The following is a 56,934-nucleotide window of genomic DNA, read 5'->3' as shown; positions in this document are numbered from 1 at the left end:
CTCAACTGGTTAAGCGGATGCGTCAGCAGAGTCGCTGATTTCCCATCTAATGTGGCACTGCTGAGCGCAGCTTTTCCCAGGGGGAGCGGAATTGTGACAGGTTGAGAGCCCGTAGTATGAATGACCAGCCTGCCCGTGATATGCACGACTGCCTGCCCCGGTTCAGCGCCGGGTTTGACTTCGGCGGAATACAAAGCCTGACTGATCGCTCCCAGAGAGTCTGTCTCCTGGTTGAGTGGTTGGTCGGGATGGGCGGCATTCCAGAGCCGTTTGAATTCCTCGCGAGGTAGAAAAATCCGTTGCGAAGCGAGTGGATCTGTTCCCGTTTCGTAAGGAATGATCAGATTCTGAGGCAGCGTTGGCAGACTGTCGATCGTCTGATGTTGGGCTTCCACCGCGATCGGCTTTTTCTGGGCAAACACGGGAGTAGAATTAGTGCCAATAAATCCCAGCAACAGCAGAGATGCTATTGTTGCCTGTTTCGTGGAAGGAGTCTTCATGGCGCCTTTGAATTCCCGTTTGAGAGTTCGAATCAGCCATTCGATACCCCATAATACACCGGTAAGTAAAGTGCCGATGAACAGGCCGTCCAGCACGGGTTGAAAACGGACAGGAAACAGAGAACTACAAGCCACAGGTAACAGTACTCCGGCCAGGAGAAGCAGTAGTTTATGATAGCAGGCTAATCTTCGCAGTAACCAGCCTGCCCAGAGGACGCCGAACATCACCGCCAGAAAGAACTTTTGACTTGATCGTGCCTGCTGCAGGGAAACCTGCAGCGATAAGGGCTGTTCCTGAGGCTCGCCATAATATTGAAATGCCATTGATCGGAATTTCTCCGGTTGAGGCAGTGAAGCGATCACGGACAATCGTCCGCCCAAAGCCCGCTCGGGATTGGCAACGTCCAATTGATCTCCGTTTTCCTTTTTGTCAGCTTCTCCCGCAGTACGACCAGGCAGGTCAGTAGCTTTGCCCTGTATTGATGAGTCCGGCGAGATCCGTGTAACATTAATACGTGGTGACTGACCAGATTGCTGAAATACCTTGCCCCCTTCAATTCTGCGTTTGGATTTCATGAGTAACCGTTGATTAGCCACTTCTGCAGGCTGGGAACCATATGTCAAACCTTCTTCCGGGTGAGTCGTGGGTGCCGCTTCATGCTGGACGTTCAAATCGAAATCGCCACCGAGTGGTACAGTGGTATCCCGAAATCGAACATCGGTCCCTTCTTGAGGTTCGACACCATCGTTCAGGTAATAAGCTGATGGTAAAGGGGCTTCTCCTTGACTGATTGATACTTCACGAGAAGAAGCTCGCATCCCAGAATCCATTATCAATCCAATGACAGCCAGCAACAGGCATAAACCTGCGAGCAGTGTGATGACGGCACTGAATCCACCCTTACGAAAAGCGAAGATACTCACAAAAATTGTGATCACCAGAAAAAAGATAATCATAGACCGATAGAATACACTTCTAGCGGACACCAGGCTGATATGCTGGCGGAGATTTTCCAGGATACCCAGGCGAGGCAGAGGCTGATCCGGGACGAAATCACCCGAACTTGCTGAGACAAAATAATCGTAAGGATATAGAATTGACCAGGTCTGATTTAAAACCTGTAAGGGTTGAATCGCCCCCGTACCATCGACGACTGAGATCCGAGGTGGAGACTGTGACAGCTGATTGGATTCTTGAGTCATCAATCGATTAGCGTCGTATAATAACTGAAGTGTGTGAGCATTATGTTCCTGCACATCTGAAGTGATCGGGACAATAAACGCATTCTCCGTTTTGCGAACTTCAACGGGGGTTCCTTGAACGAGTGCTGAAAGTAATTCCGCTCCTTCTGGCAAGGAAATCTGCAATGCCTGAATCCCGACTGCGGAAAAATGAAGGAGCACTTCATTTTGTACTTCTCCGTTGGGGCCGATCACACTTTTAAGAGACATGAGGTGCGCAATGGCCGTGGGGACGGCAGTCTGATTAAAGCGTGTTTCCAGAACTTCAATCTGGTGTCCGATACCAACAAACCGATAAGCGGCCACAATCCTTTCCTGAGGCTGGTAAGCGACGGGAACTGGTAATTCGGCGGCATCGATGGTCGCCAGAGTCTGCCCGCGAATTCCCGTTGCCTTGATTTTGAGTCGCTGATCTCCCTCGGCTTCGAATGCCACTTCGCCGTACTGTCGATCTGCAGACATAATCTGCAGTTGGGGAACAATCACGGCTTCCCCTTTCTGGCGAGGCTGTTCCACAGTGACGCTCAGAATCTGTTTGCCACTCAGGCGACGATCCATTTTTAAAGTCCAGACACGCACACCATTTTGGGGTTCCTGTGCTACCTGCTCTAAGATTTTCCCCGCTGCATTGATCAATCGAAATTGAAGATCCTGGCTGACACTTTCCGGGAGCGCCACCATCAGGGAACGATAACTGCCTCGCTCGACATTCAGTGTCGTTTCGAAATGTGAAAACAGGGTTGTCGGGTCCAGCCTGACATATTGCAGATGGTGTGCGGCAAGCTGTAATGGCTTACGTGAAATGTTCAGGCTGCCTGAATATTGATTGTCCTGATATTGATACCCAAATCGCATCTGGGGAATCTGTTCCTGAAGTGGCTCCAGGTTCACAAGTTCACTGGGAACCAGATCCCAGTCAGAGTCCGCATTGATGATCAAAGATCCTTCCAGAATTTTTGCCTGGGGTAATTCCACCTGGGGAATATTCAGCAGTTGACTCTCTGATTCCGGGGGCCAGTTTTCCAGATCCCGATGCGCTGTCACAATCACTTTAGCTTCCTGATTTGCGGGCAACGGTTGAGGAAAAGACAGCCTGACCAGTTTGCTGCCGGCTTCCCGGGACGATTCCTTCCAGTCGATCTCCTTATCCTGCAGGGAGGCTCCCAGAATGGTCCACTCTGCCGGTATTTTCATTTGAAATTCGAACATGGGAGCAAACAGGCTTTCGACCGTTGTCACCAGCCGCAGATCCATGCCCTGCTCATTCAGGTCAACAACGGTGGAAGCCGCCATTTGCACTTCGGAACGTTTTTCCTGTGTTACCAGGGAGATCTCGAATTTCTGCTGCCAGAAGTCATAATCCAGCCCCGGATCTGTTTTGGAACGTTTGTCCCTGGAAGAATCCTGCATCGCCTTACGACGGACATCATTCGTTTTTTCCACCTGCAGGCGGACACCGGGGGGATAACGAATCAATACCGAGCCGACGTGGGAGTTGACCTTTTCGATAATCAGATTGGGAACCTGCCACGTTTCATCTGCCTGGGTTGTCATTACACCGCGACAGATGATCTGCCGTTCGCCTTCAACGGGTTGACGATAATTCAGAGTAATCTCGGTACGGCGGCGATCCTGCATACTGTCATTGAGCACCCATGACTCCAGTCCGGTCGATTCTACACTGATGATCTCCAGATTCTGCGGCACACTCAGTACCAGTTGATCGAGTGACTGGCCAAAAATGCTGAGCGTGGTCTGCGCCTGCCAGGCGACTTTACCGGGACTGACGGAGATACCGATTCCACTCCGGGCAAAGATCAGGGAATCGTTGGCTTGCTCGCGGCTCTGTTCTGTTATTTTCAAACCAACCTGGCCGGTCCCCCCGATTGGGAATTCGTATGCCACCACTTTTTCTGCTGAATCCGAAGGTTTGACCTTTAATTCATTCACGATCAGGTGCTGCTTTTCGGGCAGTTCGATTTTAAATTGACTGGCGACCCCCGGCAGGAGTTGGAATTGTGAGACCTGATCACTGCCTACTGTGTTTAAGGGTGCCGAGAGTTGCAGTACCAGTTGATGCTCGCCCGACTTTTGGCTGAAGAGTTGCAACATTTGTGACTTGGATGCCGTACGGGCAATCATCGCCGGTTGCCGATCAAGTTGTGCAGACTCGACTGCCAACCCGCTGAATGGCAGATTGATCACCGTCAACTGCTGACGAAACTGCCTGATCGAAATCGTCGCTTTGATCAGTAACTGTCGATCGACAATCGACGTTTGATAGTCGGCAGCATAAATCAGGGCATGGGACGAGGGTAAATCAACATCGCCTGCCCCCTGTTTGGCTTGTTTTTTTAAAGTCTCATATTCGCTCTTTGATAACAGCACACCACTTTTGTCTCGTGACATGATCGCATCGAGTTGATCCAGGGGAAGATAGACGGCCGTCTCAGGCCATTTTTTTGAAACAGCTTGAGACGCGCTTTGTTTCGCAGTCGGTTTCTCTGCTGCAAGTGCCTGTGGATTCAGGCCGAATTTCAAAATAGAAACGGATACCACAAACAGGAAAGCTCCTGTGGATACCTTCTGTAAAATTCTGATTCGCCTGTCAGAAATTGGTTTGGCAGCAGAACTTTTATTATTCAATCTCATGGCGAACCTCATGATGTGAGTCACTCATAGAAAAACTCTTATTACACTTGTATCGAAACGGTCAGAGTTTACAGCTCTTTGTCAGATCGATTCTGTTCGAATTCATCGAAGATCTCTGGAGGTGGGATCACCGCTGCAGTCTGTCCGCCTGAAGTTATTTGTGTGTTTGGGTAGGTCGCAGGTTGAACAGATCTCAGCCCTGCGAGGGAATACAAAATCCAGATTGCGAGTAATGCGAGTATTCCAAACCGGGCTACATACAGTCCATGCAGCACCATATCTGCATTCGTCAATCCGATCATGGCCAGTATGAATACCAGAAAAATCAGGACGGCGACCTTGTTTTCCCACGGTGTTTTTCTCATGACGAAGGCGATGACAATCAGGGCGCTACTTAAAACCCATGTATAAAATGAAAGCTTCCACCAGGACACACTGATTTCACTACTGTCGCCGAGACGTGTGTAGATAAAAGTGCGTCCTTCAGTCGGGAAGTCGATCAATGACCCGGCGGAAGCACCAATCCACGAATCAAAGAAATTACCTGATACATCAGTCCCCCCTCGTCGAGGAATGACTCCGTCCAGGTAAGGCTCGTATTCCGGCTGAAAATCATCCGAGACATTCACCAGTGCGTATTGATCTGGTACCCAGATCGCGGTTTTCAATTGCTGGACCACGACGTTTTCGCCTTTAACGCCACCAATCCGCGGCAGGGGTAAATTCAAATTACCGCCGAAGGAGTCTGTAATACGAGGCACTGCTTTGGTGAACAGCAGGCTGACGAGGAAAGACTGATCCGAAGCCTGATCTCGGGCGACATTCACAAAATAGTTAGACCAGCCTTCTTCATCCTGGGTTTGATCTGCCTTTTCCAGAGGGACGGGCTGCCCTGCTACTGTGATGCTCAATGGTTCCATACCCGCAGGTAATGCGACTTTCAACTGTTGTCGCTCACTGGATTTCATCAGATAGCGACAACGATACGTAGACCGGCCTTCTTTACTCACAACGACTTCAACTAGCGATTTGAGAATAATCGTCTCCACAACATCCTGGATTTTGTGCCGGGTCGATGCCAGTTCCAGGGTCACAGGCTGATTGAAATACCGAAACGCCAGGAAACCTTCCTGGGGCAGCAGTTTGAGCTCGCGTATATCAATCGGATCCAGTTGTTCGTCGAGTTCTGAAGTTGTGACGGAGAGCATCTTTGATTTTTGAACAGCAATTTCACCATAGACTCGCGACAGGGAAACCTCACGTGATCGTGAGTCCCCCTCACTCTTCACCAGTCCCAGAACTTTCAGGGGAGACAACACAATCTCTTTTAATGCGATATCTCCCTCTGCGGTTTCAACTGGCTTCTTTTTCTCAGGTTCAGTTTCTTTGTTTTTCTCTCCCTCAGTTTCTTCCGCCGCTTTTTCTCCAGCTTCCGGACTGGTGACTGTTGCCTGCAAGCCGGGAGTAATATCGTAACGTACCTCAAGAACATAGGGGCCCTGCACACTCCGTTGAGTCGTTACTGTCCAGATCACCCAGCCATCGACGGCCTGTTCTGACCGACTTTTCTGTTTAATAGAGGGTGCCGGTCCAGGAGAGAGGGAACGAATCTGAACCAGGTCAGCAATCGCTTCAGGTACGGCAAAACGGAACGTGTCAACCCCTGCATACTGGACCTGGTAATGGATTCTACTTGTCACTTCCGCAATCTGCTCTTTCACATCGACACTGGTGGCGACATCAGCAACCAGTCGCGTCGGCCTGATACGAATCTGAACCGGGATCTCTACCGGTCGACGGTTATAATCCCACATGGAGGCCAGCGAGAGATTGCCTGACTTGAGACGGCTTGAGGCAGTTGATGGTTGCGCGCCGATGACATCCGGATTGCTGATAATCAGTTCCATTGCCTCTGGGGCAAAGATGGCAACCTGTCCTGTTTCCCGTTCCACATTGACTGGCTCAAGTAAGGGAACGTTCACAGTTGATTCCTGATCGATTTTTTCCAGGTCTCGATGGGCGCGTATCTGTACTTTGAGCTGCCCCTGATATTTCTGCTGTAAGGCAATCGTCAACATCCGTGACTGTTTATCAAAGTTGTACTCTTTCAAACCCGCCACATTGACGGAATCAATCTCCAGTTGTTCCGGAACTTTCAGCTGAAACGAGAAAATCCCGGCACGCTGAATATCATAAGTCAGCTGAGAGCCCAAGCGGATTTCGTCTTCTCCAAAACTGCATTCACTCAATTGGCTTACAAAAATCCGGGCTTCCAGAGGCTGTACTTTAATCTGTAACCGGGCAGAGGGATTGAAAAAGCGATAGTAAACTGCATCCGGTCTTTGAATACTCTCCGGAACCCCTGCGCTTTCACTTCGTGTGACTCCCGATGTCTCAGTCACTGTAAAAGTCATACTTTCTCCCGGGATAATGGCAATCTGCCCGCTTTCCCGAATGACATCCAGAGCATGGATTCCATCCGTCCTGGAATCGGCCAGTCCCAGAATGGAAAACGGTTCCTCGGGGATTTCCTTTTCGGTATGAATCTGTAAGGAGGCCCCACTCTGTAACTTATTGAGAAATTCAATCAGCACGACCTGTCGGTCTGCATTTTTCTCGACCTTCCAGCTTTTGATTTTAGTGTTAGATGAAGTAAGATCCAGAATGCGGTCATTCAGGGGTACGGCGATTCGTGCCGACTGCATATCTCCCCGGAGCACGTCATACTTCAATGTTGCCTGGGTATAGACCAGGCCATCCCGAATGGATACCAGTGTTGAATTCTCGACGCTGGCCAGCAGATCCATTTCCGGTTTTGAACTTTCACGGGGATACCATAGTGCACTGATCTGTCCGGTGGCACCCAGTGTGGATTTCACGCGTGTGGCATCGGCGGGCGAACTGGTGGGCAGTCTTACCAGTTGAGGAGTAATTTTAACGCTCTGATCGGCTTCGGGAATCAACAGTTCCAGTGTCGTAATACCGACAGTAGGACAGACAAATTCAAAACTTCGCCCTTCAGGAGAATTCTTGACACGGGTCAGTAATTCAATCTGTATCTGGTGTTCCCCTTTTTCTGAGAGCAATAGTGTATAACTGCCTTTCCCGGTCCCTCGCAAAAATACTTTTGACTTGGGAGAACTGACTTTTCCAATAGCGGCCTCACCAAACTGTAATGGCACTTCCACCCAGGGGTCTCCGAGAACCTGTATTGTCAGATCGCATTGAATCCGAGCGACATTCTCCTGAATCTCTGCCTGATAACTGGAACTGGTGACTACAGCTTTCGCAGGAAAGTTCAATTCCTGGTCAGTGCCGGGCCCTGCTGATCTGGCCCAGAGTTCGAGGTACTCCAGGTAAGGCATGAAGATCGTGGCGTCAGATTTATTGAAAACGTCCTTGATGTTTTTGAACGGGATATAAATCAGACGATCCCAGTCAGCCTCCTTATTGTCCGGACTGGTGGCGGGCTTATCCGCTTCCACGGAGGATTGGGCGAAGGAGACAACAGATATGCCCAGACAGAAACAGGCGATGAAAGAAAACAGCAGAAAACGAGGTGCGCGTCTCAGATATCGCATATAACCCACCCTTAGCCTGTAACCAGGTTTATTGCAGTGTCTCCAAAGCCACTAAAATTGTGTTTTACAGTGTTGAAGACTCTAAAGTTTTAAATTGTCACAATCCCGTACATTATTTTGTACCCTGCGCGTTTTTGAGAATGAACGGAAGACAGGACATTCACGTAAAAAGCGTCGAACCCAGAGTTTATACAATTCAGTATAGTTTTTTTGGCTCATTGTCTGGAAGATAGGACGTAACTGAGAGACCGGAAATTGCGAAAATATTTAAAAATAACTCTAAAATAAGACTATGAAACAGGAGAACATCAAAAGGTGATTCACCCGCCTGACATAGTACTCGCACGAGCCTCTCGTCAGAAATTCGGACCAGGTATCTCCTGAGAAATCTCGATCTCAAAATGGGAACTCGTCGCGCAACACCCGCTCGAACTTGCCTGAGTCTCGAGAGCCATTTAAGTTAGGAGTTCAGCTTCAAACTGATAGAGCTTATTTTTCACCCCTCTGTCCCCTGCCAGGAATCAATTTTATGCTTTCCTTACTGACTCGTCGCTCACTCATTCTGCCTCTTTCATTTCTCCTGATTCTGGTCTATGGTCCGGCACCCATTGTAGAGGCTGGGAATTTGAAAATTGTAACGTTCAATGTAGATGTCACTCCTGATCTTGGGGTACCGGTTGCTTATGCCCCCGCCCGGAAAATCATAACCCCTCTTTTTGCACGGGGTGTGGTTCTGATTTCTGAGGAACAACCGGTCGTTTTATGTGCCGTCGATGCCATCGGAATTGGAAATCAGGGTTATGACACATGGCGTGAAATGCTTGCCGAAGCCGCTGGAACTACGCCGGAGCGTGTTGCCGTGCATTCTTTGCATCAGCACGACGCACCCCGAATCGATTTTGCTACAGGGAAAATCATGGAAGACCAGGGACTCGGTGGAAAGAATTATGACAACAAATATGGCAGACAGTGTATTGAACAGGTGGCCAACGCGATTCGATCCGGATTGAAGAACCCTCAGACCGTCACGCATTTCGGAATTGGCAAAGCGAAAGTAGAACGGGTTGCCTCGAATCGTCGTTTACTGGGGACAGACGGTAAAGTCCGCCTCATGCGTTGGAGTAAATCAAAATCTCCGGAAGCCATCAATGCTCCCGAAGGGCTGATCGACCCCTGGCTCCGATGTCTCTGTTTCTGGGACGCGGATCGTCCGATCGCGGTTCTGAATTATTATGCCACTCACCCTCAAAGCTATTATGGACAGGGTGATGTGAACTATGAATTCGTGGGAATCGCGCGGGAAGCCCGAAACAAAGCATTACCGGGAACCCTGAATGTTTACTTCAACGGCGCCGCAGGAAATATTGCTGCTGGAAAATACAATGATGGCTCTACCAGAATGAGACCCATTCTGGCACAGCGCGTCGAGCGCGCCATGGAGTCGGCGTTTAAAACACAGAATAAAACGCCTGTTTCTGCTGCAGATTTACATTGGAAGACCGAAATGACCGCATTGCCGGTTTCTCAGCATCTGGATCCGGAACAGTTACAGGCAATCGTAAATGATCAGGATCAAACAGCCAAAGAACGCGCTTACGCGGCATTTCGGCTTGTCTGGTATCAACGTGCCTCACAAGGTCACCAGATTCCCATCACCTGTCTGCATCTGAAATCGGCATCCATCCTCCATTTGCCAGGCGAACTGTTTATTGAATATCAGTTACTGGCTCAAAAATTCGCCCCACAACAAACCGTCTGTATGGCTGCCTATGGCGATTATGGTCCCGGTTACATCTGCACTGAAATCGCTTACAGCCAGGGAGGATATGAATCGAGTCCCAGTGCCAGCCTCGTGTCACCGGAAGTTGAATCCGTTCTCACGGAAGTCATTCGCAGACTGGTGACATCTCCACAAGACAAAAAACAGGAGAAATCGAACGCGGAAAAGTAACTTCGCCGCTTCCTTTTAATTTGCAACTGGTGCCAGATTGGGAAGTAATGTGATCGAACGCCTCAACACTTCCTTGCCCTTTGATCTGATCGAAACATAGTAATTACCGGGCTCCAGAATTTCGGGAGGATAAATCTGAAATGTGGCCCGCATATTTTCACGCGCCGCGATCTGCCCGGTTCGCTGTACGATGCGACCGGTTTCTTCACAAAAATGGCAATCAATCCAGATATCTTCATGAGGGGGATTGAGCGCACACTGGACGAGAATCATTTCACCTGCTTTGAATTCCTGTTTGCGGTTAATGATCCAGCCGCCTGCCATCTGTGTACCGACATCAACAGCAAGAAACTTGTCTTTCACCCGCATGACCTGTTCCGGCCCCATCATTTCTGCGACCAGTTCTGGATCCACTTCGTGCAAGGCCAGCTTACCTTCTGCCCGTCTCAGTCCATACAGGTCCTGTTGATGTTCAACATAGATGCTGAGAACTAACACAGCTGCGATACTGGTCATCCAGGCTGCTGGAGATTGCCAGACTGACAGCGATTGTGGCCGCAGGCGTTCTCTGAATTTACCGAGTTCTGTGGCAAACTGATAAAACCAGCCTCCCTTGCGAGACAGCCGACGAACGCGGGCAGAGATCCACTGGACATCCTCGGAATTGAGGAAACAGAAATAAATGGATATGGAGACCATGGGAAAAATATAAAGTCCCAGCGAAAATGTGGTGCCAATATGAAATGCGGTTCCCATTGCTATTCCAATTATTCGGCCCCATTTACGCCAGACGACGAATACGAAGGCAATTTCCCAGATCATGGCAATATATGACATCACCGATAATAAAATCGGATACAGTGTCATAAATTCTCCTATCGGGTGAGGATTATTATACCGCGACATTGCCCAGTAGCTGATCTGATCGCCTTCCAGGTATCCGGGCGTATGCATTTTTGTGATCGCGGCTCCGAAGTAAACGAGACAGATCAGTATCTGCATCAATCTTTGTGGCCAGATCTCGTACCGAGGTAATTCGTATCTCGTGTACTGAGGCCACGACTGTCTCTGTTTTCTGCCTTTTAACCAGCTGTCGACAGACCAGATAGCGCCACAGTGAGAAAGAGACAGCAGAAACATAGCATGCGTTGCAATGACGGAGTACTTCGTCGCCATGCTGATGCAGTCCATGAAACAGAAATAAGTATAAAGGATCGTCGAAGCAATCAGCGAAAACCGCGTCATCCAGCCAATACTGCTGCAGAACAGGAAAAAACCGAGTGCAGCAAACAGACCAACGACAACCGTCCCTGGTAATATTGGCAGAAAGTCATAGTACTGAAAAATGTCGGCCAGAGGCGCTGGGGCTCCATCGGCCGAGAATAACTCTCGCGAATAGGGCCAGCGGGTACAGACTGTTCCCAGCAGGATCATGGGGAGCAGCATTCGCACAATCGCCAGTCCGTAGGGAACTTCTTTGGCAAAAAAGAAATTCTGGAAGCGATCACGAAGAGAATTATTTGAGTTTGAAATCACTTCTGGGGCATCCATGCTTGAAATCCTGTTTGATGTAGCGACTCGATACGGAAGGGACTCTCGAAAATTCGACCTAATTACCTACTGGCGAGGCGAGGTGAACGGGAAGATTCGGGTCATGTTGTGAGGGAGCAGTGGCCTCTACCTGACTGCCAATCGTTGCTGCGAAAAATGGACGACCACGATTCATTTCTGCTATCAGGCGTGGGTTATCATTGAGTTGCAGACTCGCCTGGCGTGTCAACCAGGGAACATACGACTGTGCCACGATTCCTTCGGGGGTAATCACCCTGCGCAGACGATAATAGTTCTGGAAATCTTTGGGTTCCTCATATCGCTGATCCCAGACCATGTCCGGCAGATTATATTTTTTACACCATGTTTCCTCGATACAGAGAATTCTCAGCATAGGTTCATGCTCTGTTTTATCGAGCGTATTCATCGCCATGCGAACCCAGGCATCTCCCGTGGTATCGTAGTGGCGTCTACCCAGCTTTCCGTAGGGATAAAAATCACCCCAGGGGCCGGGAGATAATTCATAATACTTACCACTGATACCTTCACCGATGATATGCGTACGGACAGAATAGGCAGACCAGCCACAGAACATATCCCAGACAATATAATACATGCCGGGATGACTGCCGGTTCGATAAGTAAAGGTATGACAAAGGATACCAAATAACAATATGCCAACATAACTGGCGATGGTCAGATAGCTGAGTCCACGTTTAATAAATCGCATCAGTTTAGCCTTCCCTGGCCTGACAATGTGATCAATGTTTCAGATTTTTACATGCTGAAAAGGAGGATTAGATGATTCCAGAGTTCAGATTGCGCTTCTGAAAACTACATCCTCATTTCATGGGTGAGCAATATCGTAAATATTTCAATTCACGTCAATAGCAACCTCTTTGTCCGATTTAGGCTGAAGGCCTGGTTCGAATTTTCAGGGACCTGATGCCGCATATTGCTGAATTGCAGTGAAAATTCCATCCCAATGGTAGTCTTTGGCTTCTACGTCAATCTGCAACCCTGCTTCCTGAGCGGCTTGACTTGTTACGGGACTGATACTGGCCAGTCTGATCGATTTTCCCAGTTGCGCACGCGCCGCATCTGTTAAGAGCCGCTCGAAATTTCGCGCAATCGAAGGACTGCTCAATCCCACCCAGTCAACTTCACCTGACTCCAGCAGTTTCAGGCTCTCTTCATTCCAGGCTGAGACATCATGATTTTCATAAACCACTATTTTATCGACAGTCGCGGAGACTTCTGCCAGTTCAGTGATCAATACTTCTCTTCCCCGGTTAGCTCCTGCCCAGAGCAGTTTTTGTCCTGTGGCCAGTGGTTTAAGCGATTCAGCAAGAGCTTCTGCCCGATATTGAGGAGGCACCAGATCCGCCCGTATTCGATATGCCAGAAGTGCTTCCGCCGTAGAGGGGCCAATTGTCGCTATTTTTAAATGAGAAAGCTGTCGGGAATCCAATCCCAGCTCCCAGAGACGATCCATGAAATACCGCACACCATTGGCACTGGTGAAGACCAGCCAATCATAGTCCTTCAGGCGCGAGATTGCCTGATCAACGGGGGCCCAGTCTGCAGGCTGGCTGATTTCAATTGTGGGTAACAACACCGGCTGTGCGCCCAGTCGGATTGCCTGCTGAATTTCGGATTCGGACTGATCTTCGGACCGGGTAATTCCAATTCGCAGCCCGAACAGAGGTTTCTGTTCGAACCAGGCAATCTGATCCCGTAATGTCACACACTCACCTATCACAATCAGCGACGGCGCTACCAGTCCGGCGTTCTGGACAGACTCGGGCAAACCTTTCAGTGTAGATTGAACCGTTTTTTGAAAAGGAGTTGTGCCGCGGCTAATAGCGGCGGCGGGAGTATCACCTGATTTGCCTGCCTCAATTAAGGAACTCACGATATGTTTGAGGTTATGCAGCCCCATATAAAATACCAAAGTACCGGGGAAGCGGCTTAGTGCTTCGTAATCCAGCGAAGAATCGGGTTTCGTGGGATCTTCATGTCCGGTGATCAAGGCAACCGCTGATGCGTGGGCACGATGCGTGACTGAGATGCCCGCATAGCCGGCGGCGGCTGTCGCAGCGGTGATGCCGGGCACAATTTCGAAGTCGATTCCAGCCTCACGCAGTGCCGCCGCTTCCTCACTGCCTCGACCAAAGATAAAAGGGTCTCCCCCTTTGAGTCGTACTACCGTTTTACCTTCTCGGGCAGCAGCAATTAAACGCTCATTAATTTCATCCTGTTTAAGCACACGACGGTTTTGGCAACCCTCGGCGACCCGACAGGTACGCTCCACTTCAGAAGAAACATGTTCCAAAAGAAGTGGATTGACAAGCCCGTCATACAGTATCAGATCTGCCTGCTTAAGACATTCGATGCCTTTAATGGTTATCAGACCGGGATCCCCGGGACCTGCACCAACTAAATAGACTTTCCCCCCCGCCATCAGATTTATATCACTCCACAACAATTAATCGCTTTAAGATAGATGTAAAGCGACATTATAGCAGAGTTTTCAAGGATGGCGAGCAGCAGTGCCAGGTTCAGGCTCTGGAAGATGCCACATTCAAACAGAGCATCGCTTAATCTGCTATACCCGGTTCAAATGGCCTGGGAGATGTTCAAGTAATACTGGCCACAGCCTAGAAATCGTACCAGGTACCAAAACCGACAAACTGCTCCGAGTTGTTAAAGAACGCATATTGCATGGTTTTTCCATCGAGGTATTGCAGGCCGATTCGGAACAGATGGTTGTTTCGATCACCACGCCACTGCCAGCCAACCATGATATTCACATTGCCGCCCCAGTTAACTTCTTCGCGTAAATAACCGTTTATGGCCCAGAAGGGAGCCCCAAAAATCCCGGAATGTTCTACTGGACTGAACTCAGCACCGAACTGGAGTTCCCAAGGTTGCGCACCGCCGTCTGTATTAAATGCATAGCCAATTTCAGCGTAGAGTCGTAAATCCGGATCAGGAAAGTAACCACCGCCTAAGACAAACGCATCACGTACATAATTGATTCGCTGAAACCCGGGATTCCGTTCGACGTATTCATCCCCGGCGTGGGCACTGGTATGATAATACGCAAACTTCGCCTGGTAAGCGCCTCGTCTCCAGGTTAAAGGAACGCCTACGCGGAAATCGGTGGCATCGAGGTCCATTTCTTCTTCCATATTCAAGCGAGGCGGGCCAGCTCCTTCGACATCTAACTGCCAGCCTTCCAGGACATTATCATTCAGCGAGCCGTATCTTAAAATACCAACACGGGCACCTGCTTCCAGTTCCATCTGCCAGCCAATATCTTTTTCATGCAGGATGGCCAATGCCATTCGAGACTCTTTAGGCCCTGCCAGATAAGACTTGTAGAGCAAATCAGTAGGCAAGACCGTCCACCCCCAACAGCTTTCGGCGCATAACTGTTCGATGGAGTCCGAATACATATCCTCTGGCTCAGTCATGGCATCGAACTCTGGGTACGAGTCAAATGCAGGTTGACCAGAATTAACACGCTGAATCTGGTCTGGCAGCAGATCAGATTCCAGCCTGGCCTGGGAATACAGGGGAGGCAGGTTGCGACTGATCTCCTGCTGGCCGCTGACCGTTCTTATGGATTCGGTCTGATGTAAAGGAAGTCCCAGTTGAATCGGATTCTGTTGTCGATTTTCATATTGATTCTCCAGGTATCGTTGCGCCTGGCTTGGTCCCTGAGTTGCATTTGCATGGGGAGACGGAGCCATAAATGGCTGTGAACTGGCAAACTGTTGTGCTTCCAGATTGGCACAGACAGCGCTCACCAGCACTCCCCACAGGAAATGTTGAACGGATAATGGAAGATATAACCTCACCTGCGAGGCTCCTTATTGCGAACCGCAGCAGTAAGTTGCTGTGACTGGAATGGTAATTGAGAGAGAGGAGTAGAAAAGTTGAACGTTGAGAGAGGTGCTTTACCAAATGGTAAATGAGAAATGCGGGGGAAGTATAGCGACATTCCCATCAGGCGAAAAGGGGAATTCTCAATGAAGTGAGTGTTCTGAAACGACCTCAAACAAATCGCACAATACGACCCAAGACCAGGTTCTCAAATCACTTATAAACGGTGGCTGTTAATATTATGTGCTAAGGTATGCAAAGAACTCAGGAAGAAATCTCACAATTTATCAGGAAAGACACCGATTATTATTTGATATGTAGAGTATTGTTTCCATTGAGCTGAAGAGTCTGTCCCTGTGCCAGATGCTTGACGACAACCCCCTGATCGGAAAAGAAACGAATCTGTACCGGATAATTAAAATCATGTGACTCATTGGGGCGTAACCGGTACGGACCATTCCAGGGCATGGAAGGGCCTTTCATTTCATACAATACTGGTGTCTTAGCCTGATTGATGATCAGAGCCGGGCTTAACTGGGTTCCTTCCAGCAACGTAAAGTAACTGGTATTATGTACTGGATTTCGCTCTACAAACCAGTAGTTGCGCACTTCGTTCTTCCAGGCTGCTTCTGCAGCTTCATCTGCTTCTTTCAGTTGATCAAAGCGCTTGTACTCTTCCAGAATCAACTCGGCGATTTTAGCAGATTCCGATTTGGGGTACTTGCGAATGACTTCTTTGGCAACCCGCTTCTGTTGAGACAAAACCAGTTTCTCAACTCCCTTAAGCAACTCTTGTGCATCTGCTTCCTGTTGTTGAGGTGTCAGTTCCTGCTGATCGTCGCCCGTACGAAAAGGATCATTCTGTGCTGACGCCGTGAGTGTCATGGCACTAAAATAGATTACTAACCCCAGTACGAAAGTTCTGGAAGCAATACGATTAGCAGAGAAAAAACTGGTTATTTTGTTCATTGTTTATACTTTCAGATTCAGCAAAAATGACCACAGAGTCCTTACCCAAAGTTTACACGCCAAATGAGTCCGGCGCTGTTTTCTCTCTGAAATCATATTTATTTTTCCATTAGATTTTTGCAGGAATCGGGATTTTTTCTTTAAACAACCGCTTGAGAAGGTTCTCTACAAGCTCTTTATTCCAGACAGTTTACCATTCAAATTCAGTTTACTTGATCAGAATGACCGGCTGGAGAAGACTTCTCAACGGAAATCAAATAAAATACAGTTCGACAGCAGGAATGATATTAACCACAGTGATTTACCATCGATTGATTCGCGTAGAAAGTATTTCAACTAATGGCAAGTAATCCCCGTCCCCATTACGGGCGAGTCTGGATCACCTTCCTCCGTAATTCATTGATTCGTGAAATGACGTTCCGCGGCAATCTCATTATTACCGTTGTCACGCGCGGGTTTTGGTTCGCGGCTCAGTTAATTTTATTTGACATCATCTATCGGAATGTCAATTCAATAAATGACTGGACTCGTGAAGAGTACTTTGCCTTTATGGCGACAGGCATGTTGATCAATGCTTTCGTGGAAACGTTCTTTATGCCGAACTGTGCCAATTTCAGCGAATTGATTCGAAATGGAAATCTGGACTTTGTCCTGTTAAAACCCATCGATACTCAGTTCCTGGTTTCCTTCGAGAAAGTGAATCTGGCGATGTTGAACCAGGTGCTGCTTGCGGGAGCGCTTCTGTTTTACTCCCTGTCGAAAACCGTTCATCTGGAATCTGGCTTCCAGCTCATGCAGGATCTAGCGTACTCAGGACGGTGGCTGCTGATTCTCAGTTCCTGCTGCCAGGGGGCCGGGCAGATCTTAATGTACTGCCTGTTGCTGATGGTGGGAGTCGCTTTTTTTTACAGCCTGATGATTGCCCTTGCCAGCAGCAGTATCTGGTTCGGCCGCAATCAGGGTCTTTATGATTTCTGGTTTTATATTACGGTTTTTGCACGTTATCCACGGAGTATCTACAGCGGCTCCCCTACTGGTGAAATTTTGCGGTTTGCATTCTCTTATATCATTCCGATTCTACTCGTGGTAACAGTACCTGCGCGCCAACTGCTATCCAAAACACTGGAACCATCCTGGATCACGCTGGTCTCAGTTTCTATCACGCTACTGATGTTATTTCTTTCACGTTATATATTCAAACGGTCATTAAACAGCTATCGCAGCGCAAGCAGCTGATGTCCTTCCAGCCTGGGAGTCCTGTCCTGAGAACAGAGGTCTGTTGAGTTAAATATGAACATCGTCATTATGGGTGCAGGAACAGTGGGCACATTTGTTGCCGACACTCTCTGTGCCGCACAACACAACGTCACAATTATTGATAAATCCAGAGCTGCACTGGAACTGATTGAAGAACGGGTCGACGTGCAGACCATCTGTGGCTCCGCCTGTGATTCTGCCATTCTATTTCAGGCAGGAGTACTGGGAGCTGACATCTGTCTGGCGGTTACCAGCCAGGATGAAGTCAACATGGTGGGAGCCAGTCTGGCCAAAGCGATGGGGGCACGACGCTGTGTGGCCCGTGTATTCAACCATGCCTATCTGAATCTGAGCACGTTCGATTACCAGCGTCATTTCAATATCGACCGACTGCTGAGCCTTGAATATTTAACAGCCTTGGAACTGGCTAAAGCAATCGGGGAGCCCGGCATGTTCGCCGTCGAAAACTTTGCCCGGGGAGAAGTAGTGATTCAGGTTCTGGATGTGCAACCCGGTGTGAAAGCCGATGGCATTGAGCTGAAGAATCTCAAACTGCCCAGCGGAGTTCGCGTCGGACTGATTTCCGATGGTAAAAACACATCCATTGCAGGTGCTGATAATATTATCCAGGCAGGCCAGATCGTCACACTGATTGGAACACAGGAAAATATCGATCAGGTTCACCGCATGTTCCAGCATAAACGTGCCTTGAAATTTCGGGTTATTATAGCCGGCGGTGGAAATATCGGCTTCAATCTCGCACGCATTCTGCAGAAGAAAGAATATTCCGTAACCATTCTCGAAGCAGACCCACAACGCTGCGACTTTCTCTCTCGCCATCTCGCCTCGACCACGGTACTTCACGCCGATGCGACCCGTCGTACGGAAATGGAAGAAGCGCGTGTGGGGAAAGCAGACGTATTTATCGCCGCAACAGGTCGGGATGAAGACAATATCGTGTGTGGCGTCGAAGCCAAAGAACTCGGTGCAGACCGCATTATGAGTATCGTCAGGCGTCCGGACTATGCCAACGTGCTGGAAAAACTGGGGATCGACGTCGCCGTCAGTCCCCGGGAAGTGATTACGCGTCAGATCATGGGTATGGTTCAGTCAGGTCCCATCATCAGTCACTCTGAAATCGGGGGAGGTAATTCTGCGATTCTGGAATTGGAAGTCAGAAAAAACTCGCCTATCACACAGGCCCGACTCAAAGATCTCAAACTGAAACAGGCACTGATCGCAGCAGTGGTCAAAGAAGATTGTGTTAAGGTCCCCGGCGCTGATGATCAGATCCAGGCGGGTGACACTGTTATATTGCTGTGTGAACAGGATAATCTGAATGAAATCATGCCTCTGTTCAAACCGGTCAAGCCGCAAAGCTGATACAACCAGACCTGCGGTGGAAATCCACAATTGTTTTTCTCAGTCCTTCGCGCGCTGTTCCCTCACAGGATCTATACTTGACCTGCAGGGTATACATTGATTCCGATCACATTCCGCCTGATTTAAAAACAGGTATGGGGTCACCAGACAGCAGGAATAATTTATGACTGACCGGAGAAAATCCACTAATAGACGTTCAGGGGAAGAGAGACGACTGCATGAGAGACTGCAGGCAGGCCCTGAGATCCGTCTGCTGCGATCGGGAGAAAACGGCCACGAAAGAGAACCCCTCAACGCAGTTTTATATGATGTCTCACTTGACGGAATTCGCATTCTGCTGGACTTACCGCTTTCGATCGGTGAAGCACTGTTGATCCAGGTTCATCACTCAGCCGAACATCTTTTTAATTCAACCGTTAAAGTCATGTGGCAGGAACTGACAGTACTCGGTCAGTATACCACGGGCTGTGAAATGTGTGTCTGCCTGACACCGAAACAGTTGAGAACTTTGAAGTCCTATCTGGATCGGAATCCCGGTCCCGTGGCAAGGGCTCACCATCAACTACCATAAGGCAGAGCTGTCGTTTCAGCCGACTGTGTAACCACCGTCAACGACAATTTCCTGGCCGAAAATATTTCCAGCGGCATCCGAAGCGAGAAAGACAGCGACCTCGGCTATCTCTTCAGGTTGACTGAATTTTCCTGGAATTAATCGTGAAGTCACACTCTCAGCCACTGCGTTGAGTTGTATCGGATCGAGTCCGACCTGGTCCCACAAGGGAGTTGCCACTGGCCCCGGGGCAATCGAATTGACTCGGATTCCACGAGTTCCCAGTTCAACTGATAGCGTCTGTGCTAATGACTTTACAGCCGCTTTTGACGCGGAATAAGCAGCCAGGCCTGGAAACCCGACCTGTGTCAAAAAGCTGGTAATAAAGATTATTGCAGCCTTATCGTTGAGAACCGGCAGAAACGTACGAACGGTCTGCAGGGCACCATGAAAATTGACATCAAATGTTTCGTTAATCGCCTCCCGCGATGAATTCTCAATGGAGATCACGCGAGCCAGTCCCGCATTGGGAACCAGAATATCAACCCGCCCAAATCGTCGTTCGGTTGCAGAAGACAGCCGGTTCAGATCCGAAGCGCTGGTCACATCACCATCCACAACCAGCGTGCGCGCGGGGTAGCGTGATTCCAGTTCTTCCAGTAGTTCCACTCGTCGGGCAAAGGCTACGACCTTAGCCCCTTCGTTCAGATAGTATTCAGCGATGGAATAACCGATTCCGCTGCTCGCCCCTGTGACGACAGCAACTTTGTTAAACAAACGGTCCGACATGGAAATCCCCTGCACTGTAGCTGTAGTTTCCAGATTGATATAAAAGGTCAGCGGTCAGCTATATCAGTTCCGAAACAACGCTGCAAGTGTTGGTAAACCTGGGTCAGCACCCGGTCGTTTCCAATAGTTCAATCGAAAATAGAGAAAGAACGAAGAGATGCAATCGAGAGCGTACGACATGATACTCTCGCGTCTCTCGATGTATTACACTCGGTCCAAACAGGCCTGAAGACGCTACAGTAAAACGGGAGACCGTTTAGTGAATCAGAATGAACTCATTTGAATTCAGATAAGCCCAGTAGATATCCTGATAACTTTGCTGAATGGCAGTTTGGGGAGGGACATTTTGACTCGTTAAATATCTGGTTCGTTCTTTCACCAGACGTTTTAACTCCGTCAGTTCTTTCGATGAGGGATAACGGGTCAATGCGGCCAGACTCAATTTTTTAATCCTGTTATCCGGGTTGCGTTCTTTCAGCACCGATGCGAGTATGCTTCCTTCCTGCTTCACATCCAGGCTGTTCTGCACCAGCGAACCATTCATCATGGTTAAAGCCTGGGTGATTGTCCCGTCGAAGGTGGTTGTCTCATCATTCTCTTCATTTTCGTGTGTGTAAACAAACTGCTGCAACCACTGATCCCGCTTTTGCATCTTATTCCAGGCATTAGAATAGTCCGTCACGACCAGCGCAGGATTAGCCGTCACCTGCAGCGAGTCATAGAGCTGCTCTGCCGTCATTTGCTTGACATACATGCGACTGAAATTGGGCGTGCTGCCATCTTCGGGGTTATCAGATTCATTATCGGCGATGAACTGACTGCTCAGGCGATAAGCGTCCGACAGGCAAATCCACTCAATCAGCTGTTTGATATCATAGCCACTGTCTACAAACTGCCGCGCCAGTTCATTTAACAGCTCAGGATGAGTTGGTGAATTATGATAGCCCATATCATCAACGGGACGGGTAAAACCATAACCAAAGAAGTGTGCCCACATGCGGTTCACCATCGCACGAGCCAACTGCTGATCATCCCCCGAGGTCATCAGTTTTGCCAGCTCCTGCCTGCGGTTGACATCGGGAGCGTCAGAAACTTTTACACCGGCATATTTGGGGTAAGCAGGCTGCATCAGCCCCTGGCGTGTCTCATAAAAAGTGGTCCCCCCATTAGGAAGCGAAACCAGGGTCAGTTGAGATTCCTGTTTTCCCCCAGCTTTGGCCGGCATTTTTTTACGAACCACTTTTGTCTGCTTGAAGAAACTGTTGATTTCCCAGAACTGGCTCTGAGTGGCATCGTTAAAGGGGTGGTTATGACATTGCGTACATTGAATCTGTGTTCCCAGAAACAGACGTGTGGTGATCGCGGTTGCCGGGACTGCTTCGTTATTTAAATGAGCCAGCAGAAAATTGGTCGCCCCATTGGTGTCAGCGTCCCCTTCTGCGGAAACCAGATCAAAAACGATATCACTCCAGGGACGATTGTCGGCAAAACTCTGAACCAGGAAATCCTGCAGGGCGCGTCGATTGATATCGCGTGTTGTCGTGCGGCCGATTAACAGGCGTGTCCAGATGGTCGACCAGTTCGTTACGTAACTCGGATTAGCTGTCAATTTCTGGACCAGCTTCTGATGCTTATCGGCTTGAGTCGATTTCAAAAACTGTTCTGCTTCCGCAGTCGTGGGAATGCGACCGATGACATCCAGATAGACGCGTCTGATCCATTCTTCGTCCGTCGCAAAAGGAGAAGGCTCGATATTCGCTGCCTTCCACCCATCCTGAATGCGATGATTGATATACATCACAATGGCGTCATCCGAGGCCGATGCAGGCAGTACCGGCGCGGGGGGCAGCTGTTCCGGCTTTACGGCAACCAGTGGCTGATTCCCTGCCGATTTCAGACGATCGCTTTGCTGAGCCTGCAACATGGGATGCTGCGAGGCTTCGATCTTAAGGGAGCGGGTGGAATTTTTCTGTGTAGCCTGTCGCGCATCCACTACATTACCAGAAGTTACTGATTCCCTCTGATCAGCCGGATCCGCTACCTCGACCGATTGATGTGGCTGTCGAAACCAGGCAGCCCCAAAGAGCACAATTAATCCCAGTGCACACGCGGTTGTCAGTCCGGGTACCAGATACTTTCTGCGCCCAGGGGATACAGAGGGGGAAGTTACTGTCAACTCAGTTTCCGAAACGGGACTCGCTTCGGGAATCGCTTCTTCTGCCCCTTGCGCCTGATCCCAGTGGAGTGTGCCATGCAGGTGAGAATAGTTCAAATAGAACTGCATTGCCTCGGGGTCAGACAATACAATTTCTTCGAGGCGCGTCTGCTCCGCAGGCGTAAGACTTTCTTCGCACAATGCTTCCATCAGCAGGGACAGCTCAGCTAATTGGACTTCTCTCTTACTCATGACTATAAGACTCGGAAGCGATATAACGGTTAATACATTCAAATAAAGTACGTCTGACACGTCCCAGTGACTGATACACGGAATTGGCCGGACGCCCCAGATCGTCGGCCAGGTCTTTCCCCTGGTTGTCTCCCTGGTAACGCCTTTGAATCAACTCACGATCTTTCTTTCGCAATTTACCGAGGCAGTGGGTTAATGCTGTCCGTCGTAATTCAAAGACATCCTGATTTTCACGGACTGCTTCGGCGACCTGGGAGACGAATTCATCACTAAACTGATGCTTATCTCTCCCCTTTTTTTTCCGGAATTTCAGGATCTCATAATGTGCAATCTGACACGCCCAGGCAAAAAAATTGGTTCCCACTTCAAACTGCTGCGCTTTTTTCCAGATAATCAGATTCGTATTCTGCAAGATCTCTTCGGCCTCTGATGGATAGGGGACCATCGAGAGAACATACAGATAAATCCGTCGCTGGTACTTCGTAAACAAGGCAATAAATTCACGGCCCTGTTCCGAAGCCGTTTCCGGAAACACAGGTTGATCAGTCGAACTTGTCAATGTTGTTCCAATTCATTACTTCAATGCAGATTGAGTTAACCTGTCTGCAGCCGAGAGTAAAACAGCGGAAGCCCCGGTTTGAGCATCCGCTGTTTTCTGGCTCCAAAAATTGTCTTTCGTTTACGGTCGAATCAATTAACCAATCAGTTCTTTAATGGGAGTTCCACCGTTGGCCAGCTTCATGGGACGACCGCGTTTTGAAGTATGCACGATGTCCAGAGGAATCCCCAGGGAGTGAGCAACGGTTGCCCAGAGGTCACCCGGCAGGTAGCTCTTCCCTTCGATTCCAATTCCATCGGCATCGGTTTTACCAACAGCCTGACCGTTCTTCAGTCCGCCACCACCCACCATGGCAGTCCAGCTGGCAGCCCAGTGGTCACGGCCCACGTTCTGGTTGATTCGTGGTGTGCGGCCGAATTCACCCATACAGACAATCGTGACATCGTCGAGCATCGCACGCTGTTTCAAGTCTTGAACCAGAGCAGCAATACCCATGTCCAACTGGGGCAGGTTCTGATCTTTCAGGGAATTGAATACGCCCTGATGCAAATCCCAGCTTCCGACAGAAGCAGAGACTTCCACAAAGGGGACTCCCACTTCTACCAGACGACGTGCCAGCAGCAACCCTTGTCCGAAGTTACCGGTTCCATAGGCATCTTTTAAAGCAGCAGGCTCCTGATCGACCTTGAATGCTTCCATCTGCTTGGATGTCATCAGATTGACAGCCTTCTTGTAGATGTCTTTATGGGAGTTGGCAGATTCACCTCGTTTGGAATTGATGAAACCAGATTCCAGCACCTGCAGCATATCGAGACGTTGTCCCAGTCGCTGCTGTTCTGCCATATTGATTTCAGCATTCTGAATCGTTCCATCACTGGAAACGACAAACGGGGAATGGGACATACCCAGAAATCCCGCACTTCCGCGGCTGCCGCCGATCGAAATGAAAGAGGGGATATCCAGTTCTTTGCGGCGAGCGCCCAGTTCATAACTGACAACCGAACCAAATGTGGGATGCACAACGGTGGGGTTAGGCACGTATGCCGAGTGCATATAATAAGTACCACGGGCGTGGTCCGCTTCACGAGTACTCATGGAGCGAATCAGCGAGAGGTTGTCCATCACCTGTGCCGTCTTAGGCATATGTTCTGAAATCTGCATGTCACCCTTGGTGCTGATGGGCTTGAACTCACCACCATTTTTTGAACCGGGCTTCAGGTCCCAGATATCAATCGTAGGAGGTCCACCGGCCATCCAGATCAGGATGCAGGCTTTCTGCTGCTTTTTCACCTGGCTGGCATTCGCTTCCAGATGAGACAGAAAGTGCATCGTTGGGATCGCAGTCGCAGCTCCGGCGACATGCTGCATAAAGTGACGACGCGTCATTCCGTAAGGGTTCAGGATAGTCATGGTTAAGGCCTCTTTTGGTTGATTTTGTGATAAAGGTTGTGTTTAAGCTTAATCTATGTCAACGACAGATTTAATGATTGAATACAAACTCGTTGGAGTTCAACAGAGCCCAGTACAGGTCCTGATAAGCAGCCAGTTTATTGGGTGTCCCGGAAATCAGACGCTGTGCGCTGTTGATTTCCCGACGATCAGGATAACGGCTGAGTGTGGAAAGGAACATTTTACGGATCTTGACCTGGTCGTTTCCTTTCTCAGTTAACAGTTGATTTAAATAACTCCCACGATCTGCACTGATCGCGTTTTTGGTCAAATCACCATTCATCATCATCAGTGCCTGGGGAATCGTTCCATTGAACGTCGTTGAGTCATCACCGGAATCATTATCAAAGGCCACCATAAACTGGCCCATCCACTGACGCCGCTGTTCTTCAGCCCGCTCCCAGTTTGACTGCCCGGATTTATGAGCACCCGTCGCCACGATCAGCGAATCATAAAGCTGCTCAGCTGTCATATTCTTGATATACATATGCGAGAAGAGAGGGGTTTCTCCTCGCTCAGGACTGTCAATTTCGTTATTGCGACTGAACTGACTGGTCAGATTGTAAGCTTCCGAGTTACAGATCCAGCGTGCCAGCTGTTTAAGGTCATAGTCTTTCTTAACGAACTCTTCAGCCATCTTATTTAACAGTTCAGGATGTGAGGCGGGATTGTGGGGCCCCATATCATCCACGGGTCGGGTGAAGCCATATCCCATAAAATAGCCCCACATCCGGTTGACAATCGCTGTCGCAATCAGAGGTTTCTCCCCCTGCACGATCAGCCTGGAAAATTCTTTTCGACGTTCGACGCCACTTTGAGGATCGACTTTTTGATCTTCAAAGATCGGGTAGGCAACCTGCATCAGACCAGAACGTTTTTCGTAGTAGACAGGTCCGTTAAATCCCGTCGCTACGATTTCGGAATAATCATCAATCTGTCGACCGGTTTTAGGATCCGTCTTGCGATGGTTTACAGGACGCATCTGACGGAAGAAACTGTTGTATTCCCAGAACTGATTCTGCTTCCAGTCATTGAACGGGTGGTTATGGCACTGGGTACATTGCACCTGAATCCCGAGAAACAGGCGTGTCGTGGCAGCTGTCACCTGCACGGCTTCATCATTATTCTGCATCTGTGCCAGCAGATAGTTCACAGCACCGTTTTCTTCAAAGTGCCCTTCTGCAGTCACCAGATCCTGAACGATTTCATCCCAGGGTCGGTTCTTTGCAAAAGCCTCCCGCAGAAACTTTTGCATTCCATTGCGACTCACCCGTCGAGGAGTACGGCGACCAATGAGCAGGTTTGTCCACACATTCGTAAAGTTCTGTACGTATGCGGGATCTTCCAGCAGTTTATCGATCATCTTGGATCGCTTGGCAGGATCACGATCTTTACTGAATTGCTCTACCATTTCTGCGGAAGGAATTTGACCGATCAAATCAAGATGAACTCGACGCAACCATTCTTCATCAGAGGCAACCGCAGAGGGTTCTACTTCGTTATCTTCCCATCCCTGACGAATGCGTCCATTGATATAGTCAATAAAGGGATCGAATGCGCCTGTAGAAAATGCCTTGGTTCTGCTTTCCGGAGGAGCGGCATCCGCCATGGATACCCCGCTGCCGGCACAGATCAACATGGTAAAAACAACACTGAGTTGTTTAGAAAAACGACGCATTATCTTGTTCTCCACTATATTAAAAATGATAGAACGAACAGTCTGTCAGGCCTCATAATACAATTCAGACCATCAGGACAAATTGCGAAATAAAGACTGCTTCGCTACTGTATTAACCGACTCTAGAGCGAAAACATTCGCAAGTCTCTGAGCAATATCTCTATTTTATTGGAATCAGCTGACTATAGGATACCCGATTTCAAAGATTTTCCAATGATAATATCAACGATTCCGTATGTATCCGCCCGAATTCCTGTAATCGTTCAATCGGTGTAACCACCTGAATTTGTTCAACTTATAGATAAACCTGTATTGTATATTCGGAATATCCGTTAAATCACTCCTCGCAGATTTGATCCGCTCACAAAAAATATACAGAATTACACACTTTTCTCTCTACCCAACCCCTGAAAATAGAAAAGAAGTTGATGCAGAATCAATATCAGTTTGAGAATCAGATTGTGGTTATCACCGGGGCCGGCAATGGCATCGGCCGTGCCACGGCAATTATGATGGCTGAAGCAGGCGCCCATGTCTTCGCGGGCGACTTGAACCACCTGCCTGAGAATCAGGAAACATTCTCACGGCTGGGTATCACGGCAGTGAAATGTGATGTGCGTCAGGAATCAGACGTTCAGAAATTAATCGAACAGGCCGTCCAGCAACATGGCCGAATCGATATCCTGGTTAATAACGCAGGCATTGGAATGGTTAAACCGATTCATCAGGTCACGGAAGCAGAGTGGGACGCCTGTATAGACACAAATCTGAAAGGGACTTTTCTCGGGTGCAAACATGCGATCCGCAACATGCTTGCTACCGGAGGAGGCACCATCGTCAACACTGCCAGTAACGCCGGTCTCCTGCCCCGCGCCCATGACCCGGTTTATTCGATCAGCAAACATGCGGTAGTCGCTTTAACGGAAAGCCTGGGACTCTGCCACGGTAAAGACAACATTCGCATCAACTGTGTCTGCCCGGGACCAGTGGGAGAAACCGGGATGATGAATGCGGATATCGCCAGCGCCACAGATCCGGAGGGATTGACTCAATCCATGATTCGTGCCAGTCCCATCGCTGCTGCCAATAAGCGCATGATCAGTCCCCGGGAAGTGGCTTCCGCGATCTGCTATCTCGCCAGCAAAGATGCTGTAATGGTAACGGGAACCGCCATCCGCATTGATGGCGGAAAGTCGCTGGGCGTCCCCCCGCAGGGAAACTGATTGACGACTCGTCCATCAATCCTGAATATCCTGTTATCAATGTCAGACGCACGCCAACGAACATACAGCCCAATTCAGGAAATGATACAGGCCAGATCTGAGCCTGATAAGACATTACCCTACATAACAGGAAGGGGCGTACTCTTTTAAATGGGCCACCTGCTCGTTTGAAAGTGGACTCTGCAATTTGCAGTCGATGCGCCAGAACTCCTGATCCAGAGCCGTCGAACGCACCACGGCAGCGGCAACATTCAGTGTAAAGTTGAGACTTGTATCTTCGATCGTCAACTGCAACTCATCTCGCAGCTGAAAGGCGGAACGGGAAGCAAAGGAGATCCCATTCTGGCTGACGTTTATGGCATAACCCTTTTGAGCAGGATGAGAACCTGTGGCGAGAGGTCGATGATCATCTTTACTGAGAGCCAGAACAATGGCATCACTGGTGTGTCGGGGGTAGGCACGTCGATCAAATGCTCCGGCCTGCACACCAGATTGATCGATCGACTCAGTTTCATTTGTTGAGTTCTGACCTGAGTTTGTGGCTGATCGAACCTTATTCAGCACGGAATTCCAGGTACACCCCGATACTGATCTACGAACCCTCAAGGAGTGCCCAGATCGTTGTCGGCACTTTTTAAAGGAAATGGAATGAGTTTCAGTAGAAATGCCAGGCGCCTTCCGGGTTTGTTGAGAAATCTCTTCTGCTGCCCGTGTATCAAGTACCATATTCATATAATCAAGCCTGTCGTCAGGAAATCGATGTATTCATAAACACAGTCTCCCGAGTCAGGAAACTGCAAAAACCACTGTTCAAAGCTATGTCAGAAATGAATGGCTGTCAAAAAGATACTTCAAAATCAGGCTTTCACGACGACGATTGGCTTAAGATCGTTTCTGCAACTCTGTCTGTCTTGGATAACTTAACCACCCTCAGAAGCCATAAACTGCTGTAATATATAAGCTTACTTCATTTTCACTGAAATCGTGGAAAATTCGCGTGATTTCAGGATGGACAGCCGCGCCACTAGCTTGAGAAACGGGTATCGGGCAATTATACTGCCACGTTTCCAATGACTCTTAAGAATCGAATGAAGTTTAGTCGATTCGATCATCGATAGAGGTTTCTGTATTAAACCGGTTTGACCTCCGCCAGAAAATTTGAGAACCTGATCTGCCAGCAAAAGTTCTTGATCACCGGTTAACCTGATTACAGCCTCTTCCAGACAGGTAGCGAGATTATACAGGCATGCGTTTTTCGCTCGTCGATCAAATATTAGAAATGGAGAAAGGGAAGTCGATTACGGCTGTCAAAAACCTTTCTCTCTCAGAAGAATATCTTCAGGACCATTTTCCGGGCTTCGCCGTGATGCCGGGAGTATTAATGGTGGAATCGATCGTACAGGCCGGCGCCTGGCTGATGCGGTATACTAACGACTTTCAATACAGCACCATTCTGCTGAAGCAGACCAAAGCCATTCGGTTTAACAGTTTCGTCACACCTGGTAAACAGCTGCGTGTCTCCCTGAGTATTCAGAAATGGGAAGACAATCTGTGCACGCTGAAAGCATCCAGCCAGGTGGAAGGTGAAGCAGCCGTCAGTGGTCGGATCGTCCTGGAACAGTTTAACCTGGGTGAAAAGAACGCATCGATGGCTGAAACTGATGCGGCACGCATTCAGGATCTGCAGACACAGTTTCGACAGCTCTGGAATCCCGACAGGCAAACCGATTCCTGAACAAGGCCGGTCTGCATGAGTAAAAAGACTTACACAGTAATTACGAACTTAAAATAGAAATCTAGATTGGATACAGGAATGAAACTGGAAGGAAGAGTAGCGTTGGTAACCGGTGGCAGCCGCGGTATTGGAAAAGCCGTTGTGCAAGCACTGGCCCGTGAAGGGGCGAAGGTTGCCTTTGTGTATCGTTCCAGTGCGGAAGCTGCAGAACAGATTGTGAAAGAACTCGCAGAGGAAAACTGCGAAGCATTTGCCATTCAGGCAGATGTCGCCAGTAAAGCGGAAGCAGATGCCGTCGTCGAGCAGGTCATGGAAAAGTGGGAAAAAATTGACATTCTGGTCAACAACGCCGGTATTATCCGGGATGGTCTGCTGGCAACCATGTCCGCCGAAGACTGGCAGGCCGTCATCGACACCAACCTGACCAGTGTTTTCAACTTCTGCCAGGCAGTCACGCGTCCGATGATGTCAAAACGCTATGGCCGGATTATTAACATGTCGAGTGTCGCAGCTCACTTCGGGAACTCAGGCCAGACCAATTATGCAGCCAGTAAAGGGGGAATCATTGGCTTCACGCGTTGCCTGGCAACCGAACTGGCCAAACGCGGCGTGACCGTGAATGCCGTTGCCCCCGGATTTATTGAAACGGACATGACCGTCGATGTGCGGAATGCTGCCGGCGATCAGATCAAAAAACATATCCCTTCGCGTCGTCTGGGGCTTCCTGAAGATATTTCGAATGCAGTATTATTCTTTGCCACGGAAGAATCTTCCTATGTCACAGGCCAGACACTGGCTGTGGACGGCGGCTTAACATTAGGTGGAATTTAAGTATGTTAAATTCGAAGCGACTTGTCGTCGTTTTGAAAAATACATTTTATGTAAAGTGTGATCGGTAGACTTTGAATTGGGTCAATTCTACTTACCGTATCACGAGAACTGTCAGAACTATTCTTCTCGCCGAATAGTTTTAAATCAGGCTGGGTCGGCGGGACTTATCGGCCATCAGGTCGAAACCAAGGAGTAATGAAATGCCTACTAGAGATGAAATCTTCGATTCCGTTCGTGAGACACTGGTTGATGCGCTCGGACTGGATGATGATGAAGTAGTGCCAGAAGCCACCCTCATGGGTGACCTGGGTGCTGAATCGATCGACTTCCTTGATATCGCGTTCCGTCTGGAAAAAGCGTTCGATATCAAAATTCCCCGTGGTGAACTGTTTCCGGAAAATATCGCTTCCTCCGATTCAGGTTTTGTCAAAGACGGTGTATTCACAGAAGCTGGTATCGCAGAACTTCGCACCAAGATGCCACATGCCGACATCGATTCCTTCGCAGACGACCCTAAAGTCGAAAACATGCAGGATCTGTTTACGGTTGACATGCTGGTTAACTTCCTCGAAGCACGACTGGCTTAATCGACAGATTCGCTGAACCAGACAGAGAGAAACAACAGCTGACACAGCTCATCAACGTGAGCTGTGCAGCTTTGTTCCTGCCTGGCTTCTGATCTGCGCCGCCAGTTTACTCGCTTGAGTTCACTGGGGATTCAAATTACGAACGAAAAGGTGTTTCAAAATGCGATGGTTCTGGATTGATCGCTTTATTGAATTTGAAAGCGGTTCTTACGCCAAAAGTGTGAAAAACGTGACACTGGCAGAAGAGCATCTGCACGACCACTTCCCCGGTTTTCCTGTCATGCCTGGTTCCCTGATGATAGAGGGACTGGCACAGACCGGCGGCATACTGCTGGGAGAGATCAACGATTTTGAACACATCGTCATTCTGGCCAAAGTCCCCCAGATGACTTTTCACAGCTGGGCCTGCCCGGGTGACCAGCTGATTTACACGGCGAAAATCACCAATTCCGGCGAAGAAGGAGGCGCTGTCGATGTGACAGCGATGGTCGGGGACCGCCTGGTCGCAGAGGGAAGTATCATATTTGTCCACCTCGATCAGAGTGATTCGGAATTTGGAGCCATCGACCAGAAAAACTTCGTCTTTTCGATGAATCTGCTGGGAATTCTGGATGTTGGTAAAGCCGGAACCGGCGAAGATCAGGGATGAGACAGCGATTTTTGAAAGCTTGCTATAGATGCCTTGATTCAAATTGAACTACAATAATAATTCAGGTATTCAAAAAACGCAGACTTAAACTGGCGGCAAATCACATTTGAACAGTTCTTCTGGCTCTGAGATTTGTCTGCTGTTACAAAATCAATTTTATAACAAGAGTTCGAAGCTATGAACCGCCGCGTTGTGATCACTGGAATTGGCGCTATTACTCCCCTGGGAAAAACCGTGGAAGATACCTGGAAAGCACTTCAGGAATCCAAATGTGGTATTTCCAATATCACGCATTTCGATGCTTCGAATTTTCCGACTCGTTTTGCTGCCGAAGTCCACGACTTCCATCTGGAAGACTATGTCGACAATCTGGATCGCTTTGAGCATTCAGGCCGCAATATCCGTTATGCCATCGGTGCCGCTACCCAGGCAGTCAAAGACTCGGGGATTCTGGATGATGACTTTGATCCCGCCACCTTTGGTGTTTACCTGGGAGCCGGCGAAGGACAACAGGACTTCTATACATTCATGAAGATCATTGCCCAGGCTCAGAACGATGGGCAAGTAGATCTGGAAAAATTCACCAAGGTCGGGCTGGAGCAGCTCAACCCGCGCTTCGAACTGGAACAGGAACCCAACATGGCTGCCGGCCACCTGGCCAGCCTGTTCAATGCACAAGGCCCAAACCTGAACTGTCTGACTGCCTGTGCCGCTTCCAGTCAGGCAATTGGCGAAGCATCAGAACTGATTCGTCGTGGTGATGTCGATATCATGCTCTCAGGTGGAGCACACAGCATGATTCATCCTTTCGGCGTTACAGGTTTCAGCCTGCTGACAGCCCTTTCAACCCACAACGAAAATCCGGCGAAATCATCGCGTCCCTTTGATCGTAATCGGGATGGATTTGTGCTCGGCGAAGGGGCAGGCATGATGATTCTGGAAGACCTGGAACGGGCGCAGAAACGTGGTGCGAAAATTTATGGCGAACTGGTTGGTTACGGATCCACTGCCGACGCTTACCGTGTGACCGACATTCACCCCGAGGGACGCGGCGCCATCAAGTGCATTAAGATGGCGATGAATCACGCGCAGATCAATCAGGATGAGATCCATTATATCAATGCCCACGGAACCAGTACCGCGGTTAACGATCGCGTGGAAACGAAAGCCATCAAAGGGGCACTGGGAGAAGCCGCCTATAAGACTCCTGTCTCCAGCATCAAAAGCATGATGGGACACCTGATTGCCGCAGCGGGTAGTGTCGAAGCCATCACCTGCCTGATGGCGATCCGTGATAATGTCATCCCGCCAACCATTAATTACGAAACGCCCGATCCTGATTGTGACCTGGATTATATTCCCAATGAAGCACGTCAGAAAAAAGTGACGACAACCCTGTCGAACAGCTTTGGATTTGGCGGACAGAACATTGCCTTGATTTTCTCGGAATTCAAAGACTGATGGTCTATCAATCCTGAAATGACGGGTGAACCATCTCAAGCGGGTACGCCAGAGAGTATGCCGAGCATACCGGACAATGTGTCATACCGGGCCTGAGAGTTATAAAGCTGCGCTCAGCTAAGTTGTTAAAGAGTCAATCCAGCAGGAAATGCACTGATATACTTCGTATCCAATGCGGATGATGGTACCACCGTTTCTTTAACTGACTTTGAGGACACTCAATCGATTTGAGTTTCCTCATCTCGTTTAAATTGGGGTTCCGGCAAATTCTGATTTTTTTGCCAAGATCAGCCCGGACCCGCGAAATTGATCAAGGCGCTCACAGCTGAACCGGGTAAACTACGCATGTGTAACCTCAAAGGAGATTTACGCAAGACGTCAGTATCGTCGATGATCCCGGATTCAAGAGTCTACAACCTTATCTGAATACAGAGCCTGCTTGTGAAGCAGTCAGGTTCTGTTACCACCAGGGAGACAGCAGTGAGTTGGTTGCTTTGGTGCGTTTTGATCGCAATCTCAGTTGAAATCATAGTCCAGTACTGCATCATGCGCGCCGCTTATCCAGTGTTGTTTGCGCCGATGCCTGATCGATTCAATCTGATTGGTACACTCGCACAACTTCCGGAAAACGACGCGCGTATTCAGATCAGAGATATCACGTTTCCCACAAAGGACGGTCTGACACTTCATGGTTTCATTGCAGCGCCGGCAGGAACTCCACCCAGGGGCGTGATACTCTTCTGCCATCCCTTTAAATCCACAGGACGAATCGCGCTCTTTCAATGTCGCGGACTGCTCGAAGCAGGTTTTGCGGTCTTTTCATTTGACTTCCGTAACCATGGCGAAAGCGATTCTGACCCCCGCTACCAGTCCATACACTGGCTCTCACAACATGAGCTCACTGATGCCCGAGCGGCCATCGACTTCCTGCGTACCCAACCCGAACTTTCTCCGTTGCCACTGGGGCTTCTGGGCATGAGCCGCGGAGCAGGAACGGTACTCGGTGTTGCTGCACAATCGCCTGAAATCCAGTTCGTAGCCTGTGAAGGCGCCTTCCTGAATGAAGAACTCTTTCTGGATCATGCGATTCGCTGGGGAGAACGTTTCCTGCCGCGATTGTTTATTCAAATCGTACCCACTTCAGAAGTAATCCGTGCCTTTCGAATCATGATCTGGTATTCACAACGCAGGCAGGGTTGTCGATACATCAATCTGAAATCGCGACTCAAAGCACTGAAGCAGCGAAACCTGCTGTTTTTCACTGGGGAAAAAGATCAGAGTGTTGTTCCCCGAATGACCGATTTGATCGTGAAACGGATCCGCAATGCTCACATTACCGTCTGCTCTTTACCAGGGGCGATTCACAATGCGGGGCGTTTTGCTCAACTGGAAAGATTTGACTCGGCAGCCCTCGACTTTTTTTCACAAATGGTAGAAACCAGTTCCCAGGTAGAAGAACATACATTTCCAGAGACTTTGAATGCTCCTGCCGACTTTCTCCCCAGTAAGCGGTCCGCCTGAGCCGATTCATCCCGGACTACAATTCGGCTGTAGAAAAAGTCTTTAGACTGTGCCCGTTTAAAAGTAGCGTCTCGAAGAGCATCTGGACCAAGCCTCTTAATTTAAGGGATGCAATGCTTTACTGTGATGCGTTCCAGACTGTGTTGCTCTGCCCCCCCTGCCCCCCACTGGGATTGAGTTTTCTGCCTATTTGACAGCGATTTCAGGAAGAATCTACCGAATCATTACGGTTACTTACTGCTCTCCGATAATTTCCAACAGCCCTATCTAATAAATATAATTAGACTTATAGCCAGAATCATTTTTCTTCATGACAATGGTATCTGATTTGCTTAACCTGAAGTACATAAAACGCTATTTGCAGGATTCCCTTTTCGAACTAAGGTTATCATAAATGTCCGCTGTGGCGGCGACCTTCCGGATTATTTGGTGAGATGTCATATGGTTATTGCCAGATCACAGGCTCCTTATCAGCTCTTGATTGCCGATGATGATTCCGGGTTTCGCGCCGTGCTCAAGGAAGTGCTGGCCCCCTATTTCAGACTGTTTGAGGCTGAATCAGGAGAGGAAGCCGTTGAACTGGTCGAACAGATTTCCGTCGACATTGTGCTGCTCGACATGCATATGGACATTCTTACCGGCCTGGAAGCCATGCGTCTGATGAAACAGATCAACGCGATGCTTCCCTGTATTTTAATCACCGCCGATGCGACTGATGAATTGCGACAGGATGCGTCCGAAGCGAAGGCCTATGAAGTCCTGTCTAAGCCAGTCAAACGTCAGGAGTTAGTCACCACAGTCTCACACGCACTGGTTGACACCTACCATGACCCGGATGTGAAGTTCTGGCTGGGAAATTAGGACCCGTTCTGCTGTACGGGATGTCCCTGTCATCTGAAATATCAACCTTGTTACAGGGACTTTTTCCGCAGACTCCACTTTTCTTAAAGTGCGGAGTGAAGTACACTTCCAGACAAAATTGAAATTCTTAAAAAGCATCACTGCCACCTGCATCACTGGCCACATTGTGGAACAATAGACGTCAGCAGGTTGAGCGGCGGAAAGGAGTCTGCCATGCCATTTGTACCAACCCGGTTTATCCATGCCAGTAATCTGCGACTGGACCATCAGGCGCAAGGGGTAGGCGCAGTTTCTCACGAGTCTCAAACAATCCTCGAAGATTGTACGCTCGAAACGTTTTCCCATCTGATTGAAGCCTGCCGGGAATATGAAATTGATTTTCTGCTTCTGAGCGGTAACTCCTTTATTGCCGATGATTTCAGCATTCGTGCCCGCATCGCATTAATCGAAGGCTTTCAAAAACTGGCTGCGGATCAGATTCAGGTTTTTATCGTTCCCGGACAACACGATCCTTTGAGTGCCTGGGATCTGCAATACAACTGGCCTGCCAACATCACATTCCTTTCCCCGCAGGACCGTGATGTGATCGATATCCTCCGTGAAAACGAAACGATTGCCACCCTGCAGATCCTGGGGTCGGCGCACCGCAAATATTCACAGCCACTTAAACTGAATCAACGCAATCAACTGTTTAACAAACAGGAGGAACGCGCCCTCTCGATCGGATTGATCGCAGCAAATCTGCCTACAGATCACTCTGATACCGCCGGCGAATTAACACAGGCTATTCCACTTTCTCTGTCCGATGAGTATCTGCCTGCGGAATGGCAGTCGGAAGAATCCAACGATGTTTCTGTGGACTACCTGGCGCTCTGCAAAGGCACACAAAGACATACATTCGAAATGCATCCGGGGGTCGCACACCACCCGGGTACAGCACAGGGACTCAACTTCGGCGAGCATGAACAAAACGGAGTCACCCTGGTAACAGTGGGCACAGAACCACAACTCGAACAGCGAACACTGCGACTGGCGTCCGTCCGCTGGCTCGTTCTGAAACTGCAACTTCAGCCGGAAACATCTCGTTCTCATCTGATTCATCTCATGCAGGAATCGCTCCTGTCCCATCAAAAGGGGAGCCATGAGAAATTATGGATGGTGCGCTGGCAGTTACAGGGATCGGGTGAACTGTTTGATTCGCTCAGAAACTTCAAACATCAGGGCAGCCTGAGCAATGAACTGGCACTGGTCGTCAAAGAGAGACTTCCGGTTGGCATAGAACAATCGTTTTATCTGCAGGCGAAAAACAGTGAATTGCCAGGAACAGGTTCTACTTTATCGCAACTGTTTCAGACTCAACTCAATACGTTCCAGTCAGAGTCAGAACACCCGCTCCAACAGTTACTCACACAAGCCACTCACCTGGATCAAAGCTGGTTGCAGCGTCTGAATTCGGTCACCGCACAGCTTGACGATCGGCAGATCATCAATGCAGCCATCCACAATGGACAAACATGGCTTGATGTTTCATCGGACGAGGAAGTACACGTATGAAAATTACCAGAATCCATGTAAGCCAGTTTGGGAACTGGCAGGACCTGAATCTTGCTTCACTCGATCCAGGAATCAATGTGTTCTACGGCCCGAACGAAACGGGTAAATCGACTCTGATGCGCATGATTCGCGGTATCCTCTACGGTTTTCAATCCGACGAATTGCGCGAACATTCACGCGTTCCCGATGCGGTCCCCTGGTCTGCGTTGTTGGACATTCGTCATCAGGGACAGTTTTACGAAATCCAGAGACAAACCACTGCGAAAGGTCGAGGCCATTTTTCTTTTCAGAGCCAGACCAGGGGAATCTCTGGAGCAGACCTGCTGACCTCACTTCAATCAGGGGTAAACGAAAGCGTTTATGAAAATGTGTTTGCCATCGGGTTGAACGAACTGCAGGAACTGGGAACCCTGCACGGTGATCAGGTTGCTCAACATATTTATGGTTTGACACTCGGACCGGAAGGGCAGGCGATTCTGGATGCTGCAAAACAGGTCAGCCAGTCCCGACAGTCACTGTTAAGCCGCGATAACAAATCAGGAAAACTCCCGGAACTGTATCAGCAACTGGAAGAAACCAATGCAAAACTGTCGGATCTGAAACAGCAGTCGCAACGTTTTTTCAATCTCTCGAATGAGCTGCAGAAAGTCCGATCTGAATCGGACAGTCTGAAAAAGCGAAAATCAGGTCTCCAGTACCAGATCCGGGGGCATCGTTTCCTGGATCGTGTCTGGAAACCATGGCAGGAAGTGCAAGACCTGCAACAGCAGTTGAAGCGATTGCCTGTTGTCGCCGAGTTCCCGAAAGATGGCGTGAGTCTGCTCAATGAATATGACCAGGAAATCAAGCAGGTGGAAGCCAAACGGATCGAGCTCAAAGCAGAACTCAGTGGTCTCCGCAAACAGATCGAACAGGCAGAACTTGACAATGAATTGTTAAATTTTGCGCCCAGTATCCAGAGTCTGGTTGAACAGCAACCCTGGATGACCGATCTCGAGCATCAGCACAAATCCGGAATTGCCAGCGCACAGGAACTGGAATCGATACTGCAGAACTACCTGAGTCAGAATCAGAACATCAGGCATTTAACACATATTAAAACCACGCCCGATCACAACCAACGACTGATCGAAGCCGCACGCGAATATCGCGTGGCCGGGACGAAGCGAAAAAATGCACACCGTCGCTACAAAAAAGTCTCACGAAAATATCAGCAGACCCTGGCCAGCCTGCAGGAACAGTCTTCACGGCTTCTTAACGGCCACTCGATCGAAGCCGAACTCAAGCGTGCCCGGGAACGCATGAAGCATCTCGAACGGCTCAGCCAGTTACGGGTAAGAGAATCGGAATTTGTCATTCGCCAGGAAGCAGTCAAGGAACAACTGGAACGCCTGCAGACCAACTCACGACTGCCCGGCTGGGCAAAGAAAACGCTGTTCGGCTTCGCTCTGGCCGGGGCGTTCCTGGTTCTCGCCGGTTTCTGGCGGGGTGTTTCCGATGCGAAACTGGTGGGGCTGATTTTCTGCCTGAGTGGTCTCTTTCTGGGAGGAATCACCTGGGCCATCAAAAAACATTTTGAAATCGATGTGCAGGATCAGGCAGAAGAACTGCAGGATGAAAGCTGGGCGCTCGACGTCCACCTGCGCGAGACACGCCAGGAAATCGACCGCATCCTCGAAGATGAATACTTCGCACTGAAATCGCTCTCGGAAGGACACTCCCTCAGCAGTCATCGTCAGCGAGAGACAATCCCCGCGTTGAACTTCAATGATGAAAATATTCTTCGTACCGATCTGTTGCATGAACTCGCGTTCAAAATTGCGGAACTGGAACAGTTGAAAATTGCCCAGGAGCGCGCCCAGAAAACACGTCAGTTACTGGTCAAACTGCGAAACCGGTCCCAGGAAATCCAGCGTAACTTCAGCAGCAAACGGCATGAGTGGTGTGAATGTCTGAAGCACCTGGGACTGACGGAAACCCTCAAAGTGGATGACGCTTTCCGGATGTGGCAGCAGGTTTCACAGGCCAATCTCTTCCGAAATCAGCTGGAACAGGCACAACAGAAAATCAAACCCACGGGTGATCTCGTTGACATGTATTTCAATCGCATCCACGAGCTGGGATTGCGGATGAATCGCCGTCAGCAGAATTCGGTCACCCCCTTCGAACAGGTGACCGCGTGGGAGCGGGAACTCGAAACCCTTTCCAGTCAGCGTGAAGCACGTGCCAGGCTGATGAAAGAAGAACAGCGACTGCGTCAGGATGCCGACTCTCTGAATTTAAAACTGGAGGAAACCAAACATCAGCGTTCAACATTACTCATTCAGGGTGGCGCTGCCAGCCGTGAAGAGTTTCTGAAACGAGCCGCCTCGCTGACGGAGCGGATTCAGCTTGAAAAGACCCTCGCAACGGCCCAGCGGGAACTGGAACGTGCCAGCCAGTCGGAACAGGAAATGGCCATTGTGGAAGAAGACCTGTTGAATTTTGATGCCGAAGCAAATGCCGAGCAGCTGGAAATGCTCAATCTGGAACTGGAAGACATCGAGCAGGACCTGGTCACGACAGCGGAAAACATGGGTCGACTGAAACAGGATTATCAAAACGCCAAAACCGATCGCACTGCAGTGCAACTCCGGTTTCAGCGCGAGCAGATCCTGGAACAGATCAGGCAGGCCAGCGCAGACTGGTTTACAACTGAGCTTTCTGCCGTCGGTCTGCAAAAACTGCAGTCAGAATTTGAACGGACCAGTCAGCCGGAAACCCTGGCGATTGCATCTGACTACCTGAGACAGTTAACTAATGGGAAATACTGTAATATCTGGACTCCTCTGGGAGAACAATATCCTAAAATCGACGACAACGAAGGGCACACGCTCACGGTCAGCGAACTGAGCAGCGGCACCCGGGAACAGCTCTTCCTGGCGATCCGACTGGCAATGGTCGAACGTTTCCGCAATAACGGTGTGGAACTTCCCATGGTCCTGGATGATGTTCTCGTCAACTTCGATCAGAGCCGAACCCAGGCAGCCATTGAAACCCTGATTTCGGTCGCAAAGAAAGGACAGCAGATTCTGTTCTTCACCTGCCATCTGCATTTAACCCGTCTATTTGCAGAACAGGGAACACCACCGGTCTGGCTCACAACAGAAGAGAATTCCTCCCCCGAAAGGCACTCTCCGGTCATCTCAGAGTCGCCTGTGGGATCTGAGCTCCAGCTTCACCACGCTTCCTCATCCCAGTCTTCAACCGCCGTTCTGGAAGCACCGCCGTCCATAGAATCTGTTTATCAGTTGGAGTGGTCTTCTCCCGTTCACAAACTATACTCTCTCACTCCGGTCCAGATTCAGCAACTGAACCAGGCTGGGATTCATTCGATTGCACAACTCCTGTCTCAACCTGCAGAACAACTGGCTGCACGGTTACCGGAAGAAATTTCCGCGGGATTGATTTTTGAATGGCAGAGCCAGGCCAGACTGGCTGCCTGCATTCGGGGAATCAAACCGCAGCAGGCAGCGTTTCTGGTTCAGTGTGGCATCACAGAACCAGGTGACGTTATCAGCATGTCGTTCCCGGAACTCTGGTCGCTGATTGAAACCAGTCTCCTCGCTGAGCCAGCCAGTGAGATGCTCATCACCGAGCCGCTCGTGCAACAATGGATTCAATCCGCCCATCAGGCGCGGAAGTTTCACCCGCAGAAAGCTGCTGCCACCGAACAGAAACCTCAACCCCCGGTACCACAGGAACGACGTGATTATCGAAGAGATGGTTCGCATACCGAGTCTGGGGACGCAAAGCCCAACACACCCCCTTTTTTTCTGAATCGTTCCATGCCCGTGGAGCAGGCTCCCTCTATCGGCCCCAAAACGGCAGTCCGCCTGGAAAAAGTGGGGATCTTCACGGTCAATGATTTTCTGGAGTGTAACCCGGAACATATCGCGAATCAGTTGAATGTTTCTCACATTAAAGAGCGTACGATTCGCGTCTGGAAAAAGCAGACCAGGCTCGTCTGCTGTGTTCCCGGACTGCGCGGTCACGATGCACAGATTCTGGTCGCCTGTGGCTTTTATGAGCCAGATCAGATCGCCAGGACTTCACCGCAGGAATTGTTTGGCAAAGTAAAATCGTTCGTCAAAACCAGCGAAGGACAGCAGATTATTCGTGGCGGAAAGAAGCCTGACTTCAATGAAATTACAGACTGGATTCGATGGTCGCAGAAAGCCAGAAAACTGCATGCTGCCTGAGAATGGCTGCAATGCGAAACTGCGATCTACTTTAGAATCAGATTCCGTCTCAGCAGATTGAGCGCTGCTTTCGTGACACGGCTTTTCGCAATCGCCCGATTGACCGTCAGTCCGATTTCATCCACCCACTCGGATTCTCGATTCGCTAAGGCAACGTAAGCCTGGGGAACCTGACTCGCATCCTGCCATGACTGGTGGGGATCAAGCAGAATTGCTAATGCAAAATCCGTTTGATATTTTTTCTGCGTCACCTGCGCAATCAGGACTGCTCCTGCTGCATTGAATTCCACTGCCGCATGTTCGGTTCCAGGGTCTAAATATTCGCAGACTGACTCCAGTCGAGAAATAATTCCTCCCGTATACCAGTCCGCAGAACCATTGACTTCGGTCAGACGATAGGAGAGCAAGCCCCCCGTGCCACACTCACAGGTTGACAGTGTCTGCTGTTTCTGACTGAGCAGCATCATCACCACATGCTCCAGCTCTTCGTCTTCATAGCCAAAGATATATTCCCCGAGTCGTTCCTGAATCAGAATATTCGTCTCAGCAATCTTCTGCTCACACTCCTCAACAGAACTCCCCATGGCTTTAATCCGCAGGGTAATGGTGGCTTCATGTGCCGTGATTCCCACTTCCGGATCACGACCTCGACTGGTGATATCACCCAGCAATTCTTCTGTCTGCGACTCCCCCACTCCAAAACAGTTGATCCGTGCAAAGCGGATCATATTCGTGCCACGCGTGACGCGAGGTAATACGGACTGATAAAACATAGGCTTCATTTCTGAAGGAACGCCGGGCATCGCGGCAATCAGACAGATTGATTTACCATCGAGTCGCGGAACTTCCATCCAGATTCCCGGAGCAGTGCCATGTTCATTCTTGATCGGTTCTGCGCCACGGGGAAACATGGCCTGAATGCGATTCCGCTCGGGCATCTCGCGCGATCGCTTCTGAAACATGGCCTCAATGATCTCCATTGATTTCTTATCCAGAACGAGATCAGTGCCCGTTAACTCCGCCAGCGTCTGCCGGGTCAGGTCATCCAGTGTTGGCCCCAGCCCTCCTGTAATGAGAATCAGATCAGAACGCTGCACGGAAAGGCGAAACTGCGTTACGATTTCATCCAGATTGTCGGCAATTGTTGTATGAAAATGAGTGGAGATGCCGACCGCTGCCAGTTCTGTACTCAGCCACTGACTGTTCGTATCCAGTTTTTCCCCATTCGTCAGTTCACTGCCAATCGCGATTATTTCTGCTTGCATTCCTGTATCCAGTAACGAGAGGGGAGAATCACTGTTCCGGCAGTGACAGACCGTTTCCTGTTTCAGCTGCCCACCGGAGTCTGCAAAGCCAGTTTATACTGTTCCACGGTTTTCTCAACCATGGTCTCCACCCGGAATTCCTGTCGAACCAGTTCCCGCGCCGATTCTCCCATCGCCCGGGCTTTCAAAGGATCGTCCAGTAACTTCAGGATACTGTTCGCCAGGATTTCACTGTTGGAAGGAGGAATCACCAGCCCTGTTTCCCCATCCCGGATGACAGAATAGATGCCGCCCACCCCTGTCGCGATCACGGGTCTGCCCAATGCCATCGCTTCCAGCATGATCGTTCCCAGCCCCTGCCTGAGTGAAGCCAGACAGAAAATATCCATGGCCTCCAGAGAAATCGAAAAGTCATACAGATTAGGCACAAAGGTAACGTTTTCTGTAATTTCCAGATCACGAACCAGGTGACGCAAATTGCTTTCTTCCGGGCCTGCCCCCGATACCAGAAACTGGACGTCGGGATTTACTTCCAGCACACGACTGGCGGCTCCCAGAAAATAAGGCAGGCCTTTTATGGCTTCCAGCGGCCCCGCTGTACCGACAACAGGCTGGTGATCCCGAGACAGTACCGGAACGTGCAGAGACTGCTCAGGCACATCCACGCCACTGGAAATCACCAGTACAAAATCTTCGGGCAGGCCGGTGCGGGCGATCAGATCTTTTTTGACCGATTCGCTGACAGTAATCACTCCCCTGCACCATCGCATGTCAATCCGCAGACGCTCATCACTCTGCAGATAGTCATTCACAGTGAGTAGAAAGGGGCGTTTCAGTTTGCGGGCCACCCATTGTCCCTGGGGTAAAACATGGCGAGACTGGATATGGATCAGATCGGGTGGTTTCTTTTCCAGCTCCTGTTTTACCAGATGTAAAATCATATTACCCAGTATGGGAACATTCAGATTCCGAAACTCTTTTATATCCAGTCTGGTCCGCATACCCGGATCGACTTTGGTCGCATTGGGACAAACAACCTGCGTCTCGATTCCATAAGCAGCCGTGTATTGCGCCAGCCGCAGGGTATAAGCCGAAGTACCCCTGACTTCAAACGGCCCTGCGAAGAGTAACACCTTCAGAGGAGAATCTGCTTTACTCATTTGCATATTTCCAGCGCTGCCGCAGTAGCAGAAAAGATCAAAGTGATATGCGGTGTCAGATTCATCATCAGGAACGGCGACGGGACAGAGGTGGGGAAAGTATTTCGTTCAGGATGATCGCCTGCTTGAATGCCTGACGATCACGCAGCAACTCACGAAGTTGCCTGCTTCCGCCTCGTTTACCATCGGATGAACTTCGCGTTTCACTTTCACGCGAACCAAAAAGTTCCGACGGGGGACGACCAGTGATATCATCGAGCTTGCTGTGAATAGTGCTTTGAAGATGTTTCTTCTGCCGCTTCTCGATTCGTTCACGCATTGAGCCACCCAGTCGCTTCTGACGGGCTGCTTCCTGCAACTCTGCGCGTTCCCGGGCCGAAATGTGAGCCCTGGGTTCCTCTACAACTTGTTTGACCTGCTGGGTCCGCCGCCCCTGGGGTTGCAGATTCTCTTTTTTTCGGCGACGCCTGACCGGAGGTTGCTGCACGGCGACGGGAGGTTGCTGCTGCACGGTGGTTGTTGCCTGGACATCGTCTTCGAAGAAATCAACTTCGGCCGGTTTCTCCTTTTTCTCCGCCTGGGGATTCATCGCCTCCTGGAGAAATTTTTCCAGTTCTTTCTGCAAGGCAGCTTTTTCTTTGACCTTGCCTGGTTGCGGCTTATTTTTTTCCTTGGCAATATTACCGATGGCACTGGCGGCACTGATCAACAGAAAAATCACCCCGACAATCACTCCGACGATATCATCACCAGCGGCCAGTATGGGAAATTCCATCATTTGAGTCCTGTCTTAAAATCCGGTCTGAAAAGCCATTTCATTCCACAAACATCCGGTGAGTGTCTTAATTCGCAGGAGACATTTCCCGCTCGGGCGTGGCAATTGCATCCCGCATTTTCGTATCGGCCTGAACGTTTTTCAGTTCATAATAGTCCATCAGACCCATCTTCTTACTGCGAAATGCGCTGGCAATGGCCTCGGGAACTTTGGCTTCTGCCAGCACCACCTTGGCCCGGTTCTCCTGTGTGAGCGCCACCATTTCCTGCTCACGCGCTTTCTGTTCCGCACGACGCTGTTCTGCCTTGGCCTGCGCAACCCGCATTTCTGCTTCCGCGTGATCGGCCTGCAGTCGCGCACCAATATTTTCGCCGACATCGATGTCAGCAATGTCAATCGAAACAATCGTGTAAGCCGTCTGTTTCTCTAAGCCTTCATTCAATACGATCTGCGTTATTTTATCCGGGTTTTCCAGAACCTTTTTGTAGGAATCAGTGGAACCGATGGCCTGCACAATCCCCTGGCCGACACGTGCGATCACTGTCTCTTCGGTTGCTCCACCAACCAGCTGTTTCAGATTGGTCCGCACGGTAACCCGGGCTCGTACATTCAACTGAATTCCATCGCCGGCTACGGCATCCAGCGTACTGTTCGTCTTCCGCGAATCGGGACAGTCAATGACCTTGGGATAAACGCTTGTCCGAACGGCGTCCAAAATATCCCTTCCGGCCAGGTCAATCGCCTGCGCTGACTGCCAGTCCAGATCAATCTTGGCCCGCTGGGCGGCAATCAAAGCCCGGATCACATTCGGCACATTCCCCCCGGCAAGATAATGGGCTTCCAGATCCCGGGTTGAGATATCATACGTCCGGGTGACCCCTGCCTGGATTGCCATGATTTTACTGCGCACGATGATCGTGGGGTTCACTTTTCGAATCGTCATCATCACCAGGTTCGGAAACGAAATCTTGGCATTCGTCATTTTGCACTGAATCCACAGTCCGGCAAAACGGGCGAAAACCGCGAAAAAGACCAACACCCCGAGAAAAACGACAACTCCGATAATCCAGGTAATTGTGGAAATATCTTCAGCAGCGAAAAGATTCAAGGTGCTCATTCCTGTTTTCCAATCCTAAGAAAATTTAGATCCAGATGATGTTCAGCAACAACTGAAACCAACTATTATAACCTGGAACTCCATTTTGACTTGCATATTGTAAAGTAAATTACGTTCAGCATCCAGAGACGCCCTGCAGATTCAATTTTCGGGTACATCAAAATCAAGTGAATCATCTGTCATTCTCTGATCGGAGTCGGCTGATTCCTCTACCGGTTTCGACTCGTCAGCAGCCGGCTGTTTGACAACTTTGACGACCAGCCGGGAGCCTTCCACGGCAATAATTTCGACATCCACCTGCGAGTCTACGATCATCCCCTGGCTTTCGCAGTGATGTCTCTCATGATTAACGAGTACAAACCCGCTGGGGTTCAAAAGAGTTTGTGTTTTTCCCCTCTTTCCGATCAAGGAACGTAAATGATCGGTTTCTTCGCGGAACCCTGTAACCTCATCCAGAGTGGGGACTTCGTGAATCACCTTTTTCCCCCAAGCCGTATTGGGAAAGAAGCGGACAGCGAATCCCAGTGTCGTCGGGATCAGCACAATTACACTGGCAATATAAGTCCACCACAGTCCGGGACTCGAACCCCACCAGGCCATCCAGGCCCCCCAGACAGAGACTGCAATACTGGATAAAGCCAGCACGGCAATGATTCCGCCGGAGGGAAGAAAGATCTCGGCGACCATCATCATCAACGCGACAGCTAAAGCAAGAACTGCTATGAGTGAATAATCCATCAGGCCTACAGACTTTCCGTGCGCTGTCCTTTCCCACCTTGGTTTCAAACCGGAAAAGTACAATAGTTCGAGTGAATTCAAACAGTCAATTCTATTCGTATACTCGTACAGGACTGCAGCTTATGACGCCGCAATCTTATTGTACCGGTTCCCATCAGCAAGGCAAGTTGCGAACGGAAAATCTGGTTCTGAATCGGTTCGTCCGAATAATCTTCCCCAGATCGCTTTGCTTTCTGACTTACGGATCGCAGGCCAGCGTCTGGCAGGGCGAACAATAAACCGGATCCGGCTGGTTACTTAAATCCACGATCCAGATATTCCGGAAGCGTACCGGGTTGGAATGGTCCTGCAGTTTGATGGGAAACAGTTCGGGACCTTCCTGCTTACCCCCGCCGGTTTTTGCGATGATCGAGTAATCCTGATGGACGGGCACACCATTCAGCAGAACCGTGATGAAAGCATTTTTGATCTTTTCACCTGCCGCATTGAATTTGGGAGCCACGAAAGCGATATCATAGGTCTGCCAGCTGAGGGGCGGAAAACACATATTCACATCACCCCGCTTCTGCTTGTAAAGACCACCACATTCATTCTCGACGCCTTCCAGTCCGAACGAATCCAGAATCTGGACTTCATAGCGGCTCTGCAGATAAACACCACTGTTACTGCGAGCCTGCCCGGTAGCATAAGGCATATAAGGCAGGCGAAATTCCAGGTGCAGACGGAAACTGCGGTAGGTATGCTTGAATTCGGTCCCCTCCTTCAACAGGCCTTCCTCTGTGATTTCGGCGTCTTTCAGCATAGCGGTGGAAGTACCATCAAACAGTACAGTTGCCCCGGGAGGCGGAGTCGCCCCCAGTGTTATGCTGTGACGCTGTGTTTTCAGCAACTGTCCCAGCAGATGCCCTGCATTGTCCCGCACATCGACAACGCCCCCGTGCAAAACCTGTAACTGAAAATCACCGCCGGTCAGAAATAACACATCTCCTTGTCGTGTTCCTGCCAGTTCGACTCGTGCCGAGCGGTCCCAGCCATTCCCGGGCAGTCCACCATGATAGAGGGAGGCAATAAATTGACCATCACCTCGAGCAACGACCTGCAGGCCCAGCGCCGCTTCACCACACCAGGAACAGTCATTGCCAATCAGGCCGAAGTATTCCCCCTGGTAGAGAAAGTCTTCATCAACGTTATTGATATCGAGGATTGCGAATTTTTTATCCCCTTTGGGAGCCTGGGCAAATGCTGTCGATGTCAGCAGAAATTGAAATGCAAATAAACCGACCAGTAAAAGACGAAACATCTATCCCCCAGATTCTCTAATAATCTTAATCGAAAATGATCAACATTCCTGTGTAAACCACCATTCTGGGGAGACTTTCCCTCATTTGCAAGCCTGAATGACCGCTTTGAATTTTAAGATTCTTCCCCACCGGCGAAACACAGGTTTTTGTAAATTATCGTTAACACTCAACATCAGTTCTCATTGTGATCAGCAGGTTTATTGACACAATTATAATCGGTATGTTGTGACTCTTTGGAGAATTTGTCACAATAGGAATCCAGTGCGATTCAGCGGGATCCGAAACATCCTGCTTCCCGCCTATAGCCGTACTACCTTCTGGCACGTGGAACCCACCTGAAGCGACTCTGTCAACAATAGAAAAGATGACTCATGAGATACACCGTATATGGCCTGGTTGTCCTGCTTATCATCATTCACCAGGATAACTGGTTATGGGACGATAAACGTCTCATCTGGGGCTTCATGCCGATCACCCTGCTTTATCAGGCAGGGATCTCCGTCGCAGCATCCATTGTCTGGTTCCTGGCAACCAAATATGCCTGGCCACATCACCTTGAAGAAGTTGCTAAAGAAGCCCCCGCCCAGGAAACAGGAGAAACAGAATAATGATCCAGCTGGTAATTATCGGAATCTATTTGTCGCTACTGTTGTTTCTGGGGGTCTTTTCCAGTCGACTGTTTAAGGGAACCAGTAAGGACTACATGCTGGCCAGCCACTCGATCGGTCCCTTTCTGCTGCTGATGTCCATTTTCGGAACGACGATGACGGCCTTCGCACTCGTCGGTTCCAGTGGAGAAGCTTACAAAGAAGGTGTCGGTGTCTACGGGATGCTGGCCTCTTCCAGTGGTATCATTCACTCACTCTGTTTCTTCCTCCTGGGGATTAAACTCTGGTCGTGGGGTTATAAATACGGTTACACCACTCAGATCCAGTTCTTCCGCGACCGCCTGGAAAGTGACCGCATCGGTATTATCCTGTTCCCCATCCTGGTCGGACTGGTTATTCCCTACCTGCTGATCGGCGTGATGTCATCCGGCGTGGTCATCAGCAGTATTACAGAAGGTGCCTTTGAAAGCTCCTTTGCCGACTACGACTACGGCGTTCCCCCCTGGCTGGGGTCTCTGGTCATCAGCCTGGTCGTACTCATCTATGTCTTCTTCGGCGGGATGCGGGGAACCGCGTGGGCGAATACCTTCCAGACCATCGTGTTTATGGTGCTGGGTGTCGTCACTTTCGTGGTTATCTCAAGCAAGCTGGGCGGACTCCAGGCAGCCAGCCACGCAGTCCTGGAAAAGAACCCGTCCAAGCTGATGCGCGCCGTCGATCCGGCAGACCGCGTCCGTTATGCCGAACGTTATCAGACCTGGACCTTAGTCGCCAAATACAACTATGCCCGTCGGATTCTCAAAACATTAAAGTTGACTGACGCACAGAAAGCCGAAGCCTACAAAGAATTCAAACCCCGGTTTCCCAACTGGCAAACATCAGCAGAAGCAATCTATGCGTCTGAAAACGAGCTGTATAAACTCACGAACGAACAGGTCAACAAAGCCCTGCTGACGCAGGATGACCGCGTCATGCCAGATCCCTTTCCCGATAAATGGAAACAGGGCCTGATGGCGCATCACGATCTGCGCGAATACCCGCGCAGAGCCAACGCCGAAGACGAAAAAGCCATGCTGATCTTCGCAGAGAACATTGGTCACCCCGAGCATGATCTGGATCCGAACGATCCCTCCAAAGGGAAAAAATGGACCATCAAAAAAGCGCTGGGAGTGTACCGCGCCAGCAGTTGGGCACCGGATGCACCACATCCGATGAGCAAGCTGGTCTTCTTCACATACTTCTTCGTGCCTCTCTCGGTCGGCATGTTTCCTCACCTGTTTCAGCACTGGCTCACAGCACGCAGCGCTGCCACTTTCAAACTGCCTGTGGTCGCACATCCGCTGTTTATTATGATTGTCTGGGTTCCCTGTGTGCTGGTCGGCATCTGGGCGACTTCTGCCACATTCGAAGGAGCCCCCCTCTTCCCGCCCCACTTCCCGGCGAACGCAGTGTTGGCAGCGATGGTGAAAAAGATGACCTCGCCTGTCCTGGCCGGCTTCCTGACGGCGGGGATCCTGGCGGCCATCATGTCCTCGCTTGACAGCCAGTTCCTCTGTCTCGGAACCATGTTTACCGAAGACATGGTCGTACACTACGCCGGGAAAGACCGTTTTACCGATAAACAGGTTGTCTTCATGGCTCGCATGTTTATTATTATCATTGTGGCGATTACCTACGGCTTCAGTCTGCTGGAGCCGCGGCGCGTCTTCACGCTGGGGGTCTGGTGTTTCAGTGGATTCTCCAGTCTGTTCCCGATTATCTTTGCCGCTGTCTACTGGAAACGGCTTACGAAAGCGGGAACCTATGCGGGAGTCATCGTTGCTTTCGGAACCTGGCTGTATCTGTTCCGGGAAGCGAAATTCGCTTTGAATCCGGATTACACATTCTTGGGTATGATGCCTGTCGCAACCATGGTGGTCGTTTCGGCAGCCGCGATGATCCTGGTTTCCCTGGTGACTTCGCCACCCAGTAAAGAAACCCTGGTTCGTTTCTTCCCCGAAGACTAAACCAGAATGAACCAAGTTAAGATTGTTAGAAATACGACAGGCTGTGCCGAACATCAGACGTATGTTCCACAGCCTGTTGTTGACTCATTCTATAGAGCCGCGCATGTCCTGTACTTTTAAAACAACCCGCCGTGTCGAATTTCATGAGACCGACATGGCTGGCATCGTCCACTTTGCCAACTTCTATAAGTACATGGAACAGGCCGAACACGAATACTTCCGTTCGCTGGGTCTGACCATTGTGGATAAACAGGCAGACGGCTCTATTCTCGGCTGGCCCCGGGTTTCAGCTCAATGCTCGTTTGAATCACCCGCCTATTATGGAGATCTGCTCGAGATCCGCTTAAACATAGAACGGATCGGCGTGAAATCACTGACAATCGAATACGATCTCTGGCGTGACAAAACAAAAATTGCCAGGGGGCGCATGAAAACGGTCTGCTGTCAGTTCACACTCGGCAGCCCCATGCAATCCATCGCCATCCCCGAGTGGATGCTGCTGAAATTTGAAGCATCAATGGATCAGACGGAATAATCTGTTAAGCAGGGATCAACATGAATGACGCGCAACAGCAACTGATGGTCCGCGACTTGTCGAAAGAATTTTCACTCGCGGGTGAATCGCTGCCGATCCTCAACAACGTAAACTTAAGTCTTAACCGGGGAGAGGCGCTGGCCATCACCGGACCTTCCGGTTCAGGCAAAAGCACACTGCTCTATATTCTCGGCGTACTCGATCAGCCCACAGCCGGCGAGGTGATTGAGTTCGGCCAGAACCCGTTTGAACTGCAGGCAAAGCAGCAGGCAGAATTCCGCAACCGGAACATCGGTTTTATTTTTCAGGACCATCATCTGATGCCACAGTTCTCGGTTCTGGAGAACGTCCTGATCCCGACCATGGTCTCGCAGAGTGGTTCCACTGATGCAGAAGACCGCGCCCGCCACCTGCTCGAACGCGTGGGTCTTTCAGATCGATTGAATCACCGCCCCGCCCAGATATCCGGCGGCGAACGCCAGCGGGTCGCCGTCTGCCGTGCACTGATCAATAACCCGCGACTGCTGCTGGCCGATGAACCCACGGGAAATCTCGACCGCATTAATACTGAAGCGATCGGCAAACTGCTGCTGGAAATCAATCAGGAACAGAACACGATCCTGATCTGTGTCACACACAGCCGCGAACTGGCGGTCCTGTTCCCCCAGCATCAGCGGCTGCGCGATGGATCGCTCGTGACAGAAACAGCCTGAAAATCCAATTACAATCTTCGCAAGAGTTCGATTCATGAATCAATCGCGATTTGTTTTCAAAAGCCTGACTTACCACTGGCGCACCAATCTCGCGGTTCTTCTAGGGGTCATCGCCGCCACCGCAGTCATTGGAGGGGCACTCATCGTCGGCGATTCCGTACGGGCCAGCTTGCGACAAATGACCCTCGACCGCCTGGGGAAAATCGATTTCGTCATCTCGGGACATCGCTTCTTCCGCGAACAACTGGCCGAGGATCTCAGCAAATCCACCGACCTCCCCGGGCACATCAAAACCATCGCCCCCGCCCTGGTCCTGCGAGGCAGCCTGGAAAAAAATCGGGACGACCAACATCTGCGTGTCGGACAGGTCAATATCTTTGGCACCGATGAACGCCTCTGGTCACTGCTCGAACATCCGGATCTCCCTCCGCCCCAGGACGATCAGGCCATCCTCAACTCGCGCGTCGCGGAACAGTTACAGGCCGCGGTCGGCGATGAAATCACACTCTGGATCGAACTCCCTTCCGCGATTCCCCGCGACTCCCTGCTGGGCGAACGTGAAGAACAGTCTGTCGAAATCACCCTCACCGTCAGCACCATCCTCGACGCCGATTCTAAAGCAGGTCGCCTGGCCCTGCTTCCCAATCAGCAACTGCCCCTTGATCTGTTTATCTCTCTCAAAACGCTGCAATCAGCATTAGACCTCGACGAGATTGTCGCTTCGCGCCGCAACCCTCAGTCCCGACCCGCTCGAGTGAACTCCCTCTTTTTCAGCTCCGACAGCCCGGACGCTGTTTCTCCTGCTGCTCTGGAAACAGCCCGTCAGCTGGAGTCCGTTCTGAAGAGTTCCCTGAAGCTCGAAGACCTCAATCTGAAGATTGTCCCCAACAAGGATTATCAGTATCTCTCGCTTGAAAGCGATCAGATGATTCTCGATCCCCAGATCGAACAGGCGGGTATGGCGGCAGCGAAGTCACTGGGTCTACGAACGTCTCCCGTGATGGTCTACATCGCCAATGAAATCGAACCTGCCCAGAAGGGAAAGACGGAACTCAAAGAACAGTACTCCATGTATTCGATTGTCGCGGGACTCAATTTCACTCAGCAGCCCCCCTTTGGTCCGTTCCAGTTTATCGGGGCAAAGCCGGAACTCCCCTTAGACGAAAATGACATCGTCATCAACGAATGGCTGGCCAAAGACCTGAATGTCAAAGTCGGTGATGATATTCGCATGAAGTACCATGTCGTCGGTTCCCGGGGAGAACTGCCCGATGTCGAACAGACTTTCAAAGTGCGTGGCATCATCGCCCTCGATGGCACTCCCGCTGCCGACCGCAAGCTGACTCCCGACATGGAAGGCATCACCGATGCCGACACCTTCGGCGACTGGAAACAGCCCTTTCCCATGCAGTTGACCCGCGTCACCGATCGTGATGAAGATTACTGGGACAAATACAAGGCCACTCCCAAAGCCTTCGTCTCACTGGGAACAGCTCAGTCATTATGGAACAGCCGCTATGGCAGCCTGACTTCACTGCGGTTCACTCCCCTGCCCGGAAAATCCCTGGAAGAAACCGCTCCCCTGTTTGCGAGCGAGTTACTCAAAAAGATCGACGTCTTTAAAATGGGTCTCACCGTACAACCCATCAAGCTGCTGGGTCTCGCAGCCGCCAGTGGAACCACCGATTTCAGCGGGCTGTTTATTGGCTTCAGCTTTTTTATCATTCTGTCAGCAATCATTTTAATTCGCCTGCTGTTCAAGCTGGGCATTGACCGCCGCGTCTCGTCGATCGGCCTCCTTTCCGCCATCGGATTTACGCCACAACAGGTCAGACAGATCATCTTCAAAGAAGCCTTCATCGTGATTCTGACCGGTGGCATCCTGGGAATTCTCGCTGCCATCGGTTATGCCTCACTGATGTTATATGGCCTGAAAACCTGGTGGATCGGTGCCATCGGCACTCGCTTCCTGTATCTCGATCTGACAGCGACCAGTCTCATCATCGGATTCCTGATCGCGGTACTTTTCTCAGGCTTCGTCATCTGGAAATCGATGTCTGAACTCAAACAGATTTCCATCCGCAGCCTGCTCGCGGGCGTGAATTCGACTGATACAGAGTCCGCCAGGGAAACCCGCCGCGTGGGTTATATCTACAAAATCTCACTTGCCCTCGCGGTCATTCTGGTTCTGGGAACCGTCTTCGGCCTCATTCCCCGACAGGAAGCGTTTTCCGGCTTCTCCTGGCAGACCGTTTCTTTCTTTCTGGTTGGTACTCTATCACTGGTTGCCAGCCTCAGCTTTCTGTCCAGTCGACTTAGACAGACTTCCACGACTCCGATCAAAGGCGCCGGGACCGGAACACTCATCAAGCTTGGCATCCGCAATGCCGGTCGCTTCCGTCAGCGGAGTGTATTAACAACCGCACTCATTGCCTCGGCGACATTCGTGCTTGTCTCTGTCGCCGCCGGACATCGTAATCCTGCGGTCGAAAGCCCCGAGAAAGATTCCGGGAACGGCGGGTTCACACTCATCGCTGAATCCACGTCTCCCCTGATCTACGATTTGAACACCGAAGAGGGACGCAGCAAAATGCTGGTCAACGTTCCTGACGATCCGGAAACACAGCAGCTCCTGAAACAGATGCAGGTGATTCCCTTCCGCGTCAAACCAGGCGAGAATGCCAGTTGCCTGAATATTTACCAGACCAGTGTCCCCACGATCCTCGGCGTTCCCCAGGAAATGATTGAACGCGGTGGTTTCAAGTTCGCAGACACACCGGCTGACAATCCCTGGAAACTGCTCAACGAACCACAGGCAGACGGCTCCATCCCCGCGCTGGGTGATATGAATACGCTCATGTACAGCCTGCATAAAGGCATTGGCGCGACAGTCGGCATCCCGTCTGACGAACGTCCCGAACATCAGTTGAAAATCAAAGGCATGTTTGATGGCAGTATCTTTCAAGGCGTGCTGCTTATTTCAGAACAGCATTTTCAAACGCTGTTTCCCGAGCAGGCCGGCTTTGAATATTTTCTGATTGAAATCCCCCCCGCCCAGGCAGACAAGCTCGCCGGCGTTCTCGAAACAGGACTGACCGAATACGGGTTCGACGCCGACCTCGTCGCCAATCGACTCGCCGACTTCCTCGCCGTACAAAATACCTACCTCTCAACCTTCCAGACGCTGGGCGGTCTGGGTCTGCTGCTGGGAACCCTCGGGCTTGCGACCGTGATGTTACGTAATGTGGTCGAACGCCGCAGCGAACTGGCTCTGCTGCGTGCCATCGGCATGACGGGCAGCGATGTCGCGGTCATCGTCCTTTCTGAAAATGCGTTTCTCCTGCTCTGGGGGCTGGTTTCGGGAACCGTCTCCGCCCTGCTGGCAATGTTGCCACATCTGTTGTCTACCGGCGCCGATCTCCCCTGGGAAAGCGGTCTGCTCATCCTGCTGGCGGTCCTGGTGACAGGCATGCTGGCAGCGCTGCTGGCGGTCGCCGATGCCGTCCGGGCACCGATTCTGGCAACATTAAGGGCTTCATAAGAGTTTGTACACAGCCGCATTTCATCGATTCGCACAAAAAGGCACGTCTGTCGGGTGCTGGAATTTCACAAAGTTACTATCATGACTACTGTGTTGTCTCGCCAATGGAAATGATCCCTCCCTCCCGTTTTTCAGGAGTTTAAACGATGTCGAAATGGACGATTGTCTTAATCTTTGTCGCCTGCGCCGCTCTTTCATGGGGGACCTATGTGCCTCTCGTTCATATCGCTGCCCAGAAACTGCACAGTAACCTCCGCGCCTTCCTGTTCGTGGGGATGGCTTACTTTCTGGTCGCGGTTCTGATCCCCTGCTTCTTCATCTTCGTACTGGGAAAAGATCCAACTGCCAAAGCGGGCGTGAACTTCGACACCGGCCCGATCCTCTGGGGCATCCTCGCCGGAACCGCCGGCGCCATGGGCGCGCTCTGTGTGATCTTTGCGGTGACCACCGGCGGCAAAGGAGCTGCCATCTATGTCGCGCCGCTCGTGTTCGCAGGTGCTCCCATTGTGAATACCATCGCCACCATCACTGTCTTCCATCCAACTAAAACACTCCCCGATCTCAGGTTCTTCCTCGGGTTAGGCCTCGCCGCCGCCGGTGCTGCGATGGTCATGATTTATAAACCCGTCGATAAACCACATGCGGTTCCCGCAGCGGTCGAACAAGTCGTCGAACCAGCCATCAACGATACCGGCACAACATAATCAACTATTTCTGTTCTCATCGAACAGATCAAATAAACCCCAACCCTGTTCCGGTTTTCAAATCGGAACAGGGTTTTTTCTTCGAAACATCCATTTTCAAATCCTTACCGCAAAGTTTTCGGAATCTGGTTATCCTTGATTGCTTTCGACCATTCCGCCAGGCGGGCTTTCCCCAGCGCCCAGAAGTTGCCACACAGAGTCAGGTATTCGAGCACGACTTCTTTCTGATCTTTTTCCAGCAGCGCTTTCGCCAGACTGAAATCAGGACCGAACGAATTGAGTTGAGGCGAACCTTTCGTCTTGCCCGCTTTGATCAGATACTGCTTCGCGGCTTCCATATTCCCTTCCGCCAGGGCAATTTTACCGAGCGTAATATTTGCATAATGCACTTTATTGCCACTGTTCCAGTCCGACCCCACCTGGTTCAGCATCAGCTCCGCATACTGTCTTGCTTTTTCCGTGTCACCTGCCCCCAGAGCTGCCTTTGCCAGGCTCGTTAACAGCGCATCTTTGGCATGATTGGCCGAAAGCTGATAGGCAATCTCCAGTTGCTGCAGTGCTTTCGCTGCTGCATCTTTCTGTGCCTTGAGTGAAGAACTGCTCTGCATGTCCAGCGAATACAATTGCCCGAGATCCCGCGCCCATTGAGGATTTTCCGCATCCAGCTTCTGCGCTTTTTCCAATAGCTGTTTCGCCAGATCCCGATCATGCAGCATCAAATAATTCGCCGCATGATCCAGCAGCTTCAGGTTGTCCGGCTGCGCTTTGAGTTGTTTTTCCCAGGCTTGTTTGCCGCGGGTATAAGCCTCTCCATCCAGAATCGCATCCATCTGCCCGAACGGAGATCCCATAATCTTCGACTGAGGTTCATTCTCAATCAGCCACAACACATTCTCCTGTTTTGCCTTTCGGGCCGCGGCGTCGGCAAACTGTTTCGTGAAATAATACCCCAGCAGTTTCACGCGGGCTTCGCTATCTTTTGGATTTTCTTTGACCTGCTTTTCCACAACTGCCGCCTGCTCCGCGGTCATTCTGCGGCCCTCAATCGCCAGTATCGTCTCATCAGCGGCGGGTAAAATGGAACAGAGGCAACTCATCAGTCCCATAAAAATGGCTGTTAAAAATCGATTTCTCAACTGAACTCACCCTTCCTGATTCAGTAAATCACTGAATCTCAAGTTATCACATAGACTGGTTCGGCCTGCTTTCTGGAAAGCCTGATTGTAGCAGCCTGTCACCCCGATAGATAAACATATTGTCATTCCACTGCAAATTTTGCCCTTGACCCCGCCGCGCCGCTGGCGATAAGCACCAAAGTGAGTCGCGCGCGTGACCAGTTTACAGTGCACTGAAACACAAGCCACTTGTTCCTGATCTTCACTACAAAAGAACCTGTTTT

At 50.2% G+C, this 56,934-nt stretch carries 40 protein-coding genes; 20 read left to right on the top strand and 20 right to left on the bottom strand.

What is annotated here, in order from left to right:
• The coding region (locus AACZ40_RS04610; protein ID WP_339673444.1) for a hypothetical protein at positions 1-4,301 on the bottom strand (4,301 nt) is incomplete at its 3' end.
• Positions 4,302-4,462: 161 nt separating this feature from the next.
• Complete coding sequence (locus AACZ40_RS04605; protein WP_291166941.1) at positions 4,463-7,975, bottom strand: hypothetical protein; 3,513 nt, start codon at positions 7,973-7,975, stop codon at positions 4,463-4,465.
• Between the two features lie 529 nt (positions 7,976-8,504).
• Here AACZ40_RS04605 and AACZ40_RS04600 point away from each other — a divergent pair.
• Complete coding sequence (locus AACZ40_RS04600) at positions 8,505-9,926, top strand: hypothetical protein (RefSeq protein WP_291166939.1); 1,422 nt, start codon at positions 8,505-8,507, stop codon at positions 9,924-9,926.
• Between the two features lie 15 nt (positions 9,927-9,941).
• Here the strand turns inward: AACZ40_RS04600 and AACZ40_RS04595 are convergent, their stop codons facing one another.
• The 5 genes from AACZ40_RS04595 to AACZ40_RS04575 all read right to left on the bottom strand — a co-directional run bounded on the left by AACZ40_RS04595 (position 9,942) and on the right by AACZ40_RS04575 (position 16,337).
• Positions 9,942-11,477: an HTTM domain-containing protein gene (locus AACZ40_RS04595; RefSeq protein ID WP_291166938.1), complete on the bottom strand. Its 1,536-nt coding sequence runs from the start codon at positions 11,475-11,477 to the stop codon at positions 9,942-9,944.
• Positions 11,478-11,535: 58 nt separating this feature from the next.
• Positions 11,536-12,207, bottom strand: coding sequence for a hypothetical protein (locus tag AACZ40_RS04590; protein WP_291166936.1), 672 nt, complete (start codon positions 12,205-12,207; stop codon positions 11,536-11,538).
• A gap of 204 nt (positions 12,208-12,411) precedes the next feature.
• Positions 12,412-13,941, bottom strand: coding sequence for a uroporphyrinogen-III C-methyltransferase (gene cobA, locus AACZ40_RS04585; RefSeq protein WP_291166934.1), 1,530 nt, complete (start codon positions 13,939-13,941; stop codon positions 12,412-12,414).
• A 196-nt stretch (positions 13,942-14,137) separates the two neighbouring features.
• Positions 14,138-15,343: a DUF1207 domain-containing protein gene (locus tag AACZ40_RS04580; protein WP_291166932.1), complete on the bottom strand. Its 1,206-nt coding sequence runs from the start codon at positions 15,341-15,343 to the stop codon at positions 14,138-14,140.
• 331 nt (positions 15,344-15,674) lie between these two features.
• Entirely contained in the window at positions 15,675-16,337 is a 663-nt protein-coding gene (locus tag AACZ40_RS04575; RefSeq protein WP_291166930.1) for a hypothetical protein, read from the bottom strand.
• A 339-nt stretch (positions 16,338-16,676) separates the two neighbouring features.
• Here AACZ40_RS04575 and AACZ40_RS04570 point away from each other — a divergent pair, with 339 nt between their 5' ends.
• The 3 genes from AACZ40_RS04570 (at position 16,677) to AACZ40_RS04560 (ending at position 19,548) form a co-directional block, all read left to right on the top strand.
• Complete coding sequence (locus tag AACZ40_RS04570; protein WP_291166928.1) at positions 16,677-17,573, top strand: ABC-2 family transporter protein; 897 nt, start codon at positions 16,677-16,679, stop codon at positions 17,571-17,573.
• Positions 17,574-17,627: 54 nt separating this feature from the next.
• A complete protein-coding gene (trkA, locus tag AACZ40_RS04565) occupies positions 17,628-18,977 on the top strand; it encodes a Trk system potassium transporter TrkA (RefSeq protein ID WP_291166926.1) in 1,350 nt (449 codons plus the stop codon).
• Between the two features lie 163 nt (positions 18,978-19,140).
• A complete protein-coding gene (locus AACZ40_RS04560) occupies positions 19,141-19,548 on the top strand; it encodes a PilZ domain-containing protein (protein ID WP_291166924.1) in 408 nt (135 codons plus the stop codon).
• 15 nt (positions 19,549-19,563) lie between these two features.
• Here AACZ40_RS04560 and AACZ40_RS04555 read toward each other — a convergent pair whose 3' ends face one another.
• The 5 genes from AACZ40_RS04555 to AACZ40_RS04535 all read right to left on the bottom strand — a co-directional run bounded on the left by AACZ40_RS04555 (position 19,564) and on the right by AACZ40_RS04535 (position 26,409).
• Positions 19,564-20,316, bottom strand: coding sequence for an SDR family oxidoreductase (locus tag AACZ40_RS04555; RefSeq protein WP_291166921.1), 753 nt, complete (start codon positions 20,314-20,316; stop codon positions 19,564-19,566).
• A gap of 256 nt (positions 20,317-20,572) precedes the next feature.
• The gene (locus AACZ40_RS04550) at positions 20,573-22,723 is read right to left on the bottom strand and encodes a DUF1549 and DUF1553 domain-containing protein (protein ID WP_291166919.1); all 2,151 of its coding nucleotides are present in this window, start codon (positions 22,721-22,723) and stop codon (positions 20,573-20,575) included.
• A complete protein-coding gene (locus AACZ40_RS04545) occupies positions 22,716-23,282 on the bottom strand; it encodes a sigma-70 family RNA polymerase sigma factor (protein ID WP_291166917.1) in 567 nt (188 codons plus the stop codon). Before AACZ40_RS04545 ends, AACZ40_RS04550 begins: the two co-directional genes overlap by 8 nt.
• A 135-nt stretch (positions 23,283-23,417) precedes the next feature.
• Positions 23,418-24,692: a DUF1501 domain-containing protein gene (locus AACZ40_RS04540; RefSeq protein WP_291166915.1), complete on the bottom strand. Its 1,275-nt coding sequence runs from the start codon at positions 24,690-24,692 to the stop codon at positions 23,418-23,420.
• Between the two features lie 70 nt (positions 24,693-24,762).
• Positions 24,763-26,409: a DUF1549 and DUF1553 domain-containing protein gene (locus tag AACZ40_RS04535; protein ID WP_291166913.1), complete on the bottom strand. Its 1,647-nt coding sequence runs from the start codon at positions 26,407-26,409 to the stop codon at positions 24,763-24,765.
• A gap of 428 nt (positions 26,410-26,837) precedes the next feature.
• Between AACZ40_RS04535 and AACZ40_RS04530 the strand changes: the two genes are divergently transcribed.
• Positions 26,838-27,632 carry an SDR family oxidoreductase gene (locus AACZ40_RS04530; protein WP_291166911.1) on the top strand — a complete coding sequence of 265 codons (795 nt, stop codon included), beginning with the start codon at positions 26,838-26,840 and terminating at the stop codon, positions 27,630-27,632.
• Between the two features lie 114 nt (positions 27,633-27,746).
• On the opposite strand, the gene AACZ40_RS04525 is transcribed toward AACZ40_RS04530, so the two are convergent.
• On the bottom strand, positions 27,747-28,196 hold the full coding sequence (locus AACZ40_RS04525) for a PilZ domain-containing protein (RefSeq protein WP_291166909.1): 450 nt from the start codon (positions 28,194-28,196) through the stop codon (positions 27,747-27,749).
• Between the two features lie 682 nt (positions 28,197-28,878).
• Here AACZ40_RS04525 and AACZ40_RS04520 point away from each other — a divergent pair.
• The 9 genes from AACZ40_RS04520 to AACZ40_RS04480 all read left to right on the top strand — a co-directional run bounded on the left by AACZ40_RS04520 (position 28,879) and on the right by AACZ40_RS04480 (position 41,072).
• The gene (locus tag AACZ40_RS04520; RefSeq protein WP_291166907.1) at positions 28,879-29,367 is read left to right on the top strand and encodes a 3-hydroxyacyl-ACP dehydratase FabZ family protein; all 489 of its coding nucleotides are present in this window, start codon (positions 28,879-28,881) and stop codon (positions 29,365-29,367) included.
• A 78-nt stretch (positions 29,368-29,445) separates the two neighbouring features.
• Positions 29,446-30,198 (top strand): 3-oxoacyl-[acyl-carrier-protein] reductase, encoded by a 753-nt coding sequence (fabG, locus tag AACZ40_RS04515; protein ID WP_291166905.1) that lies wholly within the window; start codon positions 29,446-29,448, stop codon positions 30,196-30,198.
• Positions 30,199-30,398: 200 nt separating this feature from the next.
• Positions 30,399-30,785 carry an acyl carrier protein gene (locus AACZ40_RS04510; protein WP_291166904.1) on the top strand — a complete coding sequence of 129 codons (387 nt, stop codon included), beginning with the start codon at positions 30,399-30,401 and terminating at the stop codon, positions 30,783-30,785.
• Positions 30,786-30,945: 160 nt separating this feature from the next.
• Positions 30,946-31,434 carry a 3-hydroxyacyl-ACP dehydratase FabZ family protein gene (locus AACZ40_RS04505; RefSeq protein WP_291166902.1) on the top strand — a complete coding sequence of 163 codons (489 nt, stop codon included), beginning with the start codon at positions 30,946-30,948 and terminating at the stop codon, positions 31,432-31,434.
• A 177-nt stretch (positions 31,435-31,611) separates the two neighbouring features.
• Entirely contained in the window at positions 31,612-32,895 is a 1,284-nt protein-coding gene (gene fabF / locus AACZ40_RS04500) for a beta-ketoacyl-ACP synthase II (protein ID WP_291166900.1), read from the top strand.
• 480 nt (positions 32,896-33,375) lie between these two features.
• The gene (locus tag AACZ40_RS04495; RefSeq protein WP_291166899.1) at positions 33,376-34,416 is read left to right on the top strand and encodes an alpha/beta fold hydrolase; all 1,041 of its coding nucleotides are present in this window, start codon (positions 33,376-33,378) and stop codon (positions 34,414-34,416) included.
• Between the two features lie 441 nt (positions 34,417-34,857).
• Positions 34,858-35,277: a response regulator gene (locus AACZ40_RS04490; protein ID WP_291166897.1), complete on the top strand. Its 420-nt coding sequence runs from the start codon at positions 34,858-34,860 to the stop codon at positions 35,275-35,277.
• A gap of 213 nt (positions 35,278-35,490) precedes the next feature.
• On the top strand, positions 35,491-36,831 hold the full coding sequence (locus AACZ40_RS04485; RefSeq protein ID WP_291166895.1) for a hypothetical protein: 1,341 nt from the start codon (positions 35,491-35,493) through the stop codon (positions 36,829-36,831).
• Positions 36,828-41,072: a DUF4332 domain-containing protein gene (locus tag AACZ40_RS04480; RefSeq protein WP_339673431.1), complete on the top strand. Its 4,245-nt coding sequence runs from the start codon at positions 36,828-36,830 to the stop codon at positions 41,070-41,072. The genes AACZ40_RS04485 and AACZ40_RS04480 overlap by 4 nt, the downstream gene beginning before the upstream one ends.
• Before the next feature lie 26 nt (positions 41,073-41,098).
• Here AACZ40_RS04480 and AACZ40_RS04475 read toward each other — a convergent pair whose 3' ends face one another.
• The 6 genes from AACZ40_RS04475 to AACZ40_RS04450 form a co-directional block, all read right to left on the bottom strand.
• Positions 41,099-42,337: a CinA family nicotinamide mononucleotide deamidase-related protein gene (locus AACZ40_RS04475; protein WP_339673429.1), complete on the bottom strand. Its 1,239-nt coding sequence runs from the start codon at positions 42,335-42,337 to the stop codon at positions 41,099-41,101.
• 62 nt (positions 42,338-42,399) lie between these two features.
• Positions 42,400-43,497, bottom strand: coding sequence for a glycosyltransferase family 4 protein (locus AACZ40_RS04470; protein WP_291166889.1), 1,098 nt, complete (start codon positions 43,495-43,497; stop codon positions 42,400-42,402).
• 67 nt (positions 43,498-43,564) lie between these two features.
• Entirely contained in the window at positions 43,565-44,275 is a 711-nt protein-coding gene (locus tag AACZ40_RS04465; protein ID WP_291166887.1) for a hypothetical protein, read from the bottom strand.
• A gap of 64 nt (positions 44,276-44,339) precedes the next feature.
• Positions 44,340-45,389, bottom strand: coding sequence for a flotillin-like protein FloA (gene floA / locus AACZ40_RS04460; RefSeq protein WP_291166885.1), 1,050 nt, complete (start codon positions 45,387-45,389; stop codon positions 44,340-44,342).
• A gap of 141 nt (positions 45,390-45,530) precedes the next feature.
• A complete protein-coding gene (locus AACZ40_RS04455) occupies positions 45,531-46,127 on the bottom strand; it encodes an NfeD family protein (RefSeq protein WP_291166883.1) in 597 nt (198 codons plus the stop codon).
• Between the two features lie 238 nt (positions 46,128-46,365).
• Positions 46,366-47,427: a DUF1080 domain-containing protein gene (locus tag AACZ40_RS04450; protein ID WP_291166882.1), complete on the bottom strand. Its 1,062-nt coding sequence runs from the start codon at positions 47,425-47,427 to the stop codon at positions 46,366-46,368.
• 372 nt (positions 47,428-47,799) lie between these two features.
• Here AACZ40_RS04450 and AACZ40_RS04445 point away from each other — a divergent pair, with 372 nt between their 5' ends.
• The 6 genes from AACZ40_RS04445 (at position 47,800) to AACZ40_RS04420 (ending at position 55,535) form a co-directional block, all read left to right on the top strand.
• A complete protein-coding gene (locus AACZ40_RS04445) occupies positions 47,800-48,036 on the top strand; it encodes a DUF3311 domain-containing protein (protein ID WP_291166880.1) in 237 nt (78 codons plus the stop codon).
• Positions 48,036-50,042, top strand: a complete 2,007-nt coding sequence (locus tag AACZ40_RS04440; RefSeq protein WP_291166878.1) for a sodium:solute symporter family protein — start codon at positions 48,036-48,038, stop codon at positions 50,040-50,042. Before AACZ40_RS04445 ends, AACZ40_RS04440 begins: the two co-directional genes overlap by 1 nt.
• Positions 50,043-50,145: 103 nt before the next feature.
• Positions 50,146-50,577: a thioesterase family protein gene (locus tag AACZ40_RS04435; protein WP_291166876.1), complete on the top strand. Its 432-nt coding sequence runs from the start codon at positions 50,146-50,148 to the stop codon at positions 50,575-50,577.
• 20 nt (positions 50,578-50,597) lie between these two features.
• Positions 50,598-51,290 carry an ABC transporter ATP-binding protein gene (locus AACZ40_RS04430; protein WP_291166874.1) on the top strand — a complete coding sequence of 231 codons (693 nt, stop codon included), beginning with the start codon at positions 50,598-50,600 and terminating at the stop codon, positions 51,288-51,290.
• A 34-nt stretch (positions 51,291-51,324) separates the two neighbouring features.
• Positions 51,325-54,831 carry an FtsX-like permease family protein gene (locus AACZ40_RS04425; RefSeq protein ID WP_291166872.1) on the top strand — a complete coding sequence of 1,169 codons (3,507 nt, stop codon included), beginning with the start codon at positions 51,325-51,327 and terminating at the stop codon, positions 54,829-54,831.
• Positions 54,832-54,977: 146 nt separating this feature from the next.
• Positions 54,978-55,535, top strand: a complete 558-nt coding sequence (locus AACZ40_RS04420; RefSeq protein ID WP_291166871.1) for a hypothetical protein — start codon at positions 54,978-54,980, stop codon at positions 55,533-55,535.
• A gap of 104 nt (positions 55,536-55,639) precedes the next feature.
• Here AACZ40_RS04420 and AACZ40_RS04415 read toward each other — a convergent pair whose 3' ends face one another.
• Complete coding sequence (locus AACZ40_RS04415) at positions 55,640-56,671, bottom strand: hypothetical protein (protein ID WP_291166869.1); 1,032 nt, start codon at positions 56,669-56,671, stop codon at positions 55,640-55,642.
• Between the last annotated feature and the right edge of the window lie 263 nt (positions 56,672-56,934).

It is taken from the genome of uncultured Gimesia sp. (genome assembly GCF_963972345.1).
Lineage (GTDB): Bacteria > Planctomycetota > Planctomycetia > Planctomycetales > Planctomycetaceae > Gimesia.
The sequence above is the reverse complement of the archived record's forward strand: the minus strand, read 5'-3'. Positions and strand labels throughout refer to the sequence as shown.

Bases quoted from the DNA above. Each gene is read 5' to 3' on its own strand.
- AACZ40_RS04605 (WP_291166941.1), bottom strand. From the start codon at position 7,975: ATGCGATATCTGAGACGCGCACCTCGTTTTCTGCTGTTTTCTTTCATC.
- AACZ40_RS04600 (WP_291166939.1), top strand. From the start codon at position 8,505: ATGCTTTCCTTACTGACTCGTCGCTCACTCATTCTGCCTCTTTCATTT.
- AACZ40_RS04595 (WP_291166938.1), bottom strand. From the start codon at position 11,477: ATGGATGCCCCAGAAGTGATTTCAAACTCAAATAATTCTCTTCGTGAT.
- AACZ40_RS04590 (WP_291166936.1), bottom strand. From the start codon at position 12,207: ATGCGATTTATTAAACGTGGACTCAGCTATCTGACCATCGCCAGTTAT.
- cobA (WP_291166934.1), bottom strand. From the start codon at position 13,941: ATGGCGGGGGGGAAAGTCTATTTAGTTGGTGCAGGTCCCGGGGATCCC.
- AACZ40_RS04575 (WP_291166930.1), bottom strand. From the start codon at position 16,337: ATGAACAAAATAACCAGTTTTTTCTCTGCTAATCGTATTGCTTCCAGA.
- AACZ40_RS04570 (WP_291166928.1), top strand. From the start codon at position 16,677: ATGGCAAGTAATCCCCGTCCCCATTACGGGCGAGTCTGGATCACCTTC.
- trkA (WP_291166926.1), top strand. From the start codon at position 17,628: ATGAACATCGTCATTATGGGTGCAGGAACAGTGGGCACATTTGTTGCC.
- AACZ40_RS04560 (WP_291166924.1), top strand. From the start codon at position 19,141: ATGACTGACCGGAGAAAATCCACTAATAGACGTTCAGGGGAAGAGAGA.
- AACZ40_RS04555 (WP_291166921.1), bottom strand. From the start codon at position 20,316: ATGTCGGACCGTTTGTTTAACAAAGTTGCTGTCGTCACAGGGGCGAGC.
- AACZ40_RS04550 (WP_291166919.1), bottom strand. From the start codon at position 22,723: ATGAGTAAGAGAGAAGTCCAATTAGCTGAGCTGTCCCTGCTGATGGAA.
- AACZ40_RS04540 (WP_291166915.1), bottom strand. From the start codon at position 24,692: ATGACTATCCTGAACCCTTACGGAATGACGCGTCGTCACTTTATGCAG.
- AACZ40_RS04535 (WP_291166913.1), bottom strand. From the start codon at position 26,409: ATGCGTCGTTTTTCTAAACAACTCAGTGTTGTTTTTACCATGTTGATC.
- AACZ40_RS04530 (WP_291166911.1), top strand. From the start codon at position 26,838: ATGCAGAATCAATATCAGTTTGAGAATCAGATTGTGGTTATCACCGGG.
- AACZ40_RS04520 (WP_291166907.1), top strand. From the start codon at position 28,879: ATGCGTTTTTCGCTCGTCGATCAAATATTAGAAATGGAGAAAGGGAAG.
- fabG (WP_291166905.1), top strand. From the start codon at position 29,446: ATGAAACTGGAAGGAAGAGTAGCGTTGGTAACCGGTGGCAGCCGCGGT.
- AACZ40_RS04510 (WP_291166904.1), top strand. From the start codon at position 30,399: ATGCCTACTAGAGATGAAATCTTCGATTCCGTTCGTGAGACACTGGTT.
- AACZ40_RS04505 (WP_291166902.1), top strand. From the start codon at position 30,946: ATGCGATGGTTCTGGATTGATCGCTTTATTGAATTTGAAAGCGGTTCT.
- fabF (WP_291166900.1), top strand. From the start codon at position 31,612: ATGAACCGCCGCGTTGTGATCACTGGAATTGGCGCTATTACTCCCCTG.
- AACZ40_RS04490 (WP_291166897.1), top strand. From the start codon at position 34,858: ATGGTTATTGCCAGATCACAGGCTCCTTATCAGCTCTTGATTGCCGAT.
- AACZ40_RS04485 (WP_291166895.1), top strand. From the start codon at position 35,491: ATGCCATTTGTACCAACCCGGTTTATCCATGCCAGTAATCTGCGACTG.
- AACZ40_RS04480 (WP_339673431.1), top strand. From the start codon at position 36,828: ATGAAAATTACCAGAATCCATGTAAGCCAGTTTGGGAACTGGCAGGAC.
- AACZ40_RS04475 (WP_339673429.1), bottom strand. From the start codon at position 42,337: ATGCAAGCAGAAATAATCGCGATTGGCAGTGAACTGACGAATGGGGAA.
- AACZ40_RS04470 (WP_291166889.1), bottom strand. From the start codon at position 43,497: ATGAGTAAAGCAGATTCTCCTCTGAAGGTGTTACTCTTCGCAGGGCCG.
- AACZ40_RS04465 (WP_291166887.1), bottom strand. From the start codon at position 44,275: ATGATGGAATTTCCCATACTGGCCGCTGGTGATGATATCGTCGGAGTG.
- floA (WP_291166885.1), bottom strand. From the start codon at position 45,389: ATGAGCACCTTGAATCTTTTCGCTGCTGAAGATATTTCCACAATTACC.
- AACZ40_RS04455 (WP_291166883.1), bottom strand. From the start codon at position 46,127: ATGGATTATTCACTCATAGCAGTTCTTGCTTTAGCTGTCGCGTTGATG.
- AACZ40_RS04450 (WP_291166882.1), bottom strand. From the start codon at position 47,427: ATGTTTCGTCTTTTACTGGTCGGTTTATTTGCATTTCAATTTCTGCTG.
- AACZ40_RS04445 (WP_291166880.1), top strand. From the start codon at position 47,800: ATGAGATACACCGTATATGGCCTGGTTGTCCTGCTTATCATCATTCAC.
- AACZ40_RS04440 (WP_291166878.1), top strand. From the start codon at position 48,036: ATGATCCAGCTGGTAATTATCGGAATCTATTTGTCGCTACTGTTGTTT.
- AACZ40_RS04435 (WP_291166876.1), top strand. From the start codon at position 50,146: ATGTCCTGTACTTTTAAAACAACCCGCCGTGTCGAATTTCATGAGACC.
- AACZ40_RS04430 (WP_291166874.1), top strand. From the start codon at position 50,598: ATGAATGACGCGCAACAGCAACTGATGGTCCGCGACTTGTCGAAAGAA.
- AACZ40_RS04425 (WP_291166872.1), top strand. From the start codon at position 51,325: ATGAATCAATCGCGATTTGTTTTCAAAAGCCTGACTTACCACTGGCGC.
- AACZ40_RS04420 (WP_291166871.1), top strand. From the start codon at position 54,978: ATGTCGAAATGGACGATTGTCTTAATCTTTGTCGCCTGCGCCGCTCTT.